Annotated in this window: 60 protein-coding genes and 2 tRNA genes (2 of these 62 cut by a window edge); 43 read left to right on the top strand and 19 right to left on the bottom strand. The window is 70.9% G+C overall.

What is annotated here, in order from left to right:
* Positions 1-771: the start of a dihydropteroate synthase gene (gene folP, locus NBT67_RS03890; RefSeq protein WP_251343498.1), read on the bottom strand. It extends 1,680 nt beyond the left edge of the window; 771 of the gene's 2,451 nt are visible here — the first part of the coding sequence; its start codon is at positions 769-771; its stop codon lies off the left edge, out of view.
* Between the two features lie 97 nt (positions 772-868).
* Positions 869-2,665: a flippase activity-associated protein Agl23 gene (locus NBT67_RS03885; RefSeq protein ID WP_251343497.1), complete on the bottom strand. Its 1,797-nt coding sequence runs from the start codon at positions 2,663-2,665 to the stop codon at positions 869-871.
* A 106-nt stretch (positions 2,666-2,771) separates the two neighbouring features.
* Here NBT67_RS03885 and ribH point away from each other — a divergent pair, with 106 nt between their 5' ends.
* Together ribH and NBT67_RS03875 are read left to right on the top strand one after the other, a co-directional pair.
* A complete protein-coding gene (ribH, locus tag NBT67_RS03880; RefSeq protein WP_251343496.1) occupies positions 2,772-3,176 on the top strand; it encodes a 6,7-dimethyl-8-ribityllumazine synthase in 405 nt (134 codons plus the stop codon).
* Positions 3,173-4,321, top strand: coding sequence for a pyridoxal phosphate-dependent aminotransferase (locus tag NBT67_RS03875; protein WP_251343495.1), 1,149 nt, complete (start codon positions 3,173-3,175; stop codon positions 4,319-4,321). Before ribH ends, NBT67_RS03875 begins: the two co-directional genes overlap by 4 nt.
* Here NBT67_RS03875 and NBT67_RS03870 read toward each other — a convergent pair whose 3' ends face one another.
* Positions 4,322-5,887, bottom strand: coding sequence for a BCCT family transporter (locus tag NBT67_RS03870; protein WP_251343494.1), 1,566 nt, complete (start codon positions 5,885-5,887; stop codon positions 4,322-4,324).
* Between the two features lie 136 nt (positions 5,888-6,023).
* Between NBT67_RS03870 and NBT67_RS03865 the strand changes: the two genes are divergently transcribed.
* Complete coding sequence (locus tag NBT67_RS03865; protein WP_251343493.1) at positions 6,024-7,346, top strand: NtaA/DmoA family FMN-dependent monooxygenase; 1,323 nt, start codon at positions 6,024-6,026, stop codon at positions 7,344-7,346.
* A gap of 49 nt (positions 7,347-7,395) precedes the next feature.
* On the top strand, positions 7,396-9,330 hold the full coding sequence (locus tag NBT67_RS03860) for a DEAD/DEAH box helicase (protein WP_251343492.1): 1,935 nt from the start codon (positions 7,396-7,398) through the stop codon (positions 9,328-9,330).
* Positions 9,331-9,334: 4 nt separating this feature from the next.
* On the opposite strand, the gene NBT67_RS03855 is transcribed toward NBT67_RS03860, so the two are convergent.
* Entirely contained in the window at positions 9,335-10,255 is a 921-nt protein-coding gene (locus NBT67_RS03855; protein ID WP_251343491.1) for a DUF4349 domain-containing protein, read from the bottom strand.
* A gap of 276 nt (positions 10,256-10,531) precedes the next feature.
* Between NBT67_RS03855 and NBT67_RS03850 the strand changes: the two genes are divergently transcribed.
* The 4 genes from NBT67_RS03850 to NBT67_RS03835 all read left to right on the top strand — a co-directional run bounded on the left by NBT67_RS03850 (position 10,532) and on the right by NBT67_RS03835 (position 14,672).
* Positions 10,532-11,275: a DUF7260 family protein gene (locus NBT67_RS03850; protein ID WP_251343490.1), complete on the top strand. Its 744-nt coding sequence runs from the start codon at positions 10,532-10,534 to the stop codon at positions 11,273-11,275.
* Positions 11,276-11,327: 52 nt separating this feature from the next.
* Positions 11,328-12,428 (top strand): aminotransferase class V-fold PLP-dependent enzyme, encoded by a 1,101-nt coding sequence (locus NBT67_RS03845; RefSeq protein WP_251343489.1) that lies wholly within the window; start codon positions 11,328-11,330, stop codon positions 12,426-12,428.
* 100 nt (positions 12,429-12,528) lie between these two features.
* Positions 12,529-12,990: a PH domain-containing protein gene (locus tag NBT67_RS03840; protein WP_251343488.1), complete on the top strand. Its 462-nt coding sequence runs from the start codon at positions 12,529-12,531 to the stop codon at positions 12,988-12,990.
* The gene (locus NBT67_RS03835; protein ID WP_251343487.1) at positions 12,987-14,672 is read left to right on the top strand and encodes a PH domain-containing protein; all 1,686 of its coding nucleotides are present in this window, start codon (positions 12,987-12,989) and stop codon (positions 14,670-14,672) included. Before NBT67_RS03840 ends, NBT67_RS03835 begins: the two co-directional genes overlap by 4 nt.
* Before the next feature lie 8 nt (positions 14,673-14,680).
* On the opposite strand, the gene NBT67_RS03830 is transcribed toward NBT67_RS03835, so the two are convergent.
* The 4 genes from NBT67_RS03830 to NBT67_RS18160 form a co-directional block, all read right to left on the bottom strand.
* On the bottom strand, positions 14,681-15,433 hold the full coding sequence (locus tag NBT67_RS03830; protein ID WP_251343486.1) for an ABC transporter permease: 753 nt from the start codon (positions 15,431-15,433) through the stop codon (positions 14,681-14,683).
* The gene (locus NBT67_RS03825; RefSeq protein ID WP_251343485.1) at positions 15,430-16,377 is read right to left on the bottom strand and encodes an ABC transporter ATP-binding protein; all 948 of its coding nucleotides are present in this window, start codon (positions 16,375-16,377) and stop codon (positions 15,430-15,432) included. Before NBT67_RS03825 ends, NBT67_RS03830 begins: the two co-directional genes overlap by 4 nt.
* A gap of 45 nt (positions 16,378-16,422) precedes the next feature.
* Positions 16,423-16,656, bottom strand: a complete 234-nt coding sequence (locus tag NBT67_RS03820) for an Rdx family protein (protein WP_251343484.1) — start codon at positions 16,654-16,656, stop codon at positions 16,423-16,425.
* 121 nt (positions 16,657-16,777) lie between these two features.
* Positions 16,778-16,933 carry a rubrerythrin-like domain-containing protein gene (locus NBT67_RS18160; RefSeq protein ID WP_425498893.1) on the bottom strand — a complete coding sequence of 52 codons (156 nt, stop codon included), beginning with the start codon at positions 16,931-16,933 and terminating at the stop codon, positions 16,778-16,780.
* A gap of 195 nt (positions 16,934-17,128) precedes the next feature.
* Between NBT67_RS18160 and NBT67_RS03815 the strand changes: the two genes are divergently transcribed.
* The 7 genes from NBT67_RS03815 (at position 17,129) to NBT67_RS03785 (ending at position 22,454) form a co-directional block, all read left to right on the top strand.
* Positions 17,129-18,184 (top strand): ABC transporter substrate-binding protein, encoded by a 1,056-nt coding sequence (locus NBT67_RS03815; protein WP_251343483.1) that lies wholly within the window; start codon positions 17,129-17,131, stop codon positions 18,182-18,184.
* On the top strand, positions 18,174-18,974 hold the full coding sequence (locus NBT67_RS03810; RefSeq protein ID WP_251343482.1) for an ABC transporter permease: 801 nt from the start codon (positions 18,174-18,176) through the stop codon (positions 18,972-18,974). The genes NBT67_RS03815 and NBT67_RS03810 overlap by 11 nt, the downstream gene beginning before the upstream one ends.
* Complete coding sequence (locus NBT67_RS03805) at positions 18,971-19,738, top strand: ABC transporter ATP-binding protein (protein ID WP_251343481.1); 768 nt, start codon at positions 18,971-18,973, stop codon at positions 19,736-19,738. The genes NBT67_RS03810 and NBT67_RS03805 overlap by 4 nt, the downstream gene beginning before the upstream one ends.
* Positions 19,739-19,780: 42 nt before the next feature.
* Positions 19,781-20,662 carry a universal stress protein gene (locus tag NBT67_RS03800; RefSeq protein WP_251343480.1) on the top strand — a complete coding sequence of 294 codons (882 nt, stop codon included), beginning with the start codon at positions 19,781-19,783 and terminating at the stop codon, positions 20,660-20,662.
* A gap of 161 nt (positions 20,663-20,823) precedes the next feature.
* Positions 20,824-21,651 (top strand): ZIP family metal transporter, encoded by an 828-nt coding sequence (locus NBT67_RS03795; protein ID WP_251343479.1) that lies wholly within the window; start codon positions 20,824-20,826, stop codon positions 21,649-21,651.
* A 100-nt stretch (positions 21,652-21,751) separates the two neighbouring features.
* The gene (locus NBT67_RS03790; protein WP_251343478.1) at positions 21,752-21,925 is read left to right on the top strand and encodes a DUF7560 family zinc ribbon protein; all 174 of its coding nucleotides are present in this window, start codon (positions 21,752-21,754) and stop codon (positions 21,923-21,925) included.
* A gap of 82 nt (positions 21,926-22,007) precedes the next feature.
* Positions 22,008-22,454: a pyridoxamine 5'-phosphate oxidase family protein gene (locus NBT67_RS03785; RefSeq protein WP_251343477.1), complete on the top strand. Its 447-nt coding sequence runs from the start codon at positions 22,008-22,010 to the stop codon at positions 22,452-22,454.
* A 1-nt stretch (position 22,455) separates the two neighbouring features.
* Here the strand turns inward: NBT67_RS03785 and NBT67_RS03780 are convergent, their stop codons facing one another.
* Positions 22,456-23,106: a helix-turn-helix domain-containing protein gene (locus tag NBT67_RS03780; RefSeq protein WP_251343476.1), complete on the bottom strand. Its 651-nt coding sequence runs from the start codon at positions 23,104-23,106 to the stop codon at positions 22,456-22,458.
* Positions 23,107-23,263: 157 nt separating this feature from the next.
* Between NBT67_RS03780 and NBT67_RS03775 the strand changes: the two genes are divergently transcribed.
* The 5 genes from NBT67_RS03775 (at position 23,264) to NBT67_RS03755 (ending at position 26,739) form a co-directional block, all read left to right on the top strand.
* Positions 23,264-23,638 carry a winged helix-turn-helix domain-containing protein gene (locus tag NBT67_RS03775; RefSeq protein WP_251343475.1) on the top strand — a complete coding sequence of 125 codons (375 nt, stop codon included), beginning with the start codon at positions 23,264-23,266 and terminating at the stop codon, positions 23,636-23,638.
* A 105-nt stretch (positions 23,639-23,743) separates the two neighbouring features.
* Positions 23,744-24,766, top strand: coding sequence for a thiamine pyrophosphate-dependent dehydrogenase E1 component subunit alpha (locus NBT67_RS03770; RefSeq protein ID WP_343218029.1), 1,023 nt, complete (start codon positions 23,744-23,746; stop codon positions 24,764-24,766).
* A gap of 20 nt (positions 24,767-24,786) precedes the next feature.
* Positions 24,787-25,767, top strand: coding sequence for an alpha-ketoacid dehydrogenase subunit beta (locus NBT67_RS03765; RefSeq protein WP_343218028.1), 981 nt, complete (start codon positions 24,787-24,789; stop codon positions 25,765-25,767).
* A complete protein-coding gene (locus tag NBT67_RS03760) occupies positions 25,764-26,024 on the top strand; it encodes a lipoyl domain-containing protein (protein WP_251343472.1) in 261 nt (86 codons plus the stop codon). The genes NBT67_RS03765 and NBT67_RS03760 overlap by 4 nt, the downstream gene beginning before the upstream one ends.
* Position 26,025: 1 nt before the next feature.
* On the top strand, positions 26,026-26,739 hold the full coding sequence (locus tag NBT67_RS03755; protein ID WP_251343471.1) for a 2-oxo acid dehydrogenase subunit E2: 714 nt from the start codon (positions 26,026-26,028) through the stop codon (positions 26,737-26,739).
* Between the two features lie 54 nt (positions 26,740-26,793).
* Here the strand turns inward: NBT67_RS03755 and NBT67_RS03750 are convergent, their stop codons facing one another.
* Positions 26,794-26,985 (bottom strand): hypothetical protein, encoded by a 192-nt coding sequence (locus NBT67_RS03750; RefSeq protein WP_251343470.1) that lies wholly within the window; start codon positions 26,983-26,985, stop codon positions 26,794-26,796.
* Between the two features lie 201 nt (positions 26,986-27,186).
* Between NBT67_RS03750 and NBT67_RS03745 the strand changes: the two genes are divergently transcribed.
* From NBT67_RS03745 to NBT67_RS03725, 5 genes are all read left to right on the top strand, one after another.
* Positions 27,187-28,608, top strand: a complete 1,422-nt coding sequence (locus tag NBT67_RS03745) for a cytochrome ubiquinol oxidase subunit I (RefSeq protein WP_251343469.1) — start codon at positions 27,187-27,189, stop codon at positions 28,606-28,608.
* Positions 28,601-29,602: a cytochrome d ubiquinol oxidase subunit II gene (gene cydB / locus NBT67_RS03740; protein WP_251343468.1), complete on the top strand. Its 1,002-nt coding sequence runs from the start codon at positions 28,601-28,603 to the stop codon at positions 29,600-29,602. The genes NBT67_RS03745 and cydB overlap by 8 nt, the downstream gene beginning before the upstream one ends.
* A complete protein-coding gene (locus NBT67_RS03735; RefSeq protein ID WP_251343467.1) occupies positions 29,602-29,832 on the top strand; it encodes a hypothetical protein in 231 nt (76 codons plus the stop codon). The genes cydB and NBT67_RS03735 overlap by 1 nt, the downstream gene beginning before the upstream one ends.
* Positions 29,833-29,884: 52 nt before the next feature.
* Positions 29,885-30,538, top strand: a complete 654-nt coding sequence (locus NBT67_RS03730; protein WP_251343466.1) for a phosphoribosyltransferase — start codon at positions 29,885-29,887, stop codon at positions 30,536-30,538.
* A 75-nt stretch (positions 30,539-30,613) separates the two neighbouring features.
* Complete coding sequence (locus NBT67_RS03725; protein WP_251343465.1) at positions 30,614-31,063, top strand: Hsp20/alpha crystallin family protein; 450 nt, start codon at positions 30,614-30,616, stop codon at positions 31,061-31,063.
* A gap of 81 nt (positions 31,064-31,144) precedes the next feature.
* Here the strand turns inward: NBT67_RS03725 and NBT67_RS03720 are convergent, their stop codons facing one another.
* Entirely contained in the window at positions 31,145-32,089 is a 945-nt protein-coding gene (locus NBT67_RS03720) for a PfkB family carbohydrate kinase (protein WP_251343464.1), read from the bottom strand.
* A 205-nt stretch (positions 32,090-32,294) separates the two neighbouring features.
* Here NBT67_RS03720 and NBT67_RS03715 point away from each other — a divergent pair, with 205 nt between their 5' ends.
* From NBT67_RS03715 to NBT67_RS03700, 4 genes are all read left to right on the top strand, one after another.
* Positions 32,295-32,669, top strand: coding sequence for a universal stress protein (locus NBT67_RS03715; protein WP_251343463.1), 375 nt, complete (start codon positions 32,295-32,297; stop codon positions 32,667-32,669).
* Between the two features lie 84 nt (positions 32,670-32,753).
* Positions 32,754-33,077, top strand: coding sequence for a DUF7471 family protein (locus tag NBT67_RS03710; protein WP_251343462.1), 324 nt, complete (start codon positions 32,754-32,756; stop codon positions 33,075-33,077).
* 54 nt (positions 33,078-33,131) lie between these two features.
* Positions 33,132-33,695 carry a nitrous oxide reductase accessory protein NosL gene (locus NBT67_RS03705; RefSeq protein ID WP_251343461.1) on the top strand — a complete coding sequence of 188 codons (564 nt, stop codon included), beginning with the start codon at positions 33,132-33,134 and terminating at the stop codon, positions 33,693-33,695.
* 63 nt (positions 33,696-33,758) lie between these two features.
* Positions 33,759-34,286: a winged helix-turn-helix transcriptional regulator gene (locus tag NBT67_RS03700; RefSeq protein ID WP_251343460.1), complete on the top strand. Its 528-nt coding sequence runs from the start codon at positions 33,759-33,761 to the stop codon at positions 34,284-34,286.
* Between the two features lie 15 nt (positions 34,287-34,301).
* On the opposite strand, the gene NBT67_RS03695 is transcribed toward NBT67_RS03700, so the two are convergent.
* From NBT67_RS03695 to NBT67_RS03680, 4 genes are read right to left on the bottom strand one after another with little or no spacing between them, the layout of a single operon-like run.
* Positions 34,302-35,120: an ABC transporter permease subunit gene (locus tag NBT67_RS03695; protein ID WP_251343459.1), complete on the bottom strand. Its 819-nt coding sequence runs from the start codon at positions 35,118-35,120 to the stop codon at positions 34,302-34,304.
* The gene (locus tag NBT67_RS03690; RefSeq protein WP_251343458.1) at positions 35,117-35,842 is read right to left on the bottom strand and encodes an ABC transporter ATP-binding protein; all 726 of its coding nucleotides are present in this window, start codon (positions 35,840-35,842) and stop codon (positions 35,117-35,119) included. Before NBT67_RS03690 ends, NBT67_RS03695 begins: the two co-directional genes overlap by 4 nt.
* Entirely contained in the window at positions 35,839-37,758 is a 1,920-nt protein-coding gene (locus NBT67_RS03685) for a NosD domain-containing protein (RefSeq protein WP_251343457.1), read from the bottom strand. Before NBT67_RS03685 ends, NBT67_RS03690 begins: the two co-directional genes overlap by 4 nt.
* A 57-nt stretch (positions 37,759-37,815) precedes the next feature.
* The gene (locus NBT67_RS03680) at positions 37,816-38,241 is read right to left on the bottom strand and encodes a high-potential iron-sulfur protein (protein WP_251343456.1); all 426 of its coding nucleotides are present in this window, start codon (positions 38,239-38,241) and stop codon (positions 37,816-37,818) included.
* A gap of 114 nt (positions 38,242-38,355) precedes the next feature.
* Between NBT67_RS03680 and NBT67_RS03675 the strand changes: the two genes are divergently transcribed.
* Positions 38,356-38,428, top strand: a tRNA-Arg gene (locus tag NBT67_RS03675).
* A gap of 359 nt (positions 38,429-38,787) precedes the next feature.
* Positions 38,788-39,429: an RraA family protein gene (locus NBT67_RS03670; protein ID WP_251343455.1), complete on the top strand. Its 642-nt coding sequence runs from the start codon at positions 38,788-38,790 to the stop codon at positions 39,427-39,429.
* A gap of 12 nt (positions 39,430-39,441) precedes the next feature.
* Here the strand turns inward: NBT67_RS03670 and NBT67_RS03665 are convergent, their stop codons facing one another.
* On the bottom strand, positions 39,442-40,851 hold the full coding sequence (locus NBT67_RS03665; RefSeq protein ID WP_251343454.1) for an erythromycin esterase family protein: 1,410 nt from the start codon (positions 40,849-40,851) through the stop codon (positions 39,442-39,444).
* 136 nt (positions 40,852-40,987) lie between these two features.
* Between NBT67_RS03665 and NBT67_RS03660 the strand changes: the two genes are divergently transcribed.
* The 6 genes from NBT67_RS03660 (at position 40,988) to NBT67_RS03635 (ending at position 45,631) form a co-directional block, all read left to right on the top strand.
* Positions 40,988-41,060, top strand: a tRNA-Arg gene (locus NBT67_RS03660).
* 440 nt (positions 41,061-41,500) lie between these two features.
* Entirely contained in the window at positions 41,501-41,776 is a 276-nt protein-coding gene (locus tag NBT67_RS03655) for a DUF7553 family protein (protein WP_251343453.1), read from the top strand.
* Position 41,777: 1 nt separating this feature from the next.
* Positions 41,778-42,179 carry a hypothetical protein gene (locus NBT67_RS03650; protein ID WP_251343452.1) on the top strand — a complete coding sequence of 134 codons (402 nt, stop codon included), beginning with the start codon at positions 41,778-41,780 and terminating at the stop codon, positions 42,177-42,179.
* A 72-nt stretch (positions 42,180-42,251) separates the two neighbouring features.
* Positions 42,252-44,150, top strand: a complete 1,899-nt coding sequence (locus NBT67_RS03645; protein WP_251343451.1) for an arginine--tRNA ligase — start codon at positions 42,252-42,254, stop codon at positions 44,148-44,150.
* A gap of 40 nt (positions 44,151-44,190) precedes the next feature.
* Positions 44,191-44,766 (top strand): thermonuclease family protein, encoded by a 576-nt coding sequence (locus NBT67_RS03640; protein ID WP_251343450.1) that lies wholly within the window; start codon positions 44,191-44,193, stop codon positions 44,764-44,766.
* 238 nt (positions 44,767-45,004) lie between these two features.
* Positions 45,005-45,631 carry an METTL5 family protein gene (locus NBT67_RS03635; RefSeq protein WP_251343449.1) on the top strand — a complete coding sequence of 209 codons (627 nt, stop codon included), beginning with the start codon at positions 45,005-45,007 and terminating at the stop codon, positions 45,629-45,631.
* 1 nt (position 45,632) lies between these two features.
* Here NBT67_RS03635 and NBT67_RS03630 read toward each other — a convergent pair whose 3' ends face one another.
* The 3 genes from NBT67_RS03630 to NBT67_RS03620 all read right to left on the bottom strand — a co-directional run bounded on the left by NBT67_RS03630 (position 45,633) and on the right by NBT67_RS03620 (position 47,961).
* On the bottom strand, positions 45,633-47,297 hold the full coding sequence (locus tag NBT67_RS03630) for a rhomboid family intramembrane serine protease (RefSeq protein WP_251343448.1): 1,665 nt from the start codon (positions 47,295-47,297) through the stop codon (positions 45,633-45,635).
* A gap of 89 nt (positions 47,298-47,386) precedes the next feature.
* Positions 47,387-47,665 carry a UPF0058 family protein gene (locus NBT67_RS03625; RefSeq protein ID WP_251330559.1) on the bottom strand — a complete coding sequence of 93 codons (279 nt, stop codon included), beginning with the start codon at positions 47,663-47,665 and terminating at the stop codon, positions 47,387-47,389.
* Between the two features lie 83 nt (positions 47,666-47,748).
* Entirely contained in the window at positions 47,749-47,961 is a 213-nt protein-coding gene (locus tag NBT67_RS03620) for a ribbon-helix-helix domain-containing protein (RefSeq protein ID WP_049936177.1), read from the bottom strand.
* Positions 47,962-48,238: 277 nt separating this feature from the next.
* On the opposite strand from NBT67_RS03620, the gene NBT67_RS03615 reads away from it, so the two are divergent.
* The 6 genes in view from NBT67_RS03615 to NBT67_RS03590 are tightly spaced (at most 60 nt apart) and all read left to right on the top strand, a layout consistent with a single transcriptional unit that may run on beyond the window.
* Positions 48,239-48,832 carry a molybdopterin-dependent oxidoreductase gene (locus NBT67_RS03615; protein ID WP_251343447.1) on the top strand — a complete coding sequence of 198 codons (594 nt, stop codon included), beginning with the start codon at positions 48,239-48,241 and terminating at the stop codon, positions 48,830-48,832.
* Positions 48,833-48,868: 36 nt separating this feature from the next.
* Positions 48,869-50,206: an isochorismate synthase gene (locus NBT67_RS03610; RefSeq protein ID WP_251343446.1), complete on the top strand. Its 1,338-nt coding sequence runs from the start codon at positions 48,869-48,871 to the stop codon at positions 50,204-50,206.
* Complete coding sequence (gene menD, locus NBT67_RS03605; RefSeq protein WP_251343445.1) at positions 50,203-51,969, top strand: 2-succinyl-5-enolpyruvyl-6-hydroxy-3-cyclohexene-1-carboxylic-acid synthase; 1,767 nt, start codon at positions 50,203-50,205, stop codon at positions 51,967-51,969. Before NBT67_RS03610 ends, menD begins: the two co-directional genes overlap by 4 nt.
* 37 nt (positions 51,970-52,006) lie before the next feature.
* Positions 52,007-52,357, top strand: a complete 351-nt coding sequence (locus NBT67_RS03600) for a hypothetical protein (protein WP_251343444.1) — start codon at positions 52,007-52,009, stop codon at positions 52,355-52,357.
* Between the two features lie 38 nt (positions 52,358-52,395).
* Complete coding sequence (locus tag NBT67_RS03595) at positions 52,396-53,328, top strand: 1,4-dihydroxy-2-naphthoyl-CoA synthase (RefSeq protein ID WP_251343443.1); 933 nt, start codon at positions 52,396-52,398, stop codon at positions 53,326-53,328.
* 60 nt (positions 53,329-53,388) lie between these two features.
* Positions 53,389-53,466, top strand: partial view of a hypothetical protein gene (locus NBT67_RS03590; protein WP_251343442.1) — the start only. Its footprint extends 402 nt past the window's final position; 78 of the gene's 480 nt are visible here — the first part of the coding sequence; its start codon is at positions 53,389-53,391; the stop codon falls past the right edge of the window.

The following is a 53,466-nucleotide window of genomic DNA, read 5'->3' as shown; positions in this document are numbered from 1 at the left end:
CGACCCGGGCATCGGGACCCGCGTCTCGACGCGCCAGTCGGCGCCCGCGATATCCACCCTCGCCTCCGTGTGGTTGACGAGGCCGCCGTAGCGGACGGTCACGTCGGGGGACTCGTCGGCGACCCCGACGGTCAGGGCGTCGGGCGCGTGACGGCACACGGCGTCCCGGGCCTCGCCCGTCGCGCCCGTCACCAGCGGCGCGTCCGCGGGGGCGACGGTCACCTTCTCGGCCGCGATGTCGTCGAGCGTGTCGCCCAGAATGTCGGTGTGTTCGAGGCTCACCGCCGTCACCGCGGCGGCGACGGGGTCGACGACGCTCGTCGCGTCGAGTCGGCCGCCCATCCCCACCTCCAGCACCGCCACGTCGACGTCCGAGCGCCCGAAGTACCAGAGGCTCATCGCCGTCAGCGTCTCGAAGGAGGTGAGCGGGTCGCCCTCGACCGCCCGCTCGACGAGGAACGGGCGCACGCGCTCGACGAACTCGACGACGGCGGATTCGGGGATCTTTCGCCCGCCGACGCGGATCCGCTCGCGCACGTCGTCGAAGTGCGGCGAGGTGTACAGGCCGACGCGGTAGCCCGCCTCGCGGAGGATCGATTCGGTCATCCGGGCCGTGCTTCCCTTCCCGTTCGAGCCGGCGATCTGGACGAACTCGACGCCCTCGTGGGGGTCGTCGAGGTGTGCCAGCAGGGAACGGATCGACTCCGTCCCCGGATCGAGGGCGAACCGGCGGAGGTCGGAGAGAAAGTCCGCCGCAGCGTGATAATCCATGTCTCACGGTTCGGTGGGGCGAGGGTTTTAGTCCCACGGTCGTGGCCGGCGTCGACCGGTGGGGTGGCCGACCCTCCCGGAGGGGCACGGCGGCCGACTACTCGACGTACCCCCGCTCGCGCGCCCGTTCGAGCGCCGACTCGTCGACGAACACGACGATTTCGTCGCTCCAGAGCCGGAAGTCGTGGCGGTGGCGGGTGTACCCCGAGAGCTGTCGTCCCACCCGGTCGGCGTCCCAGCTCGCGGCGACGATCACCGGTGGGGGGTTCGCCCCGAGCGTCCTGTCGTCGGGGGGCGTGCTCGTGACGTCGGCGTCGTAGCGTTCGAGATACCAGGGCAGCGGGAGGCGGGTGTGCCAGGACGGCCCGCCGGCCCGTGGCTGGCGGAGCGAACTCTCGTTTCGCACGTAGAACCGCACGTCGCTCGGGTCGCCCGGCGTGTGCGTCCCGACGAACAGCACGTCGGTGCCGTCGTTGACGCGCGCGACGCCGCGGACCAGTTCCAGCGTGTCCTTGAGGTCGTTCTCGGGCTGGGCCCACTGGATGATCTCCCCGGCCTCGTCGTCGTCGGCGCTGTTGGCGTACGTGGCGTTGGCCGCGACGGCGCCGACCGCGGCTCCACAGAGCAGGAGCGCCGCGAGCGCCGCCGGGGCCGTCCACGCGGCGAGGCGGTCGCCGGTCGCGTCGTCGCGTGTCCGCTCGACCGCCGCCCGGACCCGTCGGGCGAGGGCGGCGATGCCCACCGCCGCGGGGACGGCCAGCGGGATCACGGCGTGGACCGCCGCCCAGGGCGCTCGGATGTCCGTCCCGATCGGGTAGCCGATCACGCTGACCGCGCCCCAGTAGGTCGCGAAGGCGACGAGCCCCCGCGAGCCGGTGACGTCGGTGTCGACCGCACCGTAGCCGTCGGCGACGACCCCGACGACGGCGAAGACGAGGACGAACGGCGCGCCGTAGAGGAGGGTTTCGAGGTAGTCGTAGAGGAAGGGCAGGTAGTCGTGGTTCTGGTGACTGCCGGCCACCCAGAGGTCGAAGAAGGCCTCCCACGAGCCGAGGGTGGCCTCTCCGACGACTGCGGGGAGTCGACTCGGGGCGGCGACTGCCTCCCAGAGTTCGGGACGGGGCGCGTAGAAGAAGGCGACGACGGCGAGGAAGACGACGAGCGCGCCGGCGGTGTGGGCGAGCGTCAGTCCGATCCCGCGCCGAACCGACCCGCCCCAGGACGAGAGGCGGTAGGTGAGGGCCGTCCACCACTCCGAGCGGACGAGGTCGACCACCGACCGGTCGGAGCGGGCGGTCCGAAAGAGGCGGTGGTCGACGAGCAGGGCGCCGGCGCCCAGAAAGCAAAGCAGGTAGACGACGGCGTTCTCCTTGGTGGTGAAGGCGAGGCCGAAGGCGGCTGCCGCCGGGTAGACGAGGCGGGCGTCGCCCCGGTCGAGCGCCCGGACGAACAGGGCGAGCGCGGCGAGGGCGAACGCACCGACGAGGACGTCGTTGCGCATGAACCGCGAGTAGTAGACGAGCAGCGGGTTGACCGCGAAGACGACGGCGAGGGCGACCACCTCGGCGTCGCGCAGGTGGTCACGCAGGAGCCACGCGGTCAGGGGGAGGAGGCCGCCGACGAGGGCGACGATCAGGCGGGCGCTGAAGTCCGTCGCGTCGAGGCCGGGGACGGAGAACACCCAGTCGTTGACGATAAAGAGGAAGGGACCGTGGACGATGGGGCGGTAGGCGTACTGGCCCGTCTCGTGATAGCGGAGGATCCAGTAGCCGACGCGGCCCTCGTCCCAGTGGAAGATCCGGACACCGAGGGTGACGAGCCTGACGGCGAGGGCGAGGGCGGTGATGGCGAGCACCGCCTGGAGGGCGCGGCGGCGGCGGCCGTCGGTACGCATCGCTAACCCCTGTCGTCTCGGCGGTAACAACCCTTTTGGTTTCGCGGACGCGCCGGCCGGGGCGGCGAGGGCAAGGCCTTTGCGACGGCACACCGACGCGACTCACATGGTCACACTGGGGCTGGTGGTGGCGCAGTTCAACGCGTCGGTCACCGAGTCGATGGCGGAGGAAGCGCGGGACGCGGCCGCGGCGGCCGGCGCCGAGGTGGGCGCGGAACTGACCGTGCCGGGGACGTACGACGCGCCCCTCGCGGCCGACCGGCTCGCGCGGCGCGACGACGTCGACGCGGTGGCGGTCGTCGGCGCCATCGTCACCGGCGATACGGACCACGACCGGGTGATCGGCGACGCGACGGCGCAGGCGCTGACGCGCGTGAGCCTCGACCGCGACACGCCCGTCACGTTCGGCGTGAGCGGGCCGGGAATGAGCGGAGCCGAGGCCCGAGAGCGCGTCGAGAAGGGAGCGGAAGCGGTAAACGCGGCCGTCGAGTTGGTACGCACGCTACCATGACATTCGACTTCGCGTCGCGCGTCGAGCGCGTCGAACCGAGCGCGACACTCGCGATCAGCAACCTCGCGAACGAACTCGAGGCCGACGGGATCGACGTGGTCGACCTCTCGGTCGGCGAACCCGACTTCGACACGCCGGACAACATCAAGCGGGCCGCCAAGGCGTCGCTCGACGTCGGCGACACGGGCTACACCTCCTCGAACGGCATCGCGGAACTCCGGGAGGCCATCGCGGAGAAACTCCGCGCCGACGGCATCGACTGTGCGGCCGGCAACGTGGTCGTCACGCCGGGCGGCAAGCAGGCGCTCTACGAGATCTTCCACACCCTGATCGACGCGGGCGACGAAGTGGTCCTCCTCGACCCCGCGTGGGTCTCCTACGAGGCGCAGGCGAAGATGGCCGGCGCCGACCTCTCGCGGGTCGACCTCTCGCCGTACGGCTTCCAGCTCGAACCCGCGCTCGACGACCTCGCGGAGACGGTGTCCGACGACACCGAACTCCTCGTCGTCAACTCGCCGTCGAACCCGACGGGCGCCGTCTACTCCGACGCCGCGCTGGAGGGCGTCCGCGACCTGGCGGTCGAACACGACCTGACCGTCGTCTCCGACGAGATGTACGACGAGATCACGTACGGCGTCGAGCAGACCAGCCTCGGCTCCCTGGACGGGATGGCCGACCGAACCATCACGGTCAACGGCTTCTCGAAGGCCTACGCGATGACGGGCTGGCGGCTCGGCTACTTCTGTGCGCCCGAGGAGTTCGTCTCACAGGCGGGGAAGATCCAGTCTCACTCGGTGTCGTGTGCGGTCAACTTCGTCCAGAACGCGGGGATCGAGGCGCTGCGCAACACCGACGAGGCGGTGGGCGAGATGCGCGAGGCCTTCCGCGAGCGCCGGGACATGCTCGCCGACCTCTTCGCGGACCACGGCGTCGACGTCCCCGTCGGCGACGGCGCCTTCTACATGATGCTCCCCGTCGACGCGGACGATCAGGCCTGGTGCGAGGGCGCCATCGAGGACGCCCACGTCGCCACGGTTCCGGGCAGCGCCTTCGGCACGCCCGGCTACGCCCGCCTCTCCTACGCCGCGAGCCAGGAGCGACTGCAGGAGGGCGTCGAGCGACTGGCCGAGGGCGGCTACCTGTAGTCAGTCGTCGCCCGGATCGGCGCTCGGGGCGCCGGCTCGGCGGGGGTCGTCGGTCGGGGCGCTCGTCTCGCGGACGTGGACGAAGAGGGCGAGGAGGGCGACGAGATAGAGGAGGGTAAAGGGCAGCGCGAACGTCGTGGAGAAGGATTCGAGGACGCGCGTCCCGCCGCCGACGAACGTCGTCATCACGCCCACGCCGACCATGAGCAGCCCCCACGCGGCCCGGTTTCGCGCGTTGGGCTCCCGGTCGCCGAGGTTGATGGCGGCGAGCATGTACACCGCCGAGTCCAGCGACGTGACGATGTAGCCGACCAGCGCGACGACGGCGAGGGCGGCGACCGCGTCGGTGTAGGGCACCGTCCGGAGCGCCGCGCCCAGCGCGGCCGCGTTGCCGCCGTCCCGGAGCGCCGCCTCGACGGTCGCCCTGTGCCCGGGAGCGAGCGCCAGGCCGCCGAGGACGCTGTGCTGGAAGACGAGGAGGGAGACGGGGGCGACACAGAGACCGACGAACATCTGGCGGACGGTTCGGCCCTTGGAGACCCGGGCGACGAAGCTACCGACGAAGATGCCCCACGCCGCCCACCACGCCCACCAGAAGCTCGTCCACTGCTGTGGGAAGCTCCCCGAGGTCACGGGAGCGGTGTACAGCATCAACCGGGGGAGGTTGCCGAGCCACACGCCCATCGCGTCCAGGCCGAGTTCGGTGATGAACAGCGTCGGACCGACGACCAGGAGTGCGACGGTCAACAGCAGGTTCGCGGCGACGGCGACGAGCGCCGCGTTGCGGATCCCGCGCCGGAGCCCGGCCCACACGTCGGCGACGAAGATGGCGGCGACGACGGCGAAGAGGCCGAGCGTGACCGCCCGGGACTCGACGCCGTATATCACGCCGGCGACCGCCGAGAGCTGGCGGCCGATGAAGCCAAGCGAGGTGGCGAGGCCGCCGACGATGGCGACCAGCGACACGAAGTCGACGAGCCAGTACACCGCTCCGTAGCGCGAGCGGTCGAGTAGCGGCGTCAAGACGTCGCTCACCTTCCAGGACTCCTCGCGCCAGACGATCAGGCCGAACGCCACGGCGAAGGGGAGGTACCACGCGACGAGTCCCGGGAGGATGTCGTGCATGAACATGAACGCGAGCGCTAGCGATTCGGTCGGGGCGCCGGCCACGGGGGCGGGCGACGGCGGGTCCGAGGCGATCAGGACGGGTTCGGCGACGCCCCAGAACAGCACCGAAATCGAGTAGCCGACGGTGAACACCATCGAGAGCCAACCGAGGAGTCCGAACTCGGGGTCGGCGTCCGGGCCGCCGATGCGCCGGCGACCGTATCGCGAGAGACAGAAGCCGGTGACGCCGACGCTCAGCAGGAAACTGAGCAGGATGAACCACCAGCCGAAGCGTTCCAGCACGAACGAGAAACTCGCGTCGAGCGTCCGTCCGACCGCGTCCGGATACCGGATGCCGGCGACGGAGAGCGCCACGGCGAACGCCGCCGTCGTCACGAACAGCACCCGTTCCGGCGTCGATGCGTCTTCGAGGCCGAACCACGCGTCGCGTCGGGCCATGTGAGCGGAGTTACCGCGACACGCCCCCATAACCTAATAATCCTTTCCAATTCGCTCTTTCGAAAATTATTTTTCTTCGATATCGAGTGTCGAAACGACTATACTGCTCTCAGTCGGAACGGGAGACAGTCGGTTCATGTTCGACCTGATCGCATACACGAACTGCAGTCACTCGCCGACGGTCGAGGACGCGTGGCGAGCGCCGGACCACGGTCAGTCACGCGGGTACACGGACCTCGACTTCTGGACGGACCTCGCCTCTCGGCTGGAACGCGGCGGGTTCGACGCCCTGTTTTTCGCTGACGCGTACAACGTCGCCGACCAGTACCGGGGGCGGATCGATCCGACGATTCGGCGGGGCGAACAGGTGCCGGAGAACGACCCGATCCCGTTGCTGTCGGCGCTCGCGGCGGCGACGGACTCCCTCGGCCTCGTCGTGACGGCCTCGACGTCGTTCTACCCGCCGTATCTGCTGGCGAAGAAGTTCTCGACCGTCGACGCCCTCTCCGACGGCCGCCTCGGGTGGAACGTCGTGACCTCGTCGGGGTCGCTGGAGTTCGAGAACGTGGTCGGGGAGTACGTCCCGCACGACGAGCGCTACGACCGGGCCGCCGAACACGTGACGGTCTGCCGGCGGCTCTGGGAAGACAGTTGGGCCGACGGCGCGGTTCGCGAAGACGCCGACGCGGACGTGTACGCCGACCCGTCGGGGGTTTCGTTCGTGGATTTCGAGGGTGAGTACTTCGAGGTGCCCGGTCCGCACATGTGTGCGCCGACGCCGCAGCGAACGCCGGTGCTCTTTCAGGCCGGCCAGTCCGACCGGGGGCGGGAGTTCGGAGTGCGACACGCCGAGGCGCTGTTCTCCTTTCACCTCTCTCTGGCGGGGTTCGAGCGCTACGTCGACGACGTCGCGGAGCGCGCCTCGGCCGTCGGCCGGACGGCACCGTACAACCTCTACCCGGCCGTCACGCCGTACGTGGCGCCGACCGAGGCGGAGGCCCGGGCGCTCCACGACCGGGTACTCGACGCCATCGAACCGGAGACGGGGCTGGTTCGGCTCTCGAACCACCTGAACCACGACTACGGGCAGTACGACCTCGACGCGCCGCTCCGCGACGTCGACGTCGAGGGGATCCGGGGCGTGTTGTCGGCCTTCCTCGACGACGACCGGGAGTGGACCGTCCGCGACGCGGCCGTCCGGTACGCCCGCTATCCGACCGCGGAACTCGTCGGGACGCCGGCGTCCGTGGCCGACGAACTCGAACGGTGGGGGGCGGCGGGCGCCGACGGGTTCGTCGTCATGGCCCCGTTCGTGCCGCGGACGTTCGACGACGTGGCGACCTACCTGGTGCCGGAACTCCGGGATCGCGGCCTCCTCGCCGAGCCGGACGACGAGGACGGCACGCTCAGGGACCGCCTGCTCGGCGCCGACGGCTCGGAAACGCTCCCCGAACGCTGACCGCCGGTCGGGCGAGGGGTCAAGTAGCGGGACGACCCACACCTACCCGATGCGTGTCCGGGACCTCCCCCTGTCGTCGTCGGTGATCGAGCACTTCGAGTCACGGGGGATCGACGACCTCTACCCGCCACAGGCCGCGGCGGTCGAGGCGGGCGTGACGGAGGGCGAACGCCTCGTCGCCGCCGTGCCGACCGCCAGCGGCAAGACGTTCGTCGCCTCGCTCGCGATGCTGACCGCGGACGGTCCCGGCCTCTACATCGTCCCGCTCCGGGCGCTCGCCCGCGAGAAGTACGAGACGTTCTCCGAACTGCCGGACGTGAGCGTCGGTATCTCCACCGGCGACGTCGACCAGTCCGCCGAGGACCTCGGCGAGCACGACGTCGTCGTCGCGACGAGCGAGAAGGTGGACTCGGCCATCCGCAACGGCGCCGACTGGATCGCCGACCTCGCCTGCGTCGTCGTCGACGAGGTACACCTCGTCGGGACGGCGGGGCGCGGACCCACCCTGGAGGTGACGCTCGCGACGCTCCAGCGACGCGCGCCGGGCGTCCAGGTGGTCGCGCTCTCGGCGACGGTGGCCAACCCCGACGAGATAGCCGACTGGCTGGACGCCCGCCTCGTCCAGTCGACGTGGCGGCCGGTCGACCTCCGAACCGGGGTCTACGCCGAGGGGTCGGTCACGTTCGACGCCGGAGCGTCCGCGGGGGCGCCGGCCGACGACGGTGACGACGCGAGTCTCGACGTGCCGGTGGACGGCGACCCCGCGGATGCCACCGACGCGACGGACGCCCTCGTCTCGGGGGCCGTCGACGACGGCGGGCAGGCCCTCGCGTTCGTCCGGTCGCGGCGCGAGGCCGAGGCGCTCGCGGAACGCCTCGCCGAGTCGGGGCTGGGCGACTCGCCAGACGTGGCCGCGGAGGTTCGCGGCCTCGACGGCACCGAGACGGGCCGCCGCCTCGCCGACTGCGTCGAGGACGGCGTCGCCTTCCACCACGCGGGGTTGCGGAGCGCCCACCGGGTCGCCGTCGAGCGCGCCTTCCGCGAGCGGGACCTGCGGGTCATCTGCGCGACGCCGACGCTCGCGGCCGGCGTCAACGTCCCCGCCCGGCGGGTGGTGATCCGCGACCAGCAGCGGTACACCGGCTCCGGGATGGAGTGGCTGCCGACGCTGGAGGTCCACCAGATGTGCGGGCGGGCGGGTCGACCGGGGCTCGACCCCTACGGCGAGGCGGTGCTGGTCGGCGACGCGACGACCCGCGAGGAACTGTGGGAGCGCTACGTCGAGGCGGATCCGGAGCACGTCGAGTCACGGCTCGCGGATCCGAACGCGCTCCGGACGCACGTCCTCTCGGTCGTCGCCTCGGCGTTCGCCGCCTCCCGGGAGGGCATCCTCGACGTGCTGGACGCGACCTTCTACGCCCACGGGACGCCGACGCGGGAGCTGGGCGGCGTCGTCGACACGGCCGTCGCGGACCTGGTGGAGATGGGGATGATCGCCGACGGCCCGGAGCTGTCGGCGACCGAACTCGGCGACCGGGTGTCGAAGCAGTACGTCACTCCGGAGACGGGCGCTCGCATCGTCGCGGGCCTGCAAACGGCGGCCGGGATGGACGGGCCGACGGCGCTGACGGCGCTCGAAATCGTCTGTGACACGCCGGACATGCAGGACACCTACCTCGGCAACCGCGAGCGGGCGGACATGTACGACTTCGCGCGCCGGCACGCCGACGAGTTCACGACGGGGATGAACGAGGCCGAGGACTTCGAGGGGTGGCTCACGGCCGTGAAGACGGCGCGGGTGCTGTACGAGTGGACGGAAGGAGCGAGCGTCGAGGACCTGGTCGAGCGGTTCCGCATCGGCCCCGGCGACCTGGAGTCACGGATCGAGCGGGCGGCGTGGCTGCTCGGCGCGGCCGACGCCGTCGCGGGCGCCGTCGACGCCGACGCCGACCTCCCCTTTAGCGACCTGCGGGCGCGGCTCTAGGGGCTCAAGAGGCGTCGCTCCCGCCGACCGCCCCGAGGATCCGCCGGCGGTACCGGTAGAGCAGTCCCCCGGCGACCGCGAAGGGCGTGAGGAAGACCAGCAGGTACGGCGCGGCGTAGGCTCCGGCGACGACCAGCGCCCGGAGGACGACGCCCACGCCCTCGACGGATTCGAGGAAGGCGGCGACGACGGGCGTGTCGTACCACTGATCCGGAACCGGCCGGTCGGGGCGGGGCTCGGACATCTCGACCGTGATGGTCGAGTAGGCGACCCGCCGCTGCAGGCTCTGCAACTGGGCCTCGGTGCGCTCGATCTCGGTCTGCACCTCCGAGAGTCGCTCCTCGACCGCGAGGACGGCCTCGGTGTCGTTGGCCCGCTGGTAGAGCGTCCGCAGTCGCTCGCGTTCGGCCCGCAGGTTCTCCAGGCGCGCCTGCAGGTCGACCACCTGGTCGGTCACGTCCTGGGTCGACGTCTGGGATTCGAGTACCCGGCCCTCCGCCTCGACGGCGGTCATCGTCGCGGAGAAGTTCTCCGCGGGCACCCGGAGAACGACCCGGCCGGTCGTCCACGAGGCGTCGTCGCGGTCGTTGACTCGCCTCGACGACTCGCTGACGTAGCCACCGCGAGCCTCGACGAGAGCCGTCAGGTTCGACCGACTGGTCTCGAAGTCGTCGACGCGCAACCGGACCTGTCCCGTGCGGATGATCGACCGCCCCGTCGCCGCGGCGGCGCTCCCGCCGTCGCCACCGTTCCCGCCGCCATCGGCGGCGCGGGCCTCCTCGGGTGCCGCCCCCGTCTCGGCGAGCGAGGCCCCGTCACCGCCGCCGCCGGCGCTGACCTCCGCGCCGCCGGCCGCGCCGTTACACCCCGCGAGGACGACCAGCGTCACCAGCAACACGGTGAGGACTCGTCTTCGTCGTACCATGGACGGCCCTTCTCCGCCTCGCCCCTAAACCCCTCTCAAAACACAAACGCCCGTTTGACATTCGGTCCGCCGACCCACGGGAACGGTCGACACAGTAGCGCTCACGAGGAGAACTGATACTATATACGACATTTTTATCGTGACACAACGAGGTGCATGGGACATGAGAGAGGATTCGCACCGCAGTTCCGGGCGTCGGGCACCACCGAGGACGGGCGACCGCGTACCGACGGCGGACGGTGGGCGGGCGGCGACTCGGGCGGCCGGTGACCGCCGATGACGGATCGGATCGAGGCGGCACGGGCGGCCGTCGCCGAGGAGCGGTCGTGCGTCCGCGCCGAGCACGACGCGTTCGAGGCGTTCGAGCGGCGCGTGGCCGACTTCTCGGCGGTCGCCGCCTCGACGTCGCCGCCGCTGCTGACGGACCCGCAGCCCACTGGCCGGTCGCTCGAACGCGTCCGGTCGGCGTACGAGGAGACGGTGATGAGCGTCCCCCACTACCAGGCGGAGTACGGCGACACGGTCGCCGAGAGCCTGGCCGTGGAGTTCGGCGAGGACCTGGCGGCGGCCCTCGTCGGCGGGACGGCGCTGACCCCCGAGTTCCGCGAGGCGGTTCGGGCGGCGGCCGACGCCGCCCGTCAGGAGCGCGAGGAGTTCCTCGGCGTGCTGGATCGCGAGGACGCCTCGCTCGCCCGGGCGGCGACGGATCTGGCCGAGGTTCGTGCCGACCTCGACGCCCTCGACGACCGGCCGCTCTCGGACCGCACGTTCGACGACCTGCGCTCCCTGTGGGAGGCGGTCGGGGACGTCGAGGCTCGCATCGAGGGGGTCGCCATGCGCCGACAGGAGACGATCCGCGGTCACCGGGGGGACCTCCCGGGCGTCCCCACCGATCTGGCCGAGTACCTCTACGCCGACCTGCCGGTGCGGTATCCGGTGCTCTCGTCCGTCGCGGACCTCGGGACGGCGGTCGACCGGGCGGGGCGCCGGATCGAACGTCGCCTCGCCTCGACGCCCTGACCGGGCGACGCGGACGGGAAACGTTGAGGTGGCCGCCAGCCCCAGTGGGGGTATGCGACCCGAAGACCTGCGTGCGGAGATCCCTGCCCTCGAACGCGGCGTCTACTTCAACACCGGCGCGTCCGGGCCGTCCCCCCGGCGCGTCGTCTCCGCGGCGAGCGACGTCCTCGAACACCACGAGTACGTCGCCCCCGTCGAGGAGGGGGCGTACCCCGCGGCCTACGAGACGTTCGAGGAGACCCGCGAGGTGGTCGCCGACTTCCTCGGCGCCGCCCCCGACGAGATCGCCCTGACCGACAGCACGGCCGACGGCATCGCCCGCGTCGCCGCGGCCCTCGACTGGGAACCGGGCGACGTCGTCGTCCGGACCGACCTCGAACACTCCGCTGGCGTCGTGCCGTGGTGGAACCTCCGCGACCGGGGCGTCGAGGTGCGCGTCCTCGACACCGAGGCCGGACGGATCGACCTCGACGCCCTCGCGGATGCCGTGGCCGACGCACGCCTGCTCTGTCTGAACTCGATCACCTGGAACTACGGGACGCGACTGCCGATCGCCGACGTCGTCGAGATCTCCCACGACCACGACACCCTCGTGCTGGTCGACGCCGTCCAGTCCCCGGGTCAGACCCCCGTCGACGTACGGGAGTGGGGGGCCGACTTCGTCGCCGCCGCGGGGCACAAGTGGCTGCTCGGCCCCTGGGGCGCGGGCTTCCTGTACGTCGACCGGTCGGTCGCCGACGGCCTCACTCCCGGGGTGGCGGGCTACCGGAGCGTCGCCGACCCCGGCGCCGACGACCTGGAACTGAAGGCCGGGGCGCCACGCCTGGAGGTGGGCACCACGTCGCCGGCGCCGTATCGCGGGCTGATCGCGGCCATCGAGACGGTGGAGGCCGTGGGCTACGACACGATCACCGGGCGCATCGAGCGCCTGACCGACCGTCTGAAGGAGGGGCTGGGCGACCGTCTGCTCGGTCCCCGCGAGTACGAGTCGGGACTGGTCACCTTCGACGCGGCGGACCCCGAGGGACTGGTCGAGCGACTCGCCGAGGAGGGCGTCCACGTCCGGTCGCTCCCCTACCCCGACGCGGTCCGGGCGTCGGTCCACGTCTTCAACACCGCGGGTGACGTCGACGCCCTCCTCGACGCGCTGTGACCCCACGGTCGACCGCCCCCGAACGGCCGGCCCGACCACGACGATATTTACCGCGGGGGCCGGAACCGGGTAGTATGGTCCGCCGCCACGGGGTGTGCCGATGAATCGACTCCACCCGCGGGTTCGCGTCGTCTGGGCCGGACAGGCCGCCGTCACGGCCGCCGTCGTCGGCGCGCTCGTCCTGGCCGTCGATCTGCTGGCCGTCGACCTGCCGCTCTGGCTGCCGCCGGCCGCCTTCGTCGTCGTCCTCGCGCTGGGCGTCGGCCTCGCGCTGGCCCGGTATCGCGTCTGGCGCTACGAGGTCCGGGACGACGCCCTCTATCTCGAACGCGGCGTGTTCACACGCGTCCGGACGGTCGTCCCGTTCGTCCGCCTCCAGCACGTCGACTCCTCGCGCGGCCCGGTCGAACGCCTCGTCGGCCTCGCCAGCACCGTCGTCTACACCGCCGGATCGCGGGGCGCGGACGTGACGATACCGGGGCTGACCCCCGCCGGTGCCGACGACCTGCGCGAACGACTGAAGCGCCTCGCCATCCGGGCCGAGGGCGAAGACGCGGTATGAAACTCGCCCCCCTCTCGGTGCCGTACCGCGTCGTCGAACGCGGCGGCTCCATCGTCTTCGCCGCCGTCTTCCTGTTCTCGGGGGCGTCGGCCGCGTTCGGCCCCGTGGGCGGCCTCGTCGGCGTCGCCCTGGTCGGCCTGGCGCTGCTCGGCCTGATCGGCTACGAGGTCGCCTACTACCGGCGGTTCGAGTACGAACTCGGCGGCGACACGCTCGACATCCGGTCGGGGGTGATCTCCCGGCGGAACCGCGAGATCCCCCTCCGTCGGGTGCAGAACGTCGACATCAGCCGGAACGTCGTCCAGCGGGTCCTCGGCATCGCGGTCGTCGGCTTCGAGACGGCCGGGGGGAGCGAGACGGAGGCGTCGCTCCGGTTCGTCGAGTTCGAGGAGGCAAAGCGCCTCCAGCGGGAGATCGGTCGGCTGAAACGCGGCGTCGAGGCGGAGGGGTCGGAGGGGTCGCCCCCCGAGGAGACGGAACTGTTCGCGCTCGCGCCGGGGGAACTCGCCCTGGTCGGCGCGCTCTCCTTCGACGCCCGCATCCCGGGCCTGCTGTTCGTCCTCCTCTCCGGGAGCGTCCCGGCCGTGACGTCGGTGCTCCCCGGCGGATCGGGGCTCCTGCTCGCGGCCGGCGTCGTCGGCCTCGGGGTCGCCCTGCTGCTCGTTGCTTGGGCGGCCGGCGCCGCCGCGGCCGTCCTCAACTACTACGGCTTCCGGCTCGCCAGGGTCGAGGACGAACTGCAGTACGAACGGGGGTTGTTGCGCCGGTACGACGGGTCGATCCCCCTCGACAAGGTGCAGACGCTGACGGTCGCGGACGACCCGCTGAAGCGGTACTTCGGGTACGCGTCCCTCAGCATCGAGACGGCGGGCTACGCCCCCGGGTCCGGATCGGGCGAGAGCGGCTCGGAGGCGGCCGTCCCCCTCGCGACCCGCGACCGGGTGTTCGACCTCGCGAACCGCATCGAATCGTTCGGCACGCCGGCGTTCCAGCGCCCGCCCAAGAAGGTGCGGGGCCGCTACGCCGTCCGATACCTCCTCGGCGTCGGCGCGCTCGTGGGACTGCTCTACGCCGTGACCCGTCTGACGCCCCACGCGCTGCCCTGGTACGGACCCGTTCCGCTGGCGCTGCTCGCGCCGGTCGCCGCCCACCTCAAGTGGACCCATCGGGGTTACTGGCTCGGCGAGAACCACTTCGTCACCCGGAACGGCGTCCTCCGCCGGCGGATCAAGGTCGTGCCGTACTACCGGATCCAGACGGTGATCGACACGCGAACCGTGTTCCAGCGGCGGTGGGGCGTGGCGACCGTCACCGCCGACACCGCGGGGTCGCTCTCGCTGATCGGCCACGACGCCGCGGCGGTGGACGTCGACGAGGCGACGGCCGAGAAGCTACGCACCACGCTCGACGCCCGCCTCCGGGAGTCGCTCGCGGCCCGACGCGGGTGGATCGGGGAGGGTGACGAGACGGCCGACGGCGAGACGGGTGACGGCGAGACGGTCGACGGCGAGACGGCCGACGGTGAGACGGTCGACGGCGAGACGGCCGACGGCGAGACGGCCGACGGTGAGACGGTCGACGGCGAGACGGCCGACGAAGCGGACGCCGACCCTCGTGACGACGTTACGGGAGCCGACGCCGGCGACGCCGCGGCCGAGGGCGGGGCCGGGGAGGGCTCCTGACGTCCCCGTCACTCCGTGTTCGGGACGGCGACGGCGCCGACGAGGAAGAACAGCGCCGCCAGGACGGCGAGGACGGCGAGCGACCCCGTGGGGTCGCCGCCCCCCGCCGCGGTTCGCACCCCGCGGGAGAAGTACGTCAGCGGCGAGAACGCCGTCACTGGCCGGAACCACGCCGGCAGCATCGACGGCGGGACGAACGTCTCCGAGAGCATCCAGACGGGGAGCGCGACGGAGTTGCTGGCGGCGATGACGCCGTCCTGCGAGGAGGCGATCCGGCCGAGGATCGACCCCAGCCCACAGAAGAGGGCGACGCCGAGGACCACCAGGGGTACGAGCGAGAGGAGCGCCGGGCCCACGACCACCGCCGCCCCCGTGACGACGAGGACGAGGGCGAACAGGAGGAGCGCCGCGAGGCCGATGAGGACGACGTTGACGAGGGTGTGCGCGAGGAGCCACTCCCAGCGACGGAGCGGCGTCGTCGCCAGTTTCTCGAAGCGGTTGCCGTCGCGGTGGCGGGCGATGGTGCTGCCGACCCGCGACAGCGGCGTGAACACGACGACGACGCCGAGGTAGCCGGGGAGGTAGTACGCGGGGTCCCGGGCGAACAGGCCGCCGCCAGTCGGCCGGGTCCCCACCAGCGCTCCGAAGATCAGGATGAGGAGAACCGGGAAGAAGAAGGTGAAGAAGACGGCCGTCCGTCGGCGGAGGAACGCCCGGAAGGCGGCGACGAAGGTGGCGCCGATCCGCCGGCTGCGACTCATCGCGCACCCTCCTCGTCGGCCGGGACCGACGCCGCGGCCGACGAGTCGAGCGGCTCGCCGGTCAATCGGAGGTAGACCTCCTCCAGATCCGGTTCGGACCAGGTGAACGAGCCGATGTCGACGCCCTCGGCCTCCAGCGTCGCGACGACGTCACCGACGTCGGCCAGCGCGACGTCCCGGACGACGAGACGGTCGTCTCGCTCGGTCACCTCGGCGTCGAGGGCCGCCGAGAGCGCCGCGGGGTCGGCGCCCGGCCCCGCGTCGACGAGCAGGTGGCTGTCGCCGCCGTGGGTCGCGATCAGTTCCTCGGGCGCCCCGACGGCGACGAGGCGCCCCTCCCGGAGCAGTCCCACGCGGTCGGCGAGGCGCTCGACCTCCGCCATCGAGTGGCTGGTGAGCAACACGGTCGTGCCGCCGGCCGCCAGGTCGTCGATCAACGCCCACAGCGACCGCCGGCCCGTGGGATCGATGCCCGTCGTCGGCTCGTCGAGGAAGAGCACGTCGGGGTCGTTCACCAGCGCCGTGCCGACGCAGGCCCGGCGCCGCTGGCCGCCCGAGAGGTGCTCGTACCAGGTGTCGGCGTCGTCCGCCAGCCCCACGTCGTCGAGGACGGCCTCGACGGCCCGCGCCTCGTCGTAGAGGCCGGCGTAGTAGGCGATCAGTTCGCGGGCGGTGAGCCGGTCCGCGGGGTGAAACGACTGCGGGAGGAGTCCGACGCGGGCGTCGTCGACGTCCGCCGGCGGGACGCCCAACACCCGGACCGTCCCCTCACACCGGGTCGTTCCGGTGAGCGCGCGCACGAGCGTGGTCTTGCCCGCGCCGTTGGGGCCGACCAGCCCGAACACCTCGCCCGTCGGAACCGACAGCGAGACGCCGTCCAGCGCGACGGCGTCGCCGTATCGCTTGCGCACGTCGTCGGCGACGAGTGCCTCTGCCTCGGCCATGCCCGAGGCTCGCGGGGGTGGCGAGGTAAGGATTCCCCTTCCGGCCTAGGTCCGCTCCCGGACCGCCGCCACCAGGTCGTCGACGTCGTAGTCGCCGTCCTCGTCCTTGTCGTAGATGGTCTCGCCGTCGACGCTGACCCGGAAGACGCCCCTCTCGCCGGTCACGAGCGCCACGGCGTCGAGGTCTTCGCCGAGCGTCGTGAGCAGGGCGTGCTGGACGGTTTCGGCGCGGTCGAGGAAGCCACAGGGCACGCAGTACTCGATCTCCACGTTCGTCATGATCGATAGTTGTGGAACGGCGTAGTTAAAACCCGGCTCCCGGTCGAACTCCCGCGCGGACGCACCGCGGCCGGGTGGCCGCCGGCGCGGGCGCGGACCGACGTCGCTCGCCGACCGCGGCTCACTCGGGCCGTGGCCGGCTGAGGTTCCGCAAAACGCCGTCACACCCGGGGCAGGCCGTCAGCGACTCCGAGCTACACAGTCGCTTGCCACACACCTGACACTCGTACAGCTGTTCGTCCTGGTCACACGGGGCTGGGTCCGGCGACGTTGGCATACCTCCGATAGCTACTCCGTGAAGCGTGTTAACTCTTGTCGGCGGATCGATCGAGTGGACGAGCGTTGGGTTTCGACGACCGGTCGCCGACGCGGCCGTCGCGTCGGCGTCCCGAACGGTCGGGGACGCGTCATAGGCCCCGGCAAGTCTCACCCGGTGTGGTGTGGTTTTCACCGGGGGTCACCTCGATCGGGTGTGCACACTGACGGGCTCTCGCGACGCGGATTTCTCGGACGGGTGGGTGGCGCGACCGGACTCGCCGTCGGCGCTGCCGGATGCCTCGGCGGCGGGGGTAGCGGCGGGTCGACCCCCGACTCGCTCACCCTCGGCACCCTCAACGTCTTCCCGATGATGCAGTATTTCGTCATCGACCAGCAGGGCTGGTACGACGACCTGGGGCCGACCATCGACGTGAAGACGTTCGGCGGCGGCCCGCCGCTGGTGCAGGCGTACGCCTCGGGAGACATCGACTTCGCGTACGTGGGGATCAGCCCCGGGGTGGTCGCCATCGCCAACGGCATCGCCTCGAAAGTCGTGGCGGCGAACGTCCTCGAACCGAACGTGATGGTCGGGGACGCGACGTTCCGGTCGTACTGGGAGGACCACGGCGCGGCGGCGTTCGAGCGGTTCCGCGAGGCGGAGGGCCGCAAGCCGCGGTTCGCGACGCTTCCCGCGGGGTCGACCCCCGACGTGTTCCTGCGGTACTGGATCACGGAGACGCTGGGGCTGGATCTGGACGTCGTCGAAATCGTCGGCCAGAGCCCGAGCGCCCTGCGGTCGACGCTCTCCTCGGGGAACGCCGACGCCGGCAGTGCCATCGAACCCATCCCGACGGCGCTCCAGGCGAACCCCGACAGCGACATGGAGCCGTTCAGATACGCCGGCGAGATCATGCCGGGACAGCCGGGGGCCGTCCTCCAGCCATCGCAGTCGCTGATCGACGACCACCCCGACCTGGTCCGGCGCCTGGTCGAGATTCACGTCCGCGCCACGGAGTTCATCCGGGAAAATCGGATGGCGGCCGCGGGAATGGCGAGCGACGTGATCGGATCGGACATCCTCCCGGCGGACGTGGCCGAGCGGGCGATCCGATCGCCGGCCTCGAACTTCATCTCGGACCCTCACCGGATCGTCGACAAGACGCTCGTCTACAACGACTTCCACCAGCAACTCGGCTCCGTCGACACCGACCTCGCCGCCGAGGACGTGTTCGATCACGGCTTCTACGACGAGGTGAGCGATGGCGGGTAGCACCGAGTCCGACGCCCTGGAGTATCCCACCGGCGGCGGGGTCCGGATCGAGAGCGGGCGCGCCCTCGCGCTCCGGATCGGCGCGCTCGCCGCCTTCGTCGCCCTGTGGTGGGGGACGGCGCTCGTGACGCCGCGGAACCTCCTGCCCCGCCCGCCCGCGGTGCTCTCGGTGCTCGTTTCCGACCTCCGCTCCGGGCAGTTGTTCGCCCTCGTCCTCCAGAGCCTGCGACACTACGTCCCGGGCCTGCTGATCGGGTCGGCGCTGGGCATGGCGACCGGGATTCTGGTCGGTTGGTCGGAGTTCGCCGACCGGACCGTCGGCACCGTCGCGGGCATCCTGCGCCCGGTGCCGCCGCTCGCGTGGATCCCCTTCGCGATCATCTGGTTCGGCCTCAACGACCGGGGAGCGGCCTTCATCATCGCCATCGTCGCGTTCTGGATCAACTACTACAACGCCGAGAGCGGGGTCGAGGACGTGGATCCCCGGCTGCTGGAGGTGGGGAAGTCGCTCGGCACGGACACCGACCTGGGGCTCGTCAGGCGGGTCGTCCTGCCCTCGGCGACGCCGGAACTGTTCACCGGGTTCCGCACCGCCGCCGGCCAGGCGTGGATGGTGATGGTCGCGGCCGAACTGCTGGGCGTGCCCGGCATCGGCAAACACCTGTGGGACGCCGCGAACTTCCTCCAGATGCAGGTCGTCATCGCCTACATGCTGGTGATCGGCGTCCTCTTCCTCTGTTCGGATCGGGCGATCAAACTCGTCGAGGCACGGACGCTCACGTGGCGATGAGTACCGACGACCGACACATCGTCGTCGACGGCGTCTCGAAGACCTACAGCGGGGAGAGCGGACCCGTTCGGGCGCTCGAGGGCGTGACCTTCGGCGTCGAGCGGGGGGAGTTCGTCTCCGTCGTCGGCCCGTCGGGGTCGGGCAAGTCGACGGTCTTCCGCATCGTCGCCGGCCTGGAGGACGCCACCGAGGGCGAGGTTCGCGTCGACGGGCGCCCGGTCGACGGTCCCGGCCCCGACCGCGGCATGGTGTTTCAGGACGACGCGCTGTTCCCCTGGCGGACGGTGGCGAAGAACGTCGCGTACGGGCTGGAGGAGGTCGGTCCGCCCGAGGGAGTCACCGTCGAGGAACGGATCGAGGACTGTCTCGACTTGGTCGGCCTGACCGACAAGGCCGAGGCGTATCCGAAGGAACTCTCGGGCGGCCAGCGACAGCGGGTGGGCATCGCCCGCGCCCTCGCGGTCGATCCGCCGATCCTGCTCATGGACGAACCGTTCGGCAGCGTCGACGCCCGGACGAAGGCGTCGCTCCACCGCGAACTGCTCGACATCTGGACCCAGACCCGGAAGACCATCTGCTTCGTCACCCACGACATCGAGGAGGCGGTCTACCTCTCGGATCGGATCGTCGTCTTCTCGGGCGCCCCCGGGACCGTCCGCGACGTGGTCACGGTCGACCTCCCCCGGCCCCGCGACCGAACCGGCGACGACTTCACCGAGGTCAAGCGGGCGGTGCTGGCGTACTTCGAGGACGAGGACGGCTGAGCGCCGCCCCGTTTTTTACTCCTGGACCGCGTCCCGTGTCGTATGTTCGACAGGATCCTGTTCCCCACGGACGGCAGCGACGGGGCGGCCGCCGCCTTCGATCACGTCCTCGACCTGGCCGACGCCCACGACGCCACGGTGTCCGTCCTCTACGTCGCGGACACGACGCGGGACAGCGTCACGCGGATCGGCGATCAGGTGGTCGACGCGCTGGAACTCGAAGGGACGGAGATCGTCAGCGAGGCGACCGAGCGGGCGAGCGACCGCGGCGTCGCGACGGTGGCCGAGGTGTTGCAGGGCGAGCCCTACAGCACCATCGTCGACTACGCCGCGGCGAGCGACGCCGACCTGATCGTCATGCCCACCCACGGCCGCCGGGGGCTCGGACGGTTCCTCCTCGGGAGTACGACCGAACGGGTCGTCAGGCGGTCGGACGTGCCGATCCTCACGATCCGGCCGGACGAGGACGTGCGCGTCCGCCACCCCTACCGGAACGTGCTGGTGCCGACCGACGGGAGCGATCCGGCGGGGGCGGCGCTCGACCTGGCGCTCGGCGTGGTGAGCGCCGAGGCGGCGGCCCTCCACCTCCTCTCGGTGGTGGACGTGGCGAGCCTCGGGGTCGACGTCCGGGCGGACATCGCCGTCGACTCGCTGGAGGCGAGCGCGAACGAGGTGCTCGACGACGCGGAGCGGACGGCGACGGCGGCGGGCGTCGATCCGGCCGCGGCGACCGTCGAGTTCGGCACGTCCATCGCCCGTGCGATCCGGACGTACGTCGAGGAGCGGGACGTCGACCTCGTGGTCGTCGGCACCCACGGTCGGACGGGGTTCGACCGGTACGTGCTCGGGAGCGTCACCGAAAAGCTGGTGCGGACGGCCCCGGTACCGGTCCTGGCGGTTCGGGGCGCGGCGCCGGAGGCCTGAACGCCCGTGCATCTCCCGATCCGACGCCCGCGGTCGGCGGTGACCCGACGCGGACGACCCCCTCGACGGCGACGCCCGTCGCCGCGGGCCGCGGGTGCGATACCCCCCGGTGAGAACCCGGTGGCGGGCGCGATGGCTCCCGACAGTTCGGGTGGCGTGGCGTGATCGCCGACACCTTCACGCGGCTGTTCGGGACCGATCCCCTGCTCCACGGGGTCGTCGGCGGGGTCGTCATCGCGGCGTTCAACCTGCTTGGGGCGTCGCTGGTGTTCGTCTGGCGGGACCCCTCGGAGCGTGCGCTCGACGCCGCCCTCGGGTTCGCGGCCGGCGTGATGCTCGCGGCCAGTTTCACGAGCCTCATCATCCCGGGGATCGAGACGTACTCGAACGGGAACCCGCTCCCGGTCCTGTTCGGGGTGGTTCTGGGGGCGCTCTTCCTGGACCGGTCGGACGCGCTGGTTCCGCACGCCCACTACCTCGTCTCGGGGCAGCGGCGGGGCGACGCCGCGGGACCGGGTCGGTCCCTGCCCATCGACGACGAGCGGTTCGCCGGCGTCGTCCTGTTCGTCCTCGCCATCACGCTCCACAACATGCCGGAGGGGCTCGCCGTCGGCGTCGGGTTCGGGAGCGGTGACCTCGGCACGGCGATCCCGCTGATGCTCGCCATCGCCATCCAGAACGTGCCGGAGGGGCTGGCCGTGTCGGTGGCGGCGATCAACGCGGGACTGGATCGCCGGGTCTACGCCGTGTTCGCGGGGCTGCGATCCGGCGTCGTCGAGATCCCGCTGGCGATCCTCGGCGCCTACGCCGTCGGCGCGATGTCGGCGCTCCTGCCGTACGCGATGGGCTTCGCCGCGGGGGCGATGCTGTTCGTCATCAGCGACGAAATCGTCCCGGAGACACACACCCGCGGCCACGAACGCGTCGCGACCCTCGGGACGCTCGCCGGCGTGATCGTGATGCTCTATCTCGACATCTCGCTTGGATGAGACGGGGGTTTCCGGGCCGTCCCCCACCGAGAGGGCGGAATTCTCACGCGTCTGGAAAGAGGGGGGTTCATATGTCGGCAGCCGCCCTACTCGATCAACGATGAACGGGGGTACGGACCTGACGTTCCACTGCCCGGACTGTGGCGAGTCCATGGCCGTGAACGCGCCGATGCGGGAGGCGCTCTTGGAACACGGCTGTGTGGTCTGTGGGAGCGCCGTCTCGCGGAACGCGTTCTCCCCGTCCCCCCAGAGCGGCGGCGACGGCGAGGCCTGAGTCCCGTCGTGGTCGACCGGCCGCCAAGCCGAGTTGCATAAATATAAACAGCCGCCACTCCTTTCTCGGACAGACGACACGCATGACCGTGGAGCAACAGACCGTGATGACGGGCGCCGAAACCGACGCCCTCCTGGGGCGTCACGAGACCGGCGTCCTCTCGCTCGCCCGCGAGGACGAGCCCTACGCGGTGCCGATATCGTACGGGTACGACGCGGGCAGCCGCCAGTTCTGTATGCGGCTGGTGTCGACGCCGGAGAGCGGGAAGAGTCGCTTTCTCACCGACTCCCCGCAGGTCCGGTTCGTCGTGTACGAGGAGGACGGCACGACGTATCGGAGCGTCATCGCGGCCGGTCGACTCGAACGCCTTCACAAGTCGGAGCTGACGCCCGATCACGTCGAACGCTACGGGGCGGCCAAGCGCCCGCTGTTCGAGATGTGGGGCGAACCGAAGGCGGAACTGGACATCCACCTCTACGAACTCGCGCCGGAGGAGCTGAGCGGTCGCCGGATCGACATCGACCCGTAGCTCACTTCTCGAGGACGGCGTCCAGGAGCTTCGTCTGTGCGGCGCCGAGGTGTTCGCTGAACGTCGACCGCGAGATGTCGAGCGCGTCGGCCACCTCCCCCGCGTTCGCCCCCTTCGGGTGGTCGAAGTAGCCCATCTCGTGGGCGCGTTCGAGCACCTCCCGCTGTCTGGCCGTGAGTCGGCCCCGGTCGACGAACACCAGGTCGTGATCCGACGGGTCGCCCCGCGACCGGAGGAGGCGGCGGATGTCCACCGTCGGGAACTCCTCGCGGAGCGTCGTGATGACGCCCTGCAGTTCGTCCATGTCGGCGGCGTGAAAGACCAGATACAGCATGCCGTCGCGGGTGTGGACGTCGACGACCGGACAGTCGAACGCCTCGACGCACTCGCAGGGACACCCCTGTCCACGGGGCCGACTGAACCGGTAGACCGTCTTCGACCCGTAGGTGAACACGGGGTCGACGTCCGCGTCGGGCACCGAGTCGACGTCCGCGTCTTCGAGCATGAACTCCTCGGTCACGTGCCCCGACGCCTCCGGATCGAGTCCCTTCGAGACGGAGAAGGTGGGCGAACCGGCGTCCGCGGCGGCGCCCGCGACGGGACAGGTGCCGTCCGCGTCGACTTTCAGTTCCGCCCGAATCCCCGAGCCCATGACCGCCCGTTCGAGGGCCAGGACCCTAAGGCTGACTCTCCGCCTGCACCTCGCGTCATGAGTGACGGCGCCAACACGTTCGACCCCACATAAACCACCCACGATATCGTGGGTGTACACTGGTTGTCCCGGGAACGGTACGTCGACGTGACCGACGATGGCCATCGCCACCCCACATCCCCAAGACCGTTCGACCGAGGAATCGACCGTCCGCGACGCCGAGGCGGTCCAGTCGCTGCTCGACGCCCTGCAGGACCAGGACTGCCGTGCGGTACTCGACGCGACGGGCGCCGAGTCCCTGTCCGCGAGCGAACTCTCCGAGGTCTGTGACCTCCCGCTGTCGACGACGTATCGGAAACTCGACGTGCTCACCGACGTCGGGTTGCTCGAGGAGCGAACCCGGCTCTGTCCCGACGGGAAGCACGCCAGCGAGTACGTGCGCCGCGTCGAAGGGGTGGCGGTCGACGTCGACGACGACGGCTTCGAACTCACCGTGTCGCGGCGGAGCGATTCCGGGCGAACGACGCCGTGAGCCCGCTCCCCGCGTGTCACTCCGAAGGTGTGACGCCACCTACATTATTATATCTGAACGACGGAACGGGTAGTGGGTATGATACCACAAGGCACGCTTCGGGAGATGTACGCGGACATGGTGACCGCCCGCTACTACGAGGAGCGGCTTCAGGAGGAGTATCTGGAGGGAAAGCAACCGAAGTTCGACATCTCGGCCGGGCCGATACCGGGTGAACTCCACCTCGCGGCGGGACAGGAGGCGGCCGCGGCGGGGGTCTGTGCGCACCTGCGCGACGACGACACCGTCACCGCCCCCCACCGCCCCCACCACGTCGCCATCGCGAAGGGTGTCGACCTGAAGCGGATGACGGCCGAGATCTTCGGCCGCGAGACGGGGCTCGGTTCGGGGAAGGGCGGCCACATGCACCTCTTCGACCCCGAAGTCAACTTCGCCTGCAGCGGGATCATCGCGCAGGGGTGTCCGCCGGCGGCCGGTGCCGGTCTCGCGGCGAAGAAGCGCAACACCGACAGCGTCGCCGTCGCCTACCTCGGCGAGGGCGCGATCGATCAGGGCGGGTTCCTGGAGTCGCTGAACTTCGCGGCCGTCCACGACCTGCCCGTGGTCTTCGTCGTCGAGGACAACGACTGGGCGATCAGCATGCCCCAGGAGCGCGTCACGGACGTCGAGAGCGCCGCGTCCCGGGCGGGCGGGTTCGAGGTGGCCGGCGTCGCCGTCGACCACGACGACGCCGTCGCCGTCTACGAGGCCGCTCGGGAGGCTGTCGGGCGCGCCCGCGACGGGAACGGTCCGACGATCCTCTCGGTCCAGGTCCACCGCCGGATGGGTCACTTCATGGGCGACCCCGAGAGCTACCGGCCCGACGAGGACCGCGAGGCGGCGACCGAGCGCGACTCCATCGAGCGACTGGCGGCCGACCTGCGGGCCGAGGGCGTCGACGACGAGGCCCTCGCGGCCATCCGGGCGGAGGCCCACGACCGAGTGGACGAGGCCATCGAGTGGGCGAAGGGGGAACCGAACCCCGACCCCGAGGCCGCCTACGAGGACGCCTTCGTCAACCCCGCCTCGGGCGTGACCGACACGGAACCCGACTTCGACCTGGCGGAGACGGGGGGTGAGGAGCGGTGACCGTCGACCGCGAACTGACGATGAGTCGCGCCATCGTCGAGGCCATCGGGACCGAGATGCGCGAGAACGAGGAGGTGTTCTACATGGGCGAGGACGTGGCCGACTACGGCGGCATCTTCGACAGCACCCAGGGGCTCCTCGAGGAGTTCGGCCACGACCGGATCGTGGACGTGCCGATCAGCGAGACGGCCTACCTCGGCGCGGCCGTCGGCGCCGCCCAGCAGGGGATGCGCCCCATCGCGGAACTCATGTTCGTCGACTTCTTCGGCGTCGCGATGGATCAGATCTACAACAACATGGCGAAGAACACGTACATGAGCGGCGGCGCGGTGAACGTGCCGATGGTCATGACGACCGCCGTCGGCGGCACGTACAACGACGCCGCCCAGCACTCCCAGACCCTCTACGGCACCTTCGCCCACCTCCCGGGGATGAAGGTGGTCGTCCCCGCCACCGCCTACGACGCCAAGGGACTGATGCACAACGCCATCCGGGACGACGACCCGGTGGTGTACATGTACCACAAGCGCCTGATGGGCCTCGGGTGGCTGCCCGCGCCGGACGGCCCGAAGACGCCCGTCCCCGAGACGGACTACACCATCCCCTTCGGCCGCGCCGACGTGAAACGCGAGGGATCCGACGCCACCGTCGTGACCCTCGGCCTACACGTCCACCGGGCGCTCGACGCCGCCGCCGCCCTCGCCGAGGACGGCATCGAGGCCGAGGTGATCGACCTCCGGACGCTCGTGCCGCTGGACCGGGAGACGGTCATCGAGTCGGTGCGGAAGACCGGGCGACTGGTCGTCGTCGACGAGGACTACCGCTCGTTCGGGCTGACGGGCGAAATCGTCGCGAGCGTGACGGACGAGGCCCTCGACGCGCTGGAGGCGGTCGAGCGGGTGGCGCTCCCGGACGTGCCGATCCCCTACGCGCGGTCGCTGGAGACGGAGGTGATTCCGGGCGCGACGGACATCGAGGCCGCGGTCCGGGCGACCCGATGAGCGGGAGCGACCGCGTCCCCGTCGTCGCCGACGGCGACTGGAGCGACGACGTCGACGCCGAGGAGGGAGTCGTCGTCAACTGGTTCGCGACCGAGGGGCGCCGCGTCGAGGCGGGCGAGAGCCTCTGTGAGATACAGATCGAGAAGGTGAGCGTGGACGTCCTCGCGCCGGTTGCCGGGGAACTCGCCGAAATCGCCCGCGCGGAGGACGCGGAGTTCGCCGTCGGCGACACGCTCGCCTGGATCGCCCCCGACTGACATGCCCGGGTCCGACGAAGGCGACGGCCCGGCGCCGCGCACGCTCCGCGAGGAGCGCACGCCGAGCCCGATGCGACGGACCATCGCCGAGCGACTGGCCGAGAGCTACCGCGAGGCCGTCCACGTCACCGCGAGCCGCGAGGTGGACGCCGAGACGCTCGCCGGGACGGCGGACCGCGCCGGCGAGGGCGTCGCCATCACCGACGTGGTGATCCGTGCCCTCTCGGCGGCGCTGGACGCCCACCCGTCGTTCAACGCGACCTTCGAGGACGGCCGCCACCGACTCTACGAGGAGCACAACGTCGGCGTCGCCGTCGCCGTCGACGACGGCCTCGTCGCGCCGGTACTCGCGGACGTGGGGTCGAAGTCGCTCGCCGAGGTGGCGCGGGAGCGCCGCCGACTGACCGACGCCGTGCAGGCCGGCGAGCACTCGATGGCCGACCTCCGGGGCGGGACGATCACCCTGTCGAACCTCGGCCCCCTCGGCGTGGACTCCTTCACCCCGATCATCAACCCGCCGGAGGTGGCCATCCTGGGGCTGAGCCGCCTCCGGGAGCGCGCCCGCCCGGACGGGGGAGGGGGCGTCACCTTCCGCCAGGAGGTCAGGTTCGACCTGAGCTTCGACCACCGCGTCGTCGACGGCGCCGACGCGGCGCGGTTCCTCGGGACGCTCGCCGAGCGTATCGAGGTCGCCGACCGCTACCTCGACGGGTAGGCCGCCGCTCGTTCGTGGGCGAGCGCCGTCGACCGGACGTCTTCCCGTCGGGGATCAGTCGTCGCTGGACCGCCGGCGCAACGCCCACAACACGAGAAACAGGCCCTCGATCCGGGCGGCCGTGTACACCCAGGGGCGGAGCGTCACTTCGTCTTCGGTCGCCAGGTTCATCCAGAAGTCGACGACCTGACGGGGACGGAGCGTCTCGGCGACGCCGAGTGCGAGCGCGGCGATGCGGAGGAGCATACGCGAGCCGACGGTCCCGACGGTAGTAATTGTGTCGGTCGAAATACAGTATCGGCCGGGAGTCCCGAGGATTCCCGGACTCTGGGAACGATGGAGCGGTTGAACTCCGTCGGGTCGCGAGAACCACCGAGGACGCGCCGACCGACCCAACAACGAATAGACAGGACGTTCAATTGGGTGGGTGAGACGCCGACCCCGCACATGGTAGACCCAGTCACTGCAAGCCGGCTCCAGTTCGCCCTCACGACCATCGTCCACATCGTCTTCCCCGTGGTGAGCATGGGGCTCGCGCCCTTTCTCGTCTACTTCACCTGGAAGGACATCCGGACGGGGAAGCCGATATACGAGCAGTTGCGTCGGTTCTGGACCCGCATCTTCGCCGTGAGTTTCGTCGTCGGGACGGTGACCGGCATCGTCCTCGAGTTCGAGTTCGGCACCAACTTCGCCGCCTTCGCGACGACGGCCGGGCCGCTGTTCGGCGGCCCACTCGCCGTCGAGGGGATGATGGCGTTCATGCTGGAGGCCACCTTCCTCGGGGTCTTCGTCTACGGCCGGGAGCGCGTCGGCGACGCGCTCTACATGGTGTCGGCCGTCGCCGTCGGCCTCGGCACCTGGCTCTCGGCCGTCTGGATCCTGATCGCCAACTCGTGGATGCAGACCCCGCGGGGGTTCGAGATGGTCGTCGAGAACGGTCACCGGGTGGTCCACCTGACCGACCCGGTCGCCGCCTACCTCAACCCCCGATTTTTCTGGATGTTCGTCCACATGCAGAACGCGGCCGTCGAGTCCGTCGCCCTCGCCATCTGCGGGCTGAGCGCCTACTTCGTCTTCCGGCATCACGTCTGGGATCGCCCGGTCGAACACGCCGAGTTCTGGGAGACGACGCTCAAGATCGGCCTCGTCGCCCTCCTGATCACGGCGCCGCTGCAGGTGATCCACGGCGACATGTACGCACGCCACGTCTACGAGACCCAGCCCCAGAAGTTCGCGGCGATGGAGGCCGTCTGGGAGACGGACAGTTATGTCCCCGAGTACATCGTCGCCGTCCCGACGAGCGTCGAGAACCTGGTCGACCCGCGAGCGAAGGAGATATTCGGCATCGGCATCCCGGGCGGGGCGTCGTGGCTGGCGAGCGGCGGGAACCCACAGGCGACCATCCGCGGCCTAGAGGAGTTCGAGGGACCACAGCCACCCGTCGCGATCGTCTTCTGGGCGTTCCGCATGATGGTCGCGCTCGGGTTCTGGTTCGTCCTCCTCGCGTTCTGGGGCGGCTACCGCTGGTACAGGGGCGAACTCCTCGAAGACGACCTGTTGCACAAGGCGCTGATGGCCTCGGCACCGCTCGGCGTCTTCGCCGTCGAGGTGGGGTGGATCGTCACCGAGGTCGGTCGCCAGCCGTGGATCATCCAGGGGGTCATGAAGACGAGTGCGGGCGTCTCGCCCGGCCTCACCGGCGCCGAGGCGACGGCGACGCTCGTCGGCTTCGCGGGGCTGTATCTCGGCTTGCTCGCCCTCTATGGCTACGTGGTCACGCGCATCGTCCGCGCCGGGCCGCCCGACGGTGCGGACCTCCGGGCGACCGACCGAACGGAGTCGTCGACGGGAGCGACCGCCGATGACTAGCGTCGACGCGCTGTCGAGCGGCCCGCTGTTCGGCCTGCCGCTCCCCGACCTCTGGTTCGCGCTCCTGTTTTTCATCTTCGGGACCTTCCTCTTTCTCGACGGCTTCGACTTCGGCGTCGGCGCGCTCTTCGCGACCCGCGAGGACGAGGAGATCCGCGAGCAGTTCCTCGCGGCCATCGGCCCCTTCTGGGACGGCAACGAGGTGTGGCTGGTGGTGTTCGGCGGCGTCATGTTCGCCGCCTTCCCGGCCGTCTACGCCAATCTGTTCAGTCGCCACTACCTGCTCATGTTCGCCATCCTCGGGGGACTGATCCTCCGCGGCCTCGCGCCCGAGATGTACGAACAGCGCCACGACGAGCGGTGGCAGAGGTGGTGGGGGCGTTCCTTCGTCGCGGGCAGCGTCGCCACTCCCTTCCTCCTCGGGATGTTCACCGCGAACTGGCTGCTCGGGGCGACGGCGCTCGTCACGCCCGCGGGCCTCCTCGCCGGCCTGACCGTCGTCGCGCTCACCGTCGTCGACGGGGTGGCGTTCCTGCGCCTGAAGACCCGCGGCGACCTGCGGGCGGACCTGCGGGCCGACGGCCACCGCGCGCTGGTGGCGTACCTGGTGCTGGTGGTCGTCACGCTCGCCGCGCTCTACGCCCTCGCGCCGGACCTGCGGGCGGCGATGCGGTCGCCGGCCGTGCTGGGACTGGTCGCCGCCACGCTCCTCCTCGCGGCCGGCTACGCCGTCGCGACACACCGGGATCGGTACTACGCCGCCTTCGTCGCCGCGGCCGGACTGGTCTTCGCGCTCGTCGCCGTGATCGCGGTTCTGCTCTACCCGTCGGTCGACCCCGCGACGGGACTGACCGTCGAGGCGGCCATCGTCCCGACGCTCTCGCTCAACCTCATGTCGATCGGGGCGGCGCTCCTGCTCCCCCTCGTGTTCGCCTACTTCGCCGTCCTCTACTCGGCGTTCAGCGGGCCGATCGAGGCGGGGGAGTCGTACTGATGCCCGACGAGGCGGCGCCGGACCCGCCGCGACTCGCCTCCCGGATCCTCGTGACGTGGCTCGAACTCACCGTCGTCGGCATCACCGGCGGCGTGATCGGGGGGTCGCTCGGCGGCCCGCCGGGGTTCGTCGTCTACCTCGTCACGACGCTGCTCAGCGTCGCCGTCCTCCTCCACAACGTGAACCGACTCGTCGCGGCCTGGGTGCGAGCGGACGACACGGACGGGTGAGGGTCCCACTCCGGGAGTGATGCATTTCACCGTGGATACCCTACAGTACGACATGACCACCGACGCCGACGGCGGCCGGTTCGCGGATCGCACCGAGGCGGGCCGACGGCTGGCGACCGAACTCCGGAATCGGGGGGTCGAGGCCGACGTCGTCCTCGCGATTCCGCGGGGCGGGTTGCCGCTCGGGCGGGCCGTGGCCGACGCCCTCGACGCGACGCTCGACGTCGTTGCCGCCTCGAAGATCGGTGCCCCCGGCAACCCGGAGTACGCCATCGGCGCCGTCGGCAGCGACGGGAGCGCGTGGCTCGACGAGGACGTCATCGACCGTCTCGGCGTGAGCGACGCGTACGTCGAACGCGAGCGCGAACGGGAGGCCCGGGCGGCCCGCGAGAAGGCGTCGCGCTACCGGAGCGACCGGCCGGCGCCCGACCTGACCGGACGGTCGGTCGTCGTGGTCGACGACGGCGCCGCGACGGGGGCGACCGCCATCGCCGCGCTCCGCCTCGTGCGAGCGAGGGACGCGGCGCGGGTCGTCCTCGCGATACCCGTCGCGCCACCCGACACGGTGGAGCGACTCGAACGCGAGGCGGACGCCGTGATCTGCCTCGAAACGCCCGCCGACTTCCGGGCGGTCGGCGGGTTCTACGACCGGTTCGACCAGGTGAGCGACGAGGAGGCGATGGCGTATCTCGACGACGGCCCCTGACTCGCCCGCCCGTTCCCACCCTTCAGGAACGACCGTGCGGAATTTCAGTTAGGAGACCGTCAGGTGTCGACACGGATGACCCGACGAAACCCGTTCGACGACATCGAGGACCTGTTCGAGCGAATGCAGGAGAACTTCGAGAACGCGGCGCGGATGTGGGACCCGGAGGACCTCGAAGGTGGGTTGCCGCGGCCGGCGGCGACGGGCATGAGCGTCGACCTCGAAGACACGGGGGAGGAACTCGTGTTGACGGGCGACCTGCCCGGCTTCGAGACCGAGGACATCGACGTGCGGGTGACCGAGCGGACGCTGCGGATCGCCGCCGAACGTGACGAGACGACCGAGTCCGAGGAGGGGGAGTACGTCCGGCGCGAGCGCCGCCACGCCTCCGTCTCGCGGTCGATCGACCTCCCCGCGTCCGTCGACGAGGAGGGGATCACCGCCACGTACAACAACGGGGTGTTGACGGTGCGGATGCCGAAGGCGGAGCCGGACTCGCGCGGCACTCGGATCGACGTGAACTGAACGGCGGGGCGTCGAGCGCCCGTCGGGGGCGTCTCCGGACCGGGATGGCGAACTGCCGGCGGACCCAGCATCCGTCGGGGATCAGCCGGACTCGCGGAACGCCCGAATCCCGTCGAGCGTCGGCACGCCGTTCCGCGCACCGGCCTCGCGGGTGGCGAGCGACCCGGCGACCGTCGCCACTGCGACCGCCTCGCGGAGCGGGTCCCCCGCCGCGAGTCGCGCCGCCAGCGCGCCGTTCAGGGCGTCGCCGGCGCCGGTCGTGTCGACCGGATCGACCGTCGGGGGCGCGACCGAGAACAGGCGCTCGCCCGCCCGCTCGACGACGACCGGGTCGCCGCCGCGCTTGCGAACGACGACCCCACCGAAGCCGTCGAGAGCGCCGTCGAGCGCCGCGTACTCGGCCGCGTTCGGCGTGCAGTAATCCACCGCCTCGCAGGAGAGCAGCGGCGCCACCCCCTCGGGGGGCGCCGGGTCGAGGACCACCGTCGGCCGGTCCGGTTCGTCCGCCAGGTCGGCGAGCAGCGCCGCCACCGGCGCGACCGGAATCTCGTTTTGCAGGAGGAGGCAGTCGGCGCCGACGATGGCGTCGTACCGTCCCCGGACGTACGAGTCGTCGACGGCCGCGTTTGCGCCCGGGCGGACGACGATCCGGTTGTCGCCCGACGCCTCGACGAACACGTAAGCCGTCCCGGTCGGCGCGTCGGCCGTCCCGACGCCGTCGGCGTCGACGCCGTCGTCGGCGAGTGCCGGGAGCACGCCGTACGCCGCGTGATCCCGACCGACCTTGCCGAACATCGTCGTCTCGGCGCCGGCACGCGACGCCGCGACGGCCTGGTTCGCTCCCTTCCCCCCGTGGCGAACCTCGTCGGCGTCGACGTCGAAGTCGTCGGGGAGCGTCTCGACCCGGACGGTGTGTCCGCGCTCCGGGAACCAGTCGAACCGCTCGGCGAACGCCGCCAGGTCGCCGACCGTCGCCGAGACGACGCGGTCCACGTTGATGCTTCCGAGACTCGCCACGCGACCCATGCCGATCCCACCCGTCCGCCGGCCACCTATACGTTCGGGTCGGACCCACCTCCGTTCGTCGCACCTGACACGTCCACCGTGTCGAGTGGAACGGCCGACTGGAGCGCCGTCGCGGTCGGACTCGGCCACCTCCGGTGGACGGATTCCCTCGACGTGACAATCGTAACCAACGTTTATCTCATTCCCGAAACGAGAGGTAACTGCCATGTCAATCCTGGCTGCCGTCGACGACGCGGACGAGTCCCGTGTGGTACAGCGTGGCTACGAACTCGCACAGGCGTTCGGAGAGGAACTGGTCGTGCTCAACGTCCAGCCGGAGACCGAGGCGGTGTCGGCCGCGGAGGAAATCGCCACCAACGCGATCCGCCTGGCGCTCGACGACCCCGAGAACGTCACCGCCGCGGGGGCGCTGGGGGATCCGGCCGCGCGCATTCTCCGCGAGGCCGAGGACCGAGACGCCAGTTACATCGTCCTCGGGCCGCGGAAACAGACGCCGATCGGCAAGGCGCTGATGGGCAGCGTCTCGCAGCTCGTCCTGTTGAACGCGGACTGCACCGTCGCGTTCGTCTCCGAGGAGTAGGGTCGCCGGCGCGGACGGTTCTTTTCGCCGGACGCGAGTCGTCCACAACCTATTGGGTCGTGGGACGAGAGGGTCCGGACCGAGATGGTCCTTCCGACGGGGAACTGGCTGGGGACGGGCGAAGCACTCGCGTTGCTCGTCGTCCTCGGGCTCACGACGGCTGGCACGCTCTCGCTGTTCGCCGTCGCGCTGGTGGCGGCGCGACGCCGCCGGTCGCGGTCGTACACCCTGCTGACGGTGGCCATCGGGCTGCTCGTCGTCCGATCGATCGTCGGGATCGGGACGGTCCTCGGGCGGATCCCGATGGTCGTCCACCACCTCGTCGAACACACGACCGACCTCGCCATCGCCGTGTTGATCCTGACGGCCGCGTACCTCGTCACCGGGGGCGGCGGTCCCTCTCGATGACGTTTTCGACGAGTACACCACGGGAGCTTTGACGCCCGCCGATCAAGCACGACCATGACGCGACACGCGTCCGCCGGGCCGACCCGGCGGCGAGTCCTGTGCTGCGTGGCGGCCGCCGTCTCCCTCGCGGGGTGTTCGGGGTCGACGGACCGGCCGGCCGCCGTCTCGCTTTCCGGCGCCGGCGGGTGCGACCAGTGCGGGATGGTCGTCGACCGCCAGTCCGGGCCGTCGGGACAGACCTACTACCGCGAGCACAGTCCCGAGGGCCACGACCCGCCGGCCCGCTTCTGCAGTACGGTCTGTACCTTCCGACATCGGTTCGCGACCGAGCGCCGCGGGTGGCGGCCGCGGGTCACCTACCTGACCGACTACTCGACGGTCGACTACGCGGTCCGCGAGGCGAACGGCGACCGCGTCCTCTCGGCCCACCTCGACGCCGAGGCGTTCGGAGCCACCGAGGAGTTGCGCGTGGTGGCCGGGTCGGGGGTGGAGGGAGCGATGGGGCCGGCGCTGGTGCCGTTCGGCGACGACGGCGACGCCGAGGCGTTCGCGGCGGCGTACGGGGGGGAGATCGTCGACGCCGAGGGGATCTCCCGCGAACTCGTGGCGCGTGGGTAGGCCGATTCCCAGCGAGTGGGAATCGACGAGAGGCGATTGTCCCGTCGGCACAATATCACGGCCATGACCGACGTCCGCCGACGGGTCCGCGACCACGTCCGGCGCAATCCCGGCGTGCACTTCAACCAACTCGTACGGAACCTGGACATCGCGACCGGGCAGGCGCAGTACCACCTCCGACGGCTCGGCCGGAGCGGCGACGTCGTCGCCGAGCGCATCCGGGGACGCACCCACTACTTCGACACCGAGTACGACGCCTGGGAGCGACGGGTGCTCTCGCTGTATCGCCGCGAGACGGCGCGCGAACTCATCACCCATCTCGTCGAGGACGGACGGCTCCCGGCGTCGACGCTCGCGGACCGACTCGACCTGGCGCGCAGCACCGTCTCCTGGCACGTCGACACGCTCGAAGACGCCGGGGTCGTCGAGCGGTCCTACGGCGACCGTGGACGGGTCGAGGTGTCGCTCACGCGCCCGTCGGAGACGGTGGCGCTCCTCCAGGCGGTCACGCCGTCGCTCTCGGACCGCCTCGTCGACCGGTTCATGCGCTTGGTCGACGCCGGTCTCCACGGCGCCGAGGCCGAGGACTGAGCGGCGTACGGCGACTCACCGGCGTCCCGTCCGGACGGCGAGCGTCGCGACGGCCAGGGAGCCGACGCCCCAGACGCAGAGGCTCCCGACCGCGGCCGGCACCGAGACGAACGCGGAGCGACCGGTGAAGGCAACGTAGAGCACCGTCTCGAAGACCAGCCCACGGTAGGCGCTCGACGGCGAGAGCGCGAGCAGGGCGTCGAGCCCCACGCCGACGTCGCCCGTCACGGCGCCGAAGACGGCGACGTCGGCGCCGACGACCACGACCAGCAGACCGACGAGCGCGAGGAGGATGGCCCGCCGCCGCGACCCGGCGACCGACGAGAGCGCGACGGCGAGGGCGAGGGCGACGAGCGCGAGCGCCGCCGTCAGCGCCAGAAAGCGGACGAACAGGAGCGGCGAGTCGACGCCGCGGTGCGTGGCGAAGACGGTCGTCGAGGGGGCGGCCGTCGTCGCGACGTGGAGGCCGAGCGCCGCCAGCGGAACCAGCACGACCGCCAGAAGCGCCACCGCGCGACCGGCGTAGACGCCGCCGACGTACGACGGCGCGGGGAGCGGGTAGGTGGCCAGCACCTCCAGCCGTCCCCGCTCGGCGTCGTCCGCGACGGCCCGGTAGCCGACGGCGAACGCGACGGCGGGCACCAGCACCTCGACGATCAGCAACACGTCGACGACCGTCGGGACGTAGCCCGCCGAGGGGCCGTCGCCCGCGAGAGCCACGCCGAAGACGACGAGCGTCACGGCCAGTCCGAGGAGGGCGTAGGTCGGGCTGCGCGACGCCGCGCGCACCTCGCGGGCGAACACCGCCCAGAACGCGCCGAGCGGACCGGTCATTCGTCCCCCCGCGTGCGAACGGCGACGGAGCCCTCGTCGCCGCCGACGAGCGCCGTGAACGTCTCGTGGAGCGGGCCGCCGGTCCGCTCTCGGAGTTCGGCGGGCGATCCGGCCGCGACGACCGCCCCCCGGTCGAGGACGACGATCCGATCGGCCGTCCGCTCGACCAGGGGGAGGTCGTGGGAGGTGACGACGACGGCGTGGTCCGCCTCGGCCAGCCCCTCCACGACGCCGAACACCCGTCGGCTCATCCCCGGATCGAGGCCGCTCGCTGGCTCGTCGAGGGCGAGAACCGGAGGGTCGCCGGCGAGCGCCTGCGCGATGCCGAGCAGCCGCGTCATCCCCCCCGAGAGCGCTTCGACGCGCCGGTCCGCCACCGCCGAGAGCCCGACCCGGTCGAGCAGGGCCGCCGGGTCGTCGTCGACGAGGCGAGCGTAGAACGACGCCGTCTCCATGGCCGTGAAGCCCGGCCGGAAGGTCGGCTCCTGTGGCAGGTAGCCGAGCGGTCGAGTCGCCGGCGGGCCCTCGTAGTCGACCGCTCCAGCCGTCGGGTCGAGCAGCCCCGCGAGGACCCGGAGAAGCGTCGTCTTCCCCGAGCCGTTCGGCCCGATCAGGGCGACGACCGACCCCGCCGGCACCGACAGCGACACGTCCGAGAGCGCGGTCACGTCGCCGAAGGTCCGGGTCACGTCCGTCGCGCGCAGCGACGACTCCCCCGTCACGCCTCCACCCCCTGCGGGTCGCTCCCGTTGCGGGCGCGAGCGAGCAGTTCCGGGTTCGCCGGACGGGCCAGCGGCGCCGTGTCGACGATGCTCGCCTTCCGGAAGCCGGGCGTGGTGCCGCGGAGCGCGCGAACTCCCCTGATCGTGGGCGACGCACTCAGCGTCATCGCCGCGTCGGTCCGGTGGAGTCGACGGTCCAGCGGGTCGGTCGGCGAGTACGCCCGGTCGAGCGTCCGGCTCTCGCCGAGGGTCGTGTCGTAGGCGCCCTCCCAGTAGTTCCCGCGGCCCTCGTGGGTGAAGATCCGGAGCGGCCCCGGCCCCGCCGTCGCGTGTCGGTCGTTCGCCACGAAGTCGTTGCCGTACACCCGGTTCGAGGGAACCACCGTCGAGGCGGCGAATCCCACCGCGTTGTCGTAGGCCACGTTGCCCGTGAACGTCGTCCTCGTCGCGTAGGTCACGAGCCCCCGGTCGGTGTCGGCGACCACGTTGTCCGCGACGTAGCTATCCGCGCCGCCGACGAAGATGCCGCCGCTGGCGTCGCGCACGTCGTTGCCGACGATGGCGTTGCCCGACGGGCGCGTCATGACGATCACGCCACTCGACGCCTGGCCGCGTGCCACGTTGTCGGCGATCAGCGTATCCGACGTGTACATCAGGTGGACGCCGAATCGCTGATCGAGGAAGGTGTTGTTCCGGACGACGGTGCCCGCCGCGCGGTGGAGGTAGACGCCGTCGCGGCCCCCCTGGACGCGCGAGTCCTGGACGACGACCGGGTCGTGCATCGCGACGACGCCCATGAACCCGTCGAGCCACTCGGCGGAGCCGTAGACGGTCAGCCCCTCGACGACCGCACCCGGGACGCGGCGGAGGCGGACGCCGTTCGCCGGCGTGTGGATCGTCACGTTCCGGACGTACAGCCGGGAGACGTTCGTCGCGGCGACGCCCGCGTCGCCGGCGCCGTAGCCGCGCTGAATCCGGGCGTCCCAGTCGTCGCTCCCCTCGGCGCTCCCGTTCGCTCGGGTCGCGTTGCCGACGCCGCGGATCGTGAATCCGGTCACCGCCACGTCGTCTGCCCTCACGTCGACGACCGTCCCGTTCCCGCCGCCGTCGAGCGTCGCGCCCCGACCACGGAGAGTGAGCGACCGGTTCACCACGACGCGTTCGGCGTAGCGACCCGGTGGGACGACGACGGTCGTGTTCGGCGGTGCCGCCTCGATCCCCGCTCGGATCGTCGGCGCGTCCCGCCCCACCACGACCGACACCTCGCGGTCGAGCAACTCCCGCGCGGCCGCCGCCCGGCGATCGGCCGAATCCCGGCGGTCGTCGACCGTCGCCCGCACGCCGGCCGCGGCGGTCGCCGGCGGCGGATCGCGACGGAGTCCGTCCCAGTCGACGACCCGCCCGCCGCAGCCGTCGGCGAAGGCGACCGCGTCCGCGGCCGTCGAGAACGGGACGACCACCGGATTCCCGGCGACCTGCGCGTCGCTCCCGACGACGAACCGGGCGTCGGTCACCGACACCCAGTCCGGGTTCGTCGCCGTCCGCAGGGTGCCGTCGTCGGCACAGCGCGGCGACCGTCCCGCGTAGTCCGAGACGTAGACCGCGAGGGGGTAGCCGAACTGCCGCTCCCGTCCGGGGTCGTCGAGCGCCGCGACGGCCTCGGCGACACCCGCGTAGCCGATCACGTACTGATACTGCGAGTAGAACACCTCGACGCGGGGGACGGAGGCGCCGCGGTGTTCGGCCACCCGTTCGGCCTCGGACGCGACGCCGAGTTTCACCGTCTCCCCGTAGGCCACCGGGTCGGGACGAGCCGATCCGAGGTCGACCGCGAAGGCCCCGAGCGACGCGCCCAGCAAGAGGAGCGTACACGTCGCCGCCGCCACCTGCCACGTCCGCGTATCCCCCGACGTCATCGACCGGACGTAATCGAGGGCGGGTTATACGTCGTCTGGTGTGTGTCTCTAGACGCCTCAGCCCTGATACTCCGCGTAACTGACGCAGTAGCCCTCGGGCGCGACCGTCCCGGCGACGATGGCACACGCGCCCATCCCGTCGCCGTTCTTGTCCTCGATGTAGAACCGGCAGTCCGAACACTGCTGGCCGTCCCGTGGCTCGGGCTGGTAGTTCACCGCGGACTGCGAGGAGAGCGAGTCGGGATTGCGCTGGGTGCCGCCGATGCTCGTCGCCGTCCGGTACGCGGAGGGAACGGTGTCGCCGCCACCGCCGCCGGCGGTGGCCGTCGCAGTCGCCGTCGCCGTGGCGGTGGCCGTCGCCGTCTCCTCCTCCCCGCCACCGCCTCCGCCGCCTCCCGAACAGCCGGCGAGGCCGGCCGCGAGGCCGCTACCAACCAGAGTGAGGAGTCGACGCCGTTCGGTGTCCGCCAGTCGGTCATCCATGGTCATCCGTTATGTTTCTTCCCATGAATAAACTCTGGTGCAAGTGTCAAAACGTGCGAGGGGCCGGGTCGGGATACCGACCTTTTTGGTAGCGTCCCGTCTACGACCGCGGGAGGGCGTGTGGCCTAGTGGATAGGGCGAGAGGTTCCTAACCTCTAGATCGCGGGTTCGAATCCCGCCACGCCCGTTTTCTGATCGAGCGAAGCGAGATCGAAAACGGAGATCGGGATTCGAATCAGGGAGCAAATCTTCGATTTGCGACCGTGGTTCGAATCCCGCCACGCCCGTCTCACTCACTGTCGTTCGTTCGACGCGCGTGGCGTAGTCCCCCTCGCTCCCTACGGTCGCTCGCGGGACTCCCGCCACGCCCGTTTTCCGACCGAATGAAGCGACGTCGAAAACGGTTACCGGCGATTCGGACCGGACCGAGACTCGCTTCGCTCGTCTCGTAGGGTTCGAATCCCGCCACGGCCGGTAGCCACACGGACCGTCTCCGGGACGCCACGCTGCACAGTTGTTTTGTCGACGGGGGTCGTCCGCCCGGACATGTCGACGGACCCCGGACCTGTCGAGAGCGAGGTACTGGACCGGTTGGAGCGGCGTTCCCCGGCCGCGATAGCGGACACGAACCACGGGGGCGTGAGAACGCTGGCTCCCGGGATCGACCCCGTCCACGCCGACTGCGCGTTCGCCGGGACGGTACGGACCGTCGTCCTCGACCCGGACGCGCTCTGGGCGCCCGTCGGGACCCTCGACGCCGCCCGCGAGGACGAGGTCGTGGTGGTCGACGCCGACGAGAGCGTCGACGAGGCCATCTGGGGCGAGTTGCTCTCGTCGTACGCGAGCGAGCAGGGCGTGAGGGGCATGGTCACCGACGGCGCGGTTCGGGACGTCTCCGGGATACGGGAGCTTGGATTCCCCGCCTTCGCACGGGAGGTCACGCCACGCGGCCCGAGCGGGGACGCGGCGGTCGAGCGAGACGTCCGGGTCACCGTCGGCGGCGCGTCGATGGCGCCCGGCGACGTCCTCGTCGGCGACGAGTCCGGGGTGGTCGTGATCGACCGCGACGCCGTCGAGGACGTCGCCGCGGAGGCGGACGCGGTGGATCGCAAGGAACGCCAGGTGGAGCGCCTGATCGACGACGGAAACTCGCTCGAACGGGCGTTCGAGGACGCCGGGATGGGCTAGCCGGGGTGACGCTCACTCCGGCGAGGAGAACGACGCCGGCGAGGCGGTGTGGACGAAGGTGACGCCGTCGAACACGGCGTCCGGCGAGACCGGCAACGGGACGGCGCCGCGTTTCGCCGCCCGAGGGACCGAGAACTGCACCGTCGAGATGTCGTCGAGCAGGGCGTCGACCTGCGGCCGGTCGCTGGCGGCGTCGAAATCCAGGAAGAGGTGCGAGTGTTCCACCTCGGCGAGAGTCGCCGCGAGCGTTCCCTCGACCGGACCGTCGAGGTCGTACGTCTCGAACGCCTCCCGGTGCGATCCGGTCGGTGCCGCGAAGGTACCGGTGCCGAACAGCATCCCGAGGGAGTAGTAGTCGTCGCCGAACTCGTCGGAGAGGTGTTGGCCCATCCGGGTGGCGCCGTCCCCGCCGTCGTTGCGCATCGTGTGATTGGAGTTGCCGAGGACGACGGCGCGATCCGAGCCGGTCCACTCGCGGAGCCACGCGACGTTGTTCGCCATGGCCGCGTCGCGGATGCTCTTGCCACGCGTGTAGTTCTCGGCCTGCAGCTCCGCCTGGAACCGAAGTGCGCGTTCGAGCGTCCGGACGTGCCGGCGAGCCAGTCGCCAGGCAGACTCCGAACTCGCCGCCACGTACTCGCGTCGGTGGGTCCGCAACCGCTCCCGGAGGGCGTCGAGCAGCGCCAGCCGCTCGTCGGTCACGAACTCGACTTCGTGACGCTCGTAGAGGGGTTCCGTCAGCGGCGTCAGGTCGGCCTCGACGTCGTCCAGATACGCCGGATCGACCCGCGCCAGGTAGTCCCGGATCGCCGTCGCGTTCACGTCGAAGAACTGGGCGTCGTACCCGTGGACGACCGCCCGATCCCCCGCCGGGCGGCCGGCGTTCCACTCCCGGAGCCACTCGAAGAGCCGACGGATGCCGTCGGCCTTCCAGAAGTAGAATTCGAGCGACGCCATCGCCTCGTCGAGGGTCACGTCGCCGCCGGTGACGTACTCGTTCACGGGCGCGAACTCGCCGAGCGTCCCCTCGACGGCGACGAGGCGATAGCCGTGCTCGCTCACCAGTCGGGGCACCAACAGCTCGGGGATGGTCTTGAACTCCGCGACGCCGTGGGAGTTCTCGCCGATGCCGACGATTCGGGACTCGGCGAGCCGAGCGGCGACGGTATCGAGGCCGGCGGCCGGCGGCGTCAGTTCGAAGGGGACGGCCACCCGCTCGACGGCGTCGACGACCGCGCGCTCGTCGGCGGCGGTCGTCCGCTCGGGCGTCGGCGTCCCGGTGTCCGTCGCCGTCTCGGTGCGGGTCGTCGTCTCGGGCGTCGCCGTACCGCCGTCCCCGTCGCCCGCACACCCAGCGAGGGCGCCGGTGCCGACGGCCAGGGCGACGAATCGACGGCGGGAGAGGTGGCGTTTGGAGGGCATCGGAGGTCCGTTCGCAGTTGACCGCAGCCGGTAGAAAGGACCTACGATGTGCTGCAGAACCTGAGACGGGAGTGGCTCGGCCGACGGCTCCGATCAATAGGTATATACGTGGCTCCGGGCAAGAATGGATCGACGTGTCCCGGTAGGGTAGTGGACTATCCTCTTGGCTTCCGGAGCCAGGGACCGGCGTTCAAATCGCCGCCGGGACGCTCACTTCGTTCGCTCCCGACGAGCCCCACGCTCGCATCCGCTCGCGTGGGACGCCGCCGGGACGTTTCTACCGACACTACGACGCCGAGCGACAGCGAGGCGTCCGTGTCGGTAGAAACGGACGACGTCGCGATTTGAGCAGGCGAGACGCAGCGGCCGAGCGGAGCGAGGCCGACCGTCTCGGCGAGTTCAAATCGCCGCCGGGACGCTCACTTCGTTCGTTCCCGCCGAGCCCCACGCTCGCATCCGCTCGCGTGGAACGCCCCCGGGACGCTCACTTCGTTCGCTCCCGACGAGCCCCACGCCCGCATCCGCTCGCGTGGAACGCCCCCGGGACGTTCTCCCGACACCACGACGCGATCGTCAGCCCACGACGCATCGAACGTGTGCGTATTGTACACGGCTAAAGACATTTCCGAGTTCGCGACGAAGGGCACCCATGCGCACGCTTCGGGAGGTGAACAGGCGGCTGCTCGACGCCATCGAGGAGCCACCGGACACCGGTGAGGAACAGCGACTCGACAGGCTCGCCGCGACCCTCTGGGCCCGCGCCCAGAGCGGACAGGGGCTGGATCCGGGATCCCTCTGTCGGGTGCGATACAAGCTGCTGGACATCGCCGAGGCGACACACGCGGAGCGGGCGAGACACCTCGAACGGGCCCGCGATCTGCTCGCCCGGTACGCCGCCGAGGGGTCGGCGGAGCGCCCCGAGTGACGTGTCCGACCGTCCGTCTCCCGGGAGCGACGGGTCGACGACCCACTCCTCGACGGTGAGGGATCGCGCCCTCCCGCTGGCGGCGGTCACCGGACTGGCCGTCGGTGCCGTCGTGTACGGGGGTCTCGTGGCCGCTCCGTTCGTGGCGCTGGGGACGGCGACGGTGTACGCCGGCGCGGCGTACTTCTATCTGGCCTACGATCTGTCGCTCGGCGCCACGGCCGTCGAGTTCGACGACCGGACGGACAAGCTCGGCTACGCCGTCGGCCTGTTCGGGGTGAGCGTGAGCCCGCTGGCGCTGGCGGGACAGTACGGCGGCGACCGGGTCGTGTTCGTCGTCTGGATCACGGGCGTCGTCGCCTTCCTCCTGTTCGCCCCGCGGGCGGACGACCGCGGCGCGTGAGCGGGGTCAGCGGCCTCCGTGCCGCCGATGTAGTGAGATTTATGCGGGAGTAGAGGTGAGGATTGCCGAAGAATGCTTGGAGCCATCAAGCGCGAGCTATTCGAGGGCTTACGCGGCGCGGTAACCGACGCGGGCTACGACCGCGACGTGGAGCCCTCGGCCGTCGAACTGGAGGCGTTCGACGACGAGGAGAAAGGCGAGTTCTCGTCCGCCATCTCCTTCGCCATCGCGGCGGACGCCGGCGCGAACCCGATGGCCGTCGCCGAGAAACTGGCCGAGGGCCACCGGGAACGGGGCCTGCCGGACGGCGTCGCCTCGGTCACGGTCGTGAACGGGCACATCAACTACCACCTCGACGTCGAGCGGATGGCTCGGCGGACGCTCGCGACCATCGACGCGGAGGGGTCGGCGTACGGGTCACGGGAGCGCGAGGACCCCGACCGGATCGTCGCCGACGTCTCCTCGCCGAACATCGCCAAGCCGCTCCACGTGGGTCACCTGCGCAACACCATCCTCAGCGACGCGCTCATGAACGTCCTGGAGGAGCGGGGCCACGACGTGACCCGCGACAACCACCTCGGCGACTGGGGGACGCAGTTCGGTAACCTGCTCCACGAGTACGTCGAGTTCGGCGACGAGGCGGCGTTCGAGGCCGACCCCATCGCCCACCTGCTAGACCTCTACCAGCAGTTCGAGCGGCGCGACGGCCTGCTCGAGGACGTCGAGGAGTTCGGCGCGCTGACCGAGGGGTTCGCGGCGTCGGTCGCCGAGGAGCGGGCGTACCACGTCGACGACGGCAAGGAGTGGTTCGCGCGCCTCGAGCGCGGCGACGAGGCGGCCGTCGAGCGCTGGGAGCGGTTCCGCGAGGCGAGCATCGAGCGCTTCGAGGCCATCTACGCGGAACTCGGCGTCGACTTCGACTGCTGGCTGGGCGAGAGCTTCTACGCCCGCGAGGGCTGGAACGACCTGGTCGTCGAGAAGGCCCTCGAAGACGACGTGGCGATGCGCGGTCCGGACGGCTCGGTCTTCATCCCCATCTACGACGACGACTACGAGGACGCGGGCGATCCGGCGGCCGCACACGTCGACCCGTCGCTGGACCGCGCCCGGGAGATGCTCGAGGAAGCCGGGAGCGTCGAGGACGCCGGCTTCGACGCCTTCTACATCGTCAAGTCGGACGGCTCGACGGTGTACGGGACACGCGACCTGGCGACCATCGAGTACCGCGTCAGCGAGTTCGACGCCGACCAGTCGGTGTACGTCGTCGCCAGCGAGCAGAACCGCTACTTCCAGCAGTTGTTCGTCGCGGCGCGCAAGATGGGGTACGACGAGGTGCGCCTCGAACACATCGACTACGGCATGATCAGCCTGCCCGAGGGGAGCATGTCGACCCGGGGCGGACAGATCGTCACGGTCCGCGAGGTGCTCGACGCGGCCCGGGAGCGCGCCCGCGACATCGTCGAGGAGAAGGGCCGCAACGTCGACCCCGAGGAGGTGGACGCCATCGCCCGGAAGATCGCGCTCGCGACGGTCAAGTACGGGATGGTCGCCTCGAACCGCGGGAAGGACATCACCTTCGACATCGACGAGGCGGTGTCGCTGGAGGGCGACACCGGCCCCTACGTCCAGTACGCCACCACCCGTGCGTACAGCATCCTCGAGTCGGCCGAGCGGGTCCCGGCCGTCGAGGCGGTCGATCCGTCGGCGTTCAACGACACGGACCACAACCTGCTCTACCACCTCGGTCGCTACCCGCTCGTCCTCGAACGCTGCGAGGAGCGCTACGACGCCGCGCCGCTGGCTCGCTACCTGCTCGACCTGGCGCACGTGTTCAACTCCTTCTACCACAAGAACCGGGTTCTCGACGCGGAGACGGCGGCCGAGGAGCGCCTCGTCCTGACCGACGCCACCGCGCAGGTGTTCGAGAACGGGCTGGAACTGCTCGGCATCGAGACGCTCGCCGAGATGTAGCCGCCGGGGGGCTTTTCCCCCGTCGCCTCGACCCCCCGACGTGTTCCGACGCGACCGCTTGCTTCCCGTCCTGCTGGCCGCCGTCCTCCTGAGCGCCGGCTGCGTGAGCGTGACGCCCAGTGTCGACGTGGAGACGGCGGCCGAGTCGACGGCGACGCCCGAGAGCGGCACGACGGTCCGCGTGACCGACGTCGTCGACGGTGACACGGTCGACGTCCGATTCCCGGGCGGTCGGACGGACACGGTGCGGTTGCTGGGCGTCGACACGCCGGAGGTCCACGTCGAGACCGACCCCGCGGAGTTCGAGGGGGTGCCCGACACCGAGGCGGGGCGGACCTGCCTCCGGCGGCACGGGGAGGCGGCGACTGCCTTCGCGACCGACCGCCTCGCCGACCGGCGCGTGACGCTTCGCTTCGACGACGCCGCCGGCCGGCGCGGCGGCTACGACCGACTGCTCGCCTACGTCATCGTCGACGGCGAGTCGTTCAACGCGGCGTTGCTCGAACGGGGACACGCCCGGCTCTACGACTCGTCGTTCCGTGAACGGGAGCGATACGCCGCGCTCGAACGCACGGCCAGAACCGAGCGGCGTGGCCTCTGGTCGTGTGTGGCCTGAAGAAGCTCCGACGCCGGGAATAGGGGGAATGGGGGTGTTGGAGCGTGTGACCCCCGGCGTCACTACGGGCTCCTCGCACATGAGTGTCGGGGCGTCCCGTCGACGGAGTATTACTATTGCACATTCACAAAGACTTTAGTATAACCAGAAAATATGTCCCGGCGAGGATGACACCCACAGGGTCCCTGACGGTGGAGGCGGGCGAACGGACGGCGTGGGTCCGTGGGGCGGTGGGTCGATGACGGCGACGAAGGCCGGACTCGCCGGGCAGTTGGCGGTCGTCGCCGGCTTCGAGAACCCGCAGGCCGCCCTCGAACAGTACCCGACACCGCCGGAACTGGCCGCGCACGTCGTCCACGTGGCGGACCTCAACGGCGACATCGAGGGGCGAACCGTCCTCGACCTCGGCGCGGGGACGGGCATGTTCACGCTCGGGGCGGCGCTGCGCGGCCCCGACCGCGCGGTCGGCGTGGAGATCGACCGCGACGCCCTCGACATCGCCCGCGAGAACCGACGGCGGGTCGGGACGCGCACGGAGATTCACTGGGTGCAGGCCGACGCCACCCGCGCGCCGCTGTGTCCGGACGGCCCCACGACGGTCGTCATGAACCCGCCTTTCGGCGCACAGGAGGGGAACGAACACGCAGACCGCGCCTTTCTGGCGACCGCCGCGGACGTCGCCGACGTCTCCTACTCGGTCCACAACGCCGGCAGCCGGGAGTTCGTCGAGGCCTTCGCCGCCGACAACGGCGGCGAGGTGACTCACGCCTTCGCGGCGCAGTTCGACCTCGACCGCCAGTTCGACCACCACGCCGCCGACAGACGGGAGATCGACACGGAAGTGTTCCGGATCGAGTGGGACTGAACTACTCGTAGGTCTCCCGTCTCGCCACCCGGACTCGCGTCGCGCCGTTGATCGCGTAGACCCGTCCCTCGGCGTTGGCGAACTCCAGGCCACCGATCGACGCCGTCTCGTTGACCGCGGGCATGGGTCCCGTAGCCGACCGATTCCCCAGCGAGACGTTGAGTCGGAAGCCCGTCCGCGTCGCCTCCACGGAGACGTTGCGCCCGGCGATCACGGGGTCGGCCCGCACCGACGGCGAGGTGTAGGCGGTCACGTTCCGGCCGTCGTGGGAGAGTCGGACCCGGTAGACCGTGCCGCCGCCGATGGCGTTCCACCCCGTCCGCTGGACGCGGACCGAGTCCCGCCAGCCGACGCCGCCGAGTCGAACGCGGGTCGTCCCCGTGAAGTCGAGTCGGCCCTTCGAGACGGCGGTCATCCAGATGCCGCGGTCGCGGTTCCTGACGATCACCCCCGACGTGTTGACCCGCGTCGTCTCGCCGAACGCCTCCACGTCGACGACCGACACCATCCCGTTGGGCACGTCCTCGGCGTAGGTCACCTCGTAGCCCCGAACCGTGATCGGGTCGTCCTGTCCCGGCAGGTCGCCGGACTGGGCCGTCATCAGGTTGACGGGGACCGCAGGGCCGGCCAGCGCCGCCGTACAGAGCAACAGGACCGTCGCGCCGATCCGCCACCGCGGAACGGCCCGCACCGCGTCCGGGCGCTCGGGCATCGACACGAGCGGGCGGGCCGACGCCGCCACCGTGCCGGCCACCAGCGTCGCGAGCAGGATCACCAGCGCGAACCCCGCCGCGCGGTAGAGGACGTACGTCTCGCCGCCGCGGTACCAGTACACCGCCCACAGCGACTGGGCGACGGAGAACAGGACGACGCCGACGGCGACCCTGGCGGCCGAGGGCCGCTCCGTCGCCTGCCTCCGCACGACCCACACGCCGAGGAGGATTCCGGCGAGGAGGCCGATGGCGTGGCCCTGGATCGCGATGTCGGCCCACCAGGGCGAGGAGTACGAGGGACCGGCGCTCGCCGACACCGTGGGGTTCCGGAACGCGGCGTAGAGCGTCCGAACGCCGTTGCCGGCGGTGACGGCGACCACCGCCGTGATCGGGTAGCGGACCAGCGCGAACCCCGCGAAGGCGAAGACGACGCCCGAGAAGCCGATGACGGGGCCGATGGCGAAGGCCGCAGTGAACAGGCCGACGGCGACGACCGCGCCCGGGAAGATCACGAACGCCCGCACGTACGGGTCGGTGAGTGGCGACGTGAACGTCTGTGACCCCCGCTTTCGGGGAAAGTGTCCCCACGCGTACTCCGCGAGGGGGGCGAGCACCACCGTCCCGACGAGGTTACCGAGCAGATGCCCCGGCCCGGAGTGGGCGAACCCCGCGGTCACCATCCCCAGCGGGTAGAAGTACGACCACGCCCGGAAGGGGATGGTGACCGGCGCGTACCAGTGGTCCCATCCCCCCTGAACGAACAGATACACCGCCAGGACGACGCCGACGGAGACGAGCGTTCCCCACGGGACGCCGAGGACGAACCGCGAGCGAAGGCGCCCGCCCCACCGACCGCGGGGGCGGTCAAGCGCGAAGACGACGACCACGGCGAGAAGCGCCGAGAGGAGGAGCGCGGATCGAAAGAGGGTCGCCGCATCCGGGAGGCCGAGCATGTCCCCCGTTCACGCCCCGTCGGTAATGAATCCGACGGGCAACGGCGTGGTGGTCGCTACGGGAGTCACCCGGTGCCCGGCGTCGGCGGTTACAGCTTGTTCTCGGCGTCCTCGGCGAGTTCGGCCATCCGCTTGCCGACTCGCCCGGCGTCCGAGAACTCGTCCTCGCTCATCGCCGTCGCCAGCGCGTTGCCGAGGACGAACACCGCGTGTTTGTGTTCGCTCTTGGACTTGTGGACGTGCGAGGGGTCGACGCTCAGGGATTCGTACGGGTCGAAGATGCTCTCGTCGACCGACTCCTGGCTCCGGAAGTAGTTCATGATCGTCACCATCTGTTCGTGCAGTTCGAGGAGTTCTTCCTTGTGCATACACCCGCGTACGGACGTAGGCCGGTTAAGGATTATTGCGTCAGGCTCCCATGCGCGCCCGAGAAGCCGTCCCGTCGCGGCGATCAGAACACGTACTCGTCCTCGTGACCCATCATGCCCTCGTCCTCGAACCCGGGCTCTTCCTCCTCGATCGGACCGCTCGTCTTGTACGCCCGCAGTCCCGTCGAGAGCAGTTCCTGGATGGCCTCCTCCCGGTTGACGAACTCACCCTGCTCGATCAGTTGAGCGATCTGCATCTCCAGATGTTCCGGGACGGTTATTTCCACGTTCGGCATTTGAACGTTCGTCGCTTTGGAAGGGCCGTATTTAAATTCTGCGGGGGCTGGTTCGGTGTTCGATAACTCAGTGTTCCTCGATACGAGTAATTTCACCGGCAGTACGAACTGTAGTTTCGGATTCGTGTAATCAGCCGACACGGCGACGCCGTCGGCGCGCCGGGCGGGACCCCATCGGAGCCGGGAGCATCGAGCCGGCACGGGGCTGGTGCGACCGTCGGCCGGTAGTCCGCTCCGCGTTCGGTAGTGACTTACGGAGGACGCCACCAGCAAGAGCATGGTCGAGGATCGGACGGAGCTCTACCGGGAGTTCGGCGACGAGCGTCTGCCCCCGGGCCAGCATCGCACGGAGTCGTTTCCCGTACTCTCGAAGGGGAACGTCCCGCGAGTCACCCGCGAGGAGTGGTCGCTCTCGGTGCGCGGCGCCGTCGAGGATCCCGTCACCCTCGACTGGGAGGCGTTCACCGACCTCGGCGTCGAGACGCAGCGACAGGACTTCCACTGCGTGACCGGGTGGAGTCGCTTCGACTGTGCGTTCACCGGAGTGTCGCTCGCCACGGTCGCGGACCACGTCGGCGTCGAGTCGGACGCGGTCCACGTCCGCTTTCACGCCGCCGACGACTACACGACCGACCTCCCGCTCGACGACGCGCTCCGCCCGGAGACGCTTCTCGCCTTCGAGTTCGACGGCGACCCCTTGCCGCGGGACCACGGCGGCCCCGTCCGGGTCGTCACGCCCCACAAGTACGCGTACAAGGGGGCGAAGTGGGTGACGGGCGTCGAGTTTCACACCGAACCGGTTCGGGGGTTCTGGGAGAAGCGTGGCTACTCCGTGACGGCGAACCCCTGGCGCGAGGAACGCTACGGATAGTTAGGTAAAAGAGTGCGGCGTCCTCACGGACTTATAATGGGTGTCCCGCGAAGCGACGAGGCGGGAGCGCGTCTCGTCAGTCGGTCGATCAGGGCGTCGGTCCCCTCGCTCCGCGCCGCCCTCGACGCGCTGCCGGCGCCGCGGACGTTCTGGACCGCCCCCGACGAGGCGACGGTCGTCGCCGGCGGCGTCGCCGCCGCCATCACCGCCGACGGCCGGGACCGGTTCGCCGCGATCCGGGAGGGCGTCGACCGGGTGTTGCGCTCGGGCGACGTCCACGCCGGCACCGAGGCGGCCTGTCCCCGCCTGTTCGGCGGCTTCGCCTTCCACGACGACTCCGGCGACGACGACGTGTGGGCCGACTTCCCCGGCGCGCGCTTCGTCCTCCCGCGCGTGCAGGTGACCGAGACGGATCGTGGGACGTGGCTGACCGTCAACGCCGTCGGTCCCGACGCGACGGCCGACGCCGTCGAGGACCGCCTCGACGAGGAGCGCGAGCGACTGGCCGGCCTGGACGCGTTCGACCCCGGCCCGCCGCCCGAAATCGTCTCGCGGACGCGGACGACCCCCCGGGCCGACTGGCGGGAGTCAGTCGAGGCCGCCGTCGAGCGCATCCGCGACGGCGACCTCCGGAAGGTCGTCCTCGCGCAGGCGCTCGAGGTGACCCTCGACCGGCCGCTCTCGGTGCCCGACGTGCTCGCCCGCCTCGGCTCGACGTACCCCGACTGCTACCGGTTCCTCGTCGAACCGACCCCCGATCCCGACCGGCCGAGTTTCTTCGGCGCCACGCCCGAACGCCTGGTGGGACTCCACGGCCGGACGGTCACGACGGGCGCGCTCGCCGGCACGACCGGTCGGGGCGACACGCCCGCCGAGGACGACTGGCTGGCCGAGGAGCTGCTCGGAGACGAGAAGAACGTCCACGAACACGAACTCGTCGCGGAGACCATCCGCGAACAGCTGGCGCCGTTCGCGTCCTCGATCACGGCCGGCGAGCGCCGCGTCCGCCGGCTGGAGACGGTCCAGCACCTCTCGACCCCCATCACGGCGACGCTGGACCGCGACGCGCACGTCCTCGACCTGGTCGAGGCGCTGCACCCGACGCCCGCCGTGGGGGGGCTGCCGCCCGAGCGCGCGCTGGCGACCATCCGCGAGACGGAGCCGTTCGACCGCGGGTGGTACGCCGCGCCGGTCGGCTGGGTCGACGCCGCCGGCAACGGTACCTTCGCGGTCGCCATCCGCTCGGCGCTCTCGCGGGACACCTCGACGACGCTCTTCGCCGGCGTCGGGGTCGTCGCCGACTCCGACCCCGACCGGGAGTGGGACGAAGTGCAACTGAAGTACCGACCGATCCTCGACGAACTCGAACGATGAGCGCGCCGAACCGGAACGCCCTCTGGGGGCGGGCGCTGGTCGACGAACTCGCGCGTGCCGGCGTCGACGCCGTCGTCGTCTCGCCGGGCAGTCGCTCCACGCCCCTGGTCACCGCCGTCGCCGAACACGACGACCTGCGGGCCTTCTCCGTCCTCGACGAGCGCTCGGCCGCGTACTTCGCGCTCGGCCGCGCGAGGCGAACGGGTGAGGTGACGCCGCTGATCTGCACCTCGGGCACCGCGGCGGCGAACTACCACCCCGCGGTCGTCGAGGCCGACCGGGGGCGGGTCCCGCTGCTCCTCCTCACCGCCGACCGCCCGCCCGAACTCCACGACAGCGGCGCCAACCAGACCGTCGATCAGGAGAAACTCTACGGCGACGCCGTCCGCTGGTACGCCGACCTGCCCGAACCCGAAGCCGAGGCGCGGAAGCTCCGCTCGCTGCGGACGACCGCCGCCCGCGCCGTCGCCGAGGCGACGGGGACCCCCTCGGGACCGGTCCACCTCAACTGCCGGTTCCGGAAGCCGCTGGAGCCGACGCCCGTCGAGGGCGACGTGCCCCCGGATCTCGACCCCCTCGCCGCGGCCGGCCGCGACGACGACCGACCGTTCGTGAAGACGACCGCGGGGACGCCGCAACTGGATCGGGCCGACCTCCGGCCGCTCGTCGAGGCGCTGTCGGTGGGGCGCGGCCTGATCGTCGCCGGCCCCGCGGACCCGCCGGGCGTCGACCCGGAGGCGGTCACCGCCCTCGCACACGCGACGGGCTTTCCGATCCTCGCGGACCCGCTCTCGGGGCTGCGGTTCGGCGGCCACACCCGCGTGACGACGACCGTCGGCGGCTACGACGGCTACCTCGACCCCCGTGTGACCGACGACTGGCCCGACCCCGAGGCGGTCCTCCGGATCGGCGCCTCGCCCACCTCGAAGCGCCTCCGGACGTACCTGTCCCGGACCGACGCGCGGCAGTTCGTCGTCGACCCCGCGGGCGGGTGGCGCGAGGCGGCGTTCCGGGCGACCGACCTCGTGGTCGCGGACCCCTCCCGGCTCGCGGCCCGCCTCGCGGAACTCGTCGCCGGTCCGGACGACCCCGGGTGGCGCGAGCGGTGGGCCGAGGCCGACCGGGTCCACCGGGACGTCGTCGGCGACGCGACGGGCGACGGCGACGGCGGCTACTTCGAGGGGGCCGTCCTCGCGGACGTGGCCGACCTCGCGCCCGAACCGTCGACGCTCGTCGTCTCGAACTCGAACCCCGTCCGCGACGCCGACCGGTACGCCGGGCCGGCGGCCGCGAACTACACCGTCCTCGGCAACCGCGGGGCTTCGGGCATCGACGGCGTCGTCTCCACCGGCTTCGGCGCCGGGAGCGCCACGACCGACGGCCTCACGCTCGTCGTCGGCGACCTGGCGTACCACCACGACGGCAACGGCCTGCTGTCGGCGCTCCGGTGCGCCGTCGACGCGACGGTCGTGTTGGTGAACAACGACGGCGGCGGCATCTTCCATCGCCTCCCCATCGAGTCGTTCGATCCCCCCTTCACCGAGTCGTTCCGGACGCCACACGGCCTCGACTTCGAGCCGACGGCCGACCTCTACGACCTCGACCACGCGGCCGTCGACGACCGCGAGGGCTTCCGGGCGGCGTACGCCGACGCCGTCGCCACCGACGGCACGGAGGTGATCGAGGTGCGGACGGACGCCGAGGCGAGCCAGCGGACGCGGGAGCGTCTGGTCGAGGAGACGGTGGCCGAACTGGTCGAGTGACCGGGATTTATTGAACCGCCGGTACCACTCCTCGCCGATGCCCTCCACCCGCCCGACCTGGACGCTCCCAGTCGTCGCCGTCGCGCTCCTGGTCTTCCTGTACGCCGTCGCGGTGAGCGATGCCGTCCTCTTCGGCGTCTTCCTCGCGGCCGTCCTCTATCTCGTCGCGTGGCTGCTCGACCGCCTGTCGCCGGGGAATCCCCTCGGGGACATGACCCGGGAGCGACGGCTGGCGACCGGTATCGTCGTCCTGGGCATCCTCGCGTACTCGGTGGTCATCGTGGCGAACGTCCTCCTCGGCGTCCTCGTCTCGGCGACGGTGTTCGTCGTCGCGTGGCTCACCTCGCCGGTCGGCCCCGTCGCACGGTGGCTGGACGGGGTGGCCTGACCTGCACCTTTTTGCGCGCGCCGTCCCCCAGTCGGGGTATGGTTTCCGACCTCTTCGACCCCGACCGGTGGACGGCCGTCACCGACGAGTTCAGTGACGTGACCTACCATCGCGCGGACGACGTGCCGGCGGTGCGGATCGCCATCGACCGGCCCGAGGTGCGCAACGCCTTCCGCCCCCGCACCGTCGACGAACTCTACGCGGCGCTGGATCACGCCCGCCAGCAGGCCGACGTGGGCACGGTCCTTCTGACGGGCAACGGCCCGTCGCCGAAGGACGGCGGCTGGGCCTTCTCCGCGGGCGGCGATCAGGCCATCCGCGGGGAGTCGGGCTACGAGTACCGCGAGGACGAGGCCGGTGACACCGCCGACGGGGCCGACACCGGCGACGCCGAACTCGACGCCGACACGCCGACCGTCGGACGACTCCACGTCCTCGAGGTCCAGCGGCTGATCCGCTTCATGCCCAAACCCGTCGTCGCCGTCGTCCCGGGGTGGGCCGTCGGCGGCGGCCACTCCCTGCACGTCGTCTGTGACCTGACCCTCGCGAGCGAGGAGCACGCGAAGTTCCTCCAGACCGACCCCGACGTCGCCTCCTTCGACGGCGGGTTCGGCTCCGCCTACCTCGCCAGACAGGTCGGCCAGAAGAAGGCACGGGAGATATTCTTCCTCGGCAAGACCTACGACGCCGCGGAGGCGGCGGAGATGGGCATGGTCAACGAGGCGGTGCCCCACGGCGACCTGGAGGACGTCGCCCTGGAGTGGGCCGAGACCATGACGAAAAAGAGCCCGACCGCGATGCGCATGCTGAAGTACGCGTTCAACCTCGTGGACGACGGACTGGTCGGCCAGCAGGTGTTCTCCGGCGAGGCGACCCGGCTGGCGTACATGACCGACGAGGCGAGCGAGGGTCGGGACGCGTTTCTCGACGGCCGGGAGCCGGACTTCTCCGACGTGCCGTGGCACTACTGATGCCACGCGGACGAGCGGAAAGCGAGGGGGTATATGTTCGAAGCCCACACGTGAGAGTAGATGAATCCGAACCGCGTCGACTTTCTCGTCGATCTGGCGTACGGGATCGTCATCCTCTCTTCGGTGGCGCTCATTCTC

The sequence above is a fragment of the Haloplanus sp. GDY1 genome (assembly GCF_023703775.1).
In the GTDB taxonomy this organism is placed as follows: Archaea; Halobacteriota; Halobacteria; order Halobacteriales; family Haloferacaceae; genus Haloplanus; species Haloplanus halophilus.
Note: the sequence above shows the minus strand (reverse complement) of the source record. Positions and strands in the feature narration are given on the sequence as shown.

Excerpts from the sequence above, each read along its gene's own strand:
- NBT67_RS03625 (WP_251330559.1), bottom strand. The coding sequence starts at position 47,665 with ATGCACAAGGAAGAACTCCTCGAACTGCACGAACAGATGGTGACGATC.
- NBT67_RS03840 (WP_251343488.1), top strand. The coding sequence starts at position 12,529 with ATGAATCGACTCCACCCGCGGGTTCGCGTCGTCTGGGCCGGACAGGCC.
- NBT67_RS03665 (WP_251343454.1), bottom strand. The coding sequence starts at position 40,851 with ATGCCCTCCAAACGCCACCTCTCCCGCCGTCGATTCGTCGCCCTGGCC.
- NBT67_RS03830 (WP_251343486.1), bottom strand. The coding sequence starts at position 15,433 with ATGAGTCGCAGCCGGCGGATCGGCGCCACCTTCGTCGCCGCCTTCCGG.
- NBT67_RS03885 (WP_251343497.1), bottom strand. The coding sequence starts at position 2,665 with ATGCGTACCGACGGCCGCCGCCGCCGCGCCCTCCAGGCGGTGCTCGCC.
- NBT67_RS03695 (WP_251343459.1), bottom strand. The coding sequence starts at position 35,120 with ATGACCGGTCCGCTCGGCGCGTTCTGGGCGGTGTTCGCCCGCGAGGTG.
- NBT67_RS18160 (WP_425498893.1), bottom strand. The coding sequence starts at position 16,933 with ATGCCAACGTCGCCGGACCCAGCCCCGTGTGACCAGGACGAACAGCTG.
- NBT67_RS03800 (WP_251343480.1), top strand. The coding sequence starts at position 19,781 with ATGTTCGACAGGATCCTGTTCCCCACGGACGGCAGCGACGGGGCGGCC.
- NBT67_RS03680 (WP_251343456.1), bottom strand. The coding sequence starts at position 38,241 with ATGGATGACCGACTGGCGGACACCGAACGGCGTCGACTCCTCACTCTG.
- NBT67_RS03685 (WP_251343457.1), bottom strand. The coding sequence starts at position 37,758 with ATGACGTCGGGGGATACGCGGACGTGGCAGGTGGCGGCGGCGACGTGT.
- NBT67_RS03785 (WP_251343477.1), top strand. The coding sequence starts at position 22,008 with ATGACCGTGGAGCAACAGACCGTGATGACGGGCGCCGAAACCGACGCC.
- NBT67_RS03845 (WP_251343489.1), top strand. The coding sequence starts at position 11,328 with ATGCGACCCGAAGACCTGCGTGCGGAGATCCCTGCCCTCGAACGCGGC.
- NBT67_RS03855 (WP_251343491.1), bottom strand. The coding sequence starts at position 10,255 with ATGGTACGACGAAGACGAGTCCTCACCGTGTTGCTGGTGACGCTGGTC.
- NBT67_RS03790 (WP_251343478.1), top strand. The coding sequence starts at position 21,752 with ATGAACGGGGGTACGGACCTGACGTTCCACTGCCCGGACTGTGGCGAG.
- NBT67_RS03810 (WP_251343482.1), top strand. The coding sequence starts at position 18,174 with ATGGCGGGTAGCACCGAGTCCGACGCCCTGGAGTATCCCACCGGCGGC.
- NBT67_RS03620 (WP_049936177.1), bottom strand. The coding sequence starts at position 47,961 with ATGCCGAACGTGGAAATAACCGTCCCGGAACATCTGGAGATGCAGATC.
- cydB (WP_251343468.1), top strand. The coding sequence starts at position 28,601 with ATGACTAGCGTCGACGCGCTGTCGAGCGGCCCGCTGTTCGGCCTGCCG.
- NBT67_RS03755 (WP_251343471.1), top strand. The coding sequence starts at position 26,026 with ATGCCCGGGTCCGACGAAGGCGACGGCCCGGCGCCGCGCACGCTCCGC.
- NBT67_RS03860 (WP_251343492.1), top strand. The coding sequence starts at position 7,396 with ATGCGTGTCCGGGACCTCCCCCTGTCGTCGTCGGTGATCGAGCACTTC.
- NBT67_RS03850 (WP_251343490.1), top strand. The coding sequence starts at position 10,532 with ATGACGGATCGGATCGAGGCGGCACGGGCGGCCGTCGCCGAGGAGCGG.
- NBT67_RS03775 (WP_251343475.1), top strand. The coding sequence starts at position 23,264 with ATGGCCATCGCCACCCCACATCCCCAAGACCGTTCGACCGAGGAATCG.
- NBT67_RS03805 (WP_251343481.1), top strand. The coding sequence starts at position 18,971 with ATGAGTACCGACGACCGACACATCGTCGTCGACGGCGTCTCGAAGACC.
- NBT67_RS03735 (WP_251343467.1), top strand. The coding sequence starts at position 29,602 with ATGCCCGACGAGGCGGCGCCGGACCCGCCGCGACTCGCCTCCCGGATC.
- NBT67_RS03705 (WP_251343461.1), top strand. The coding sequence starts at position 33,132 with ATGACGCGACACGCGTCCGCCGGGCCGACCCGGCGGCGAGTCCTGTGC.
- NBT67_RS03730 (WP_251343466.1), top strand. The coding sequence starts at position 29,885 with ATGACCACCGACGCCGACGGCGGCCGGTTCGCGGATCGCACCGAGGCG.
- NBT67_RS03720 (WP_251343464.1), bottom strand. The coding sequence starts at position 32,089 with ATGGGTCGCGTGGCGAGTCTCGGAAGCATCAACGTGGACCGCGTCGTC.
- menD (WP_251343445.1), top strand. The coding sequence starts at position 50,203 with ATGAGCGCGCCGAACCGGAACGCCCTCTGGGGGCGGGCGCTGGTCGAC.
- NBT67_RS03820 (WP_251343484.1), bottom strand. The coding sequence starts at position 16,656 with ATGACGAACGTGGAGATCGAGTACTGCGTGCCCTGTGGCTTCCTCGAC.
- NBT67_RS03760 (WP_251343472.1), top strand. The coding sequence starts at position 25,764 with ATGAGCGGGAGCGACCGCGTCCCCGTCGTCGCCGACGGCGACTGGAGC.
- NBT67_RS03770 (WP_343218029.1), top strand. The coding sequence starts at position 23,744 with ATGTACGCGGACATGGTGACCGCCCGCTACTACGAGGAGCGGCTTCAG.
- NBT67_RS03630 (WP_251343448.1), bottom strand. The coding sequence starts at position 47,297 with ATGCTCGGCCTCCCGGATGCGGCGACCCTCTTTCGATCCGCGCTCCTC.
- NBT67_RS03835 (WP_251343487.1), top strand. The coding sequence starts at position 12,987 with ATGAAACTCGCCCCCCTCTCGGTGCCGTACCGCGTCGTCGAACGCGGC.
- NBT67_RS03780 (WP_251343476.1), bottom strand. The coding sequence starts at position 23,106 with ATGGGCTCGGGGATTCGGGCGGAACTGAAAGTCGACGCGGACGGCACC.
- NBT67_RS03865 (WP_251343493.1), top strand. The coding sequence starts at position 6,024 with ATGTTCGACCTGATCGCATACACGAACTGCAGTCACTCGCCGACGGTC.
- NBT67_RS03765 (WP_343218028.1), top strand. The coding sequence starts at position 24,787 with ATGAGTCGCGCCATCGTCGAGGCCATCGGGACCGAGATGCGCGAGAAC.
- NBT67_RS03595 (WP_251343443.1), top strand. The coding sequence starts at position 52,396 with ATGGTTTCCGACCTCTTCGACCCCGACCGGTGGACGGCCGTCACCGAC.
- ribH (WP_251343496.1), top strand. The coding sequence starts at position 2,772 with ATGGTCACACTGGGGCTGGTGGTGGCGCAGTTCAACGCGTCGGTCACC.
- NBT67_RS03710 (WP_251343462.1), top strand. The coding sequence starts at position 32,754 with ATGGTCCTTCCGACGGGGAACTGGCTGGGGACGGGCGAAGCACTCGCG.
- NBT67_RS03635 (WP_251343449.1), top strand. The coding sequence starts at position 45,005 with ATGACGGCGACGAAGGCCGGACTCGCCGGGCAGTTGGCGGTCGTCGCC.
- NBT67_RS03615 (WP_251343447.1), top strand. The coding sequence starts at position 48,239 with ATGGTCGAGGATCGGACGGAGCTCTACCGGGAGTTCGGCGACGAGCGT.
- NBT67_RS03750 (WP_251343470.1), bottom strand. The coding sequence starts at position 26,985 with ATGCTCCTCCGCATCGCCGCGCTCGCACTCGGCGTCGCCGAGACGCTC.
- NBT67_RS03870 (WP_251343494.1), bottom strand. The coding sequence starts at position 5,887 with ATGGCCCGACGCGACGCGTGGTTCGGCCTCGAAGACGCATCGACGCCG.
- NBT67_RS03725 (WP_251343465.1), top strand. The coding sequence starts at position 30,614 with ATGACCCGACGAAACCCGTTCGACGACATCGAGGACCTGTTCGAGCGA.
- NBT67_RS03670 (WP_251343455.1), top strand. The coding sequence starts at position 38,788 with ATGTCGACGGACCCCGGACCTGTCGAGAGCGAGGTACTGGACCGGTTG.
- NBT67_RS03700 (WP_251343460.1), top strand. The coding sequence starts at position 33,759 with ATGACCGACGTCCGCCGACGGGTCCGCGACCACGTCCGGCGCAATCCC.
- NBT67_RS03655 (WP_251343453.1), top strand. The coding sequence starts at position 41,501 with ATGCGCACGCTTCGGGAGGTGAACAGGCGGCTGCTCGACGCCATCGAG.
- NBT67_RS03715 (WP_251343463.1), top strand. The coding sequence starts at position 32,295 with ATGTCAATCCTGGCTGCCGTCGACGACGCGGACGAGTCCCGTGTGGTA.
- NBT67_RS03745 (WP_251343469.1), top strand. The coding sequence starts at position 27,187 with ATGGTAGACCCAGTCACTGCAAGCCGGCTCCAGTTCGCCCTCACGACC.
- NBT67_RS03610 (WP_251343446.1), top strand. The coding sequence starts at position 48,869 with ATGGGTGTCCCGCGAAGCGACGAGGCGGGAGCGCGTCTCGTCAGTCGG.
- NBT67_RS03875 (WP_251343495.1), top strand. The coding sequence starts at position 3,173 with ATGACATTCGACTTCGCGTCGCGCGTCGAGCGCGTCGAACCGAGCGCG.
- NBT67_RS03825 (WP_251343485.1), bottom strand. The coding sequence starts at position 16,377 with ATGGCCGAGGCAGAGGCACTCGTCGCCGACGACGTGCGCAAGCGATAC.
- NBT67_RS03600 (WP_251343444.1), top strand. The coding sequence starts at position 52,007 with ATGCCCTCCACCCGCCCGACCTGGACGCTCCCAGTCGTCGCCGTCGCG.
- NBT67_RS03645 (WP_251343451.1), top strand. The coding sequence starts at position 42,252 with ATGCTTGGAGCCATCAAGCGCGAGCTATTCGAGGGCTTACGCGGCGCG.